The organism is Halomonas sp. AOP43-D1-4 (assembly GCF_052446175.1).
In the GTDB taxonomy this organism is placed as follows: domain Bacteria; phylum Pseudomonadota; class Gammaproteobacteria; order Pseudomonadales; family Halomonadaceae; genus Vreelandella; species Vreelandella citrativorans.
Map to the genome: position 1 here is coordinate 57,672 of NZ_JBQSVY010000003.1, position 55,177 is coordinate 112,848.

A 55,177-nucleotide genomic window follows, 5' to 3' on the forward strand; every position below is an offset into this window, starting at 1 on the left:
GATGTGCGTATCGCCATGTGTGAACGCGCTATCGGCGATGCTGATAAAGCAACGCCGCGTGATTGAGTCAATTAAGTGCTGACAGGCAGGGTGGCGACTTTTAATGCAGTTAAGAACGCGTATAATGCGCGGCCAGCAGCGCTATGCGCTTTCTTATGAGGGTTCCCTAACCCCTCTTGGCTTGTAAAAAAAGGTCATTTTGCATGTTTGCACTAAGTGATACGCAGTACCGCCGTTGCCTCGTGGTAATGGTCGCCTTCCATATCGGCATTATTGCTGCCAGTAACTACCTTGTTCAGCTGCCGTTTACGCTCTTTGGGTTCCATACCACTTGGGGAGCGTTTAGTTTTCCGTTTATCTTTCTGGCCACTGACTTAACGGTCCGCCTTTTCGGCAAAAATGCTGCACGCGCCATTATCTTGCGCGTGATGTTGCCCGCTCTGGTCGTATCGTATGTTGTGTCGGTCGTATTTCCGCGGGGCAGTTTTGCCGGGTTTGAAGCACTCGGCGAGTGGAATGTGTTTGTGGCGCGCATTGCGCTGGCAAGCTTTCTTGCGTATGTCATAGGGCAGTTACTGGACGTGCAGGTATTTGATCGCTTGCGTCAATTGGCCTGGTGGGTAGCGCCGGTATGCTCGACGGTGCTGGGTAATCTTGCTGACACTTACGCGTTCTTCTCCACCGCATTCTATAACAGCCCTGACGCCTTTATGGCCGCAAACTGGCTAGAAATTGCTGCGGTGGACTATGCCATAAAGCTCGCCATCAGCCTGCTGTTCTTTCTACCCTTGTACGGCTTGCTGCTTGCCTGGTTGACGCGCCGCTTGGTGGTTTGGACGGGGCATACCGACCTATCTCCACGTACGGTTTAATAATGTACGGCTAATCGTTGTTGCTTAACAATGACGGCCTTGTTGACAATCACCTGATTAATCAACGCTTAGGGAGTTTACATGACTGATGCTGCCACGGTGGACCTTCACTATCTGGACATGGAGAGTGAAGGAGCTCCCGATGCGACACCGCTTGTGGTGATTCATGGCTTAATGGGTAGTGCCGACAACTGGCGCTCCCATTTGAAAGTCTGGCAGCGTTCGCGCCGCGTCATTGCCGTGGATTTACGTAACCATGGCCGTTCACCGCATAACGATGATATGCGCTATGCCACGATGGCCCAGGACGTCATTGCACTGCTCGATAGCCTTTCTATTACTCAGGCGCATGTGCTTGGCCACTCCATGGGCGGTAAAGTTGCTATCAGCCTTGCAAGGCTGGCGCCCCAGCGCGTAGTGACGTTGACAATAGGCGATATCGCTCCGGTCGTTTATCAGCATGGCCATGATGATATTTTTGCGGCCCTTAAGCGTGTTAGAGAAGGTCGACCAAAAAATCGTCGTGAAGCCGATGAGCTGCTGGCTGAACACGTTGATTCGCGATCTACACGGCTATTTCTGGCGACCAATTTAGCGCGTACTGAAGAAGGCGAGTTGGGGCTACGCATAGGGCTGGATGAGATCCAGCGAGGGTATGAGGATATTATTGACTTGCCTGCGGGGGAAGCCCCTTATGAAGGTCCGACGCTCGTGCTTCGCGGCGCCCAGTCGCACTATGTGACGGACGATATGCTGCCTGCCTTACGTGAGATGATGCCCCAGGCGCGCGTAGTAACGCTTAAAAACGCAGGTCACTGGCTTCACGCAGAGCAGCCTGAGGCGTTTCAGCAAGCCGTTGAGGCCTTTTTGGAACACCATGAGCGCTAGGCTGCTTGAAAACAGTGCCTGCACTTAACAGGTCTTAATGATAAGCCCCCGCTACGAGTTTCTCCTGAACAATAAGCGCTCCTGGATTAAAGAGTGTAAGGGTCAATGGCCAAACGTGATGTGGGCAGTTCAGCGTCTATTAGCCCTTGCTGTAAAAGGTACGTTTCAAACGTTGCATAACGGCGTGCGTTCAAGGTAGCAGGGCTTAATGCGATCCGGCGCAGAATATCCGGCCAAGCGTTGGCATTGGTTGCGTTATCAAGAATGGGGTGAGCACCAATCAGCGTTTCCCAAGCGGACTCCGGATTTTCCACCATCCAGTTGCTGGCTTCTTCTAACGCCACCAAAAAACGCGACCACGTATCGGCTTTTTTGGCTAATGAGTTGCTATTGGCCACTACAATTAGCCCATCATGGCGCGGAATGCCCAGCTCGCTATAGCGCACGGTATGCGTGGCAATGCCGTTTGAGGCTAATTGCTCGGGCAGAAAATGATAAAAGCCGTCAGCAATGGCCTCTACGCTCTCTTCAGTAAACGCATTGACCACATTAAAATGAACGCTTTGAGGTTCTAAAAATGTATCGGTTTGGCGTACGGAGCGCGGCACGAGCTTGGGAACCAGCAAGTTGGCACCTTCTCGGGTGTTGTAGCCGTAGTGAAGCCCGGCCAGGTGCGTCGCATTTTCCGGTTGAGCGTCGCCAGTGACAATGACGGCGTTAAGAGGCGTTTCAATCAGTGTCGCAATGCGCGTGATGGGAGCATCTTCGTGGGCAAGTAGATGCAGCAATGGCTGGCGCGTTAACGCTAAATCCACTTCTCCCGCCGTCAGCAGTTTTATGGCGATCGCAGGGTCCGCCGGTGTTTGAAGCTCCACTTCCAGCCCCTGTGCGCTAAACAGGTCTCTCGTTTGCGCAATGACCAAGGCCGCATGCTGAGGACTAAGATACCAGTCCAGCATTAAACGCACGCTTTTCAATGGCGGCGGCTCAAGCGGAGCCGGAGGTGCCAGTGCCGTAGTGGGCACTTCATCAACAACATCACTGTCAACGGATGGCCAAAGCATGTCAGGAATCATAATGTCACTTTCAAGAGAAAGCGGTGTCTGATCCTCCTTCGGCGTGTCTTGTTCTGCATAAGCTAATGAATATGCGAAAAATAAACAAAAAATCACCATCAAAAAACGTAAGTGCCTATAACCAGAAAGGCAGCATGACATAATCATAACTCCTGATATCGAGATGGCGGAGTTTATCCCTGACAAACGGTGCGTGACTAGCCTTGAACGTGTTGGTCTGCTGAGTTCGCACAGTAAATTTACCGGTAGCATGCAATAATAGTGTGGCATTGATGTAGAGACGGAGAGACATGGACGGAATTTACACCTTCTTTTTAATTGGTGGTTCTCTAATGGCACTGAGCATTTTGGCGAGCCGACTCTCGTCAATGGTTGGTGTGCCACTTCTGCTCATCTTCCTGGGGCTAGGTATGCTGGCAGGGGAGGAAGGCGTTCTTGGCGTTGCCTTTGACGACTACTCAATGGCGTTCACAATTGGCCACCTCGCGCTTGCCATGATTCTGCTTGATGGCGGTTTACGTACACGCCTTAAAACGTTCCGGGTAGGTTTTAAGCCGGCACTTTCGCTGGCGACTTTCGGGGTTTTTATCACCAGTGCGGTCGTGGGCATGATCGCTATGTGGGTGTTTGATTTAACCCTGGTGCAAGGGTTATTGGTGGGCGCTATTGTGGGTTCCACCGATGCTGCCGCCGTTTTCTCAATGCTTAGCGGTCGTGGCGTGAATCTCAACGAGCGGGTAGGGGCAACGCTTGAGATCGAATCGGGCACCAACGACCCAATGGCGATTTTTCTGACCTTAATGCTAGTAGAGCTTTTGGTCGGTGATATGGGCGGGGCATTTGAAACCCTGACCTTCTTTGTTTCTCAGTTTGGTATTGGCTTGATTGTCGGCATTGGCGGTGGCTGGCTAAGCGCCAAGCTGCTCCGCTGGCTGGATTTAGCGCCTGGCCTTTATGCCATGCTGGCATTGGCGCTGGGCTTTAGCGTTTTCGGGCTTACCAGTGTGCTGGGAGGTAGTGGCTTTCTGGCGATTTACCTGGCAGGCCTGATGATCGGCAATCAGCCTGGCCGACACCTCAACTTTATTCTTCCCGTGCACGATGGCCTGGCGTGGTTAAGCCAGATTGGCCTTTTCCTGGTGCTCGGGCTTCTGGTAACACCCAGCCAGCTGTGGGACGTCGCGTTGCCCGCAAGCCTTGTTGCGCTGGCGCTTATCTTTATTGCGCGCCCTTTGGCGGTATTAATTACCATTAAGCCATTTTTTAAATTTCGCTGGCGTGAAACCTTTTTTATCGCTTGGGTAGGTTTAAGGGGGGCAGTGCCCATCGTGCTGGCCATTTTCCCCGTCATTGGTGGGGTAGAAAATGCATCACTTTACTTTAACGTCGCCTTTGCGGTTGTGTTGTTGTCTCTATTGATACAAGGCGGCTCGCTCACGTTGGCAGCCCGGTTATTAAAAGTGGAGGTGCCAGTAGGCACAACGCCTAACCGCCGTGGGCCGCTGGGGATTTTGCCAGATAACGATTTTGAGATGTTTGTTTACGTGGTCGAAAACCGGGACCTCGAAGATGTGCCCATCCGGCTGCTGCGCTTCCCATCGGGGGCGTTGATTTCAGCGCTGTTTCGTAATCACACCATGCTGCATCCCAAGGGCAGCACGCGATTGAAATTAGACGATGTCATCTGTGTGATAGGGCGTACAGAAGATCTTTCTGCGCTAAATCGCTTATTCAATGGCGATGCTGGCCTCAAACATGAGCGTGCATTCTTCGGTACCTTCACATTAGAGGGCGATGCACTTATGCAGGACGTTGCTCAAGCATATGGCTTAACGCTAAGCCCGGGGGAGCATAGTATGACCCTCGCCGAGTTCGTCGCACTGCGCGTGGGTGGGCATCCTGTCGTGGGTGATGATGTGGATTGGCATGGTATTCACTGGGTCGTCAGCGACATGGAAAAAGGCACGATTACCCGTGTAGGCCTGCGATTGTATTAATTGGGCTAGAAGGTGTTGACTTCCAAGGGAATACTGCTATTATACGCACCCATAAGCCGGAGGGATGGCAGAGCGGTTGAATGCACCGGTCTTGAAAACCGGCATAGGTTAATAGCCTATCCAGGGTTCGAATCCCTGTCCCTCCGCCATTATTCGAAAGGAATCAGCTACTTAGCTGGTTCCTTTTTTCGTTTCTGGGTACGAAAAAAGGGCGAAAGTATAACGAGGGGAACGCCTACCGTTATACAGCTCAGGCTAGACCAGTGCACAATAGACTAATGTCTAATCAGAAATGAATTCTTCGGCCCCTAAGGTGCTGACTCGAAGTACCTTCTTGGCTCGCAAATAAACCTCTGTGGTTCTCCGGTCGCTGTGCTGCAAATTGCTACTCGCATCGAATCCTTGCTCGTCAGCATCCGTCGCATGCTTAGCGCGCAAATCATGTTCAGTAAACCGGTTCAATTAAGCCTTCGTCATTGCCTTACGCATGCCGTACTGCCAGCGGCAATTAAATGAATCCTTGTTATAGGGCATTCCGTTTCGCTTGCTGAATAGGGTAGGGCCTTGTTTCCTCTATCCAGGTTATCGGCTTTAATCTCTTTCACTAACTGCCTAAGTCCATCATCCCACGGAATAAGAGCTTGCTTGCCCGCCTTGCTGCTTCGTAAAGCGATGCCGTCGGGAGTTAGCTGATCAAGACGCAAGGTAAGTATGTCGCGTTGCCTCAATCCAGTTTTGTATTTGAATAAGGCATAGCGCCTTACCCATGGCGACGTGAATTTCAGAAAGCGGGCGAACTCGGAATGGGTGATATAGCGGTCGCGTGGCTTCACTTTGATCTTGGTCACCGGATCAGCCGGGTTGTGCTCGACGATCCCCCAGCGCTGGGCATACCGAAAAATATGTTTGAGCGTGGCCAGCTCATGGTTGGCCTGCGTTTTCGATTGAACGCCGCGGGCATCCATATAGCGATAAATGTCGTGCACCGTTATATCTCGCGGCTCGCACTCGACAAACACAGCACGCAGCTTCTTTAATTCCTGCAGGTTTGATTTGCGTGTTGCCTCTGAGGGTTTGGCTGGGATGATTTCAGCCTCGTAGCGGTCAAAAATGAGGCCCATTCCTGCCTTTGGGAATAATCTTGCTTGCCACCGCTCAAATTCAGACTGAGCGGCTACTACTGTTTCGCCTAACCGTATCCAGCTCTTGCCCACCAAAGCTTTCTGGCGGGCGTTGCACTTGTACCGCCAGGCGCCGCTTTTCCAATACACACGGGGGATGCCTGGTTTATCTTGCTTCATGCTTGAAGTGCCTCGAATTTAGGTCGTTTTATTTCTGGTGCTTGGGTGGAAGCCTCTCCGCACAGCACCTGCTCAACATGCCGGCGGCCAACGATAAGCGAACCGCGAGCATTAATTTTCCAGCGTACGCCCATGCTATCGAGCGCGGCGCATTGCTCTTTGCACCGTTTTCGGCCCGTTAAGGTTTCAATCTCCACCGGCGTTAACAACAGGTCCATGATGATGCCTCCATGATTGGACCGTGAGGCCCGGGCAGGGCCTGCGGACGTAAAAAAACCGCTCATTGGCGGCGGAAGTCTTTAAACGGTCAGGTCGATAGTCGCCAGCACGGCGCATCAAGTACTAGGCGCTATTGCCTCAATAACGCAGCGATCCGCTTGGCGTTGGGTAGGTCGGTTAGCATGCTCAAACTCCGTGCAGCGCACGATCACGCGGCGTTTGCATTTGCTCAAGGCGGGCATGGTTGGGAAGGATAGATGGCTGCAGTCTTTGATAGCGTGGCGGCAGGCCATGCACATGCGGCCTTTGGGGTGGTGAGTCATTGGTGGGCCTCGGCGCGTTGGCGGAGCTTGTTGGCGGTGTGGTAGAGAAAGCCCTTAATGGAAAACGCAAACTCTGATGATTCACATTTTTTAGCGCATCCTCCAACGCTTCTGCTGCTTTATCGCGATTGCTTTGGCGAACTGATCAATATACTGCTCTTCAGTTGAGCCCCAAGAATTAACCAAGCATTCATCTTCTGGTTCATCATCTGGGTAATCTTCGTCTGGCTCTCCCGAGACCATGAAAAACTTGTTTTCAATAGCATGCAGATACTTTGCAAAACGCCAGCAATTTTGAATATTCGTTACTATCACGGAGGTCTGGCGGCGAATATCGTGGAGAGCCGGAAAGCCTATGGTATCCGCTACCGGTTCTGCATGCGCCGCCAGTTCGTCACGCTCGACCTTAACCTGCTCTAGCTCTTTTAGTGCGTCGGTATATTGTTGATCAATAGTCATTACGCGGCCCTCATCGAAACAAGCTGCCGACGCAGCTCTGCATTATCTGCTTCGAGTGCAGCAATACGCTCCGCTAATGTCCCATTTTCGGCAATTAACGCCGCTTTATTCGCTTCAATGTCCTCATGTCGGGATGCTAACTGCTCGTTAATGGCCTCTAGGCTTTTTCAAGTGCTTGGTCCAAGTTTATCTCCGGTAACGATGTAACGGTCGCGGCTCGTCCGGCCAGTAGGCAGCGCTTGGTCAGGGCTTTCAATATGCCGCTCCCAGGTTTCCCGCGCTTCGGCTTTAGCCACCTTGGTGAGCATCAGTTTGCTGTAGTCTAGATAACCCATAACTTGCCTCTACTATTTCTAAGAAACCTCTATCATGCTGTCGCTACCTTAAGGATGTCTTACCTTTCGCTGCTCGTTATAAAGCCCTCGCTTTCGCGTGATACGGCCTGCGCTGGCTGGGCAGTGCCTTCCCCCGCCTGCTCATACGTTGGCGAGTTAGCTGACCCAGCAGTGAGCCATTCGCCAGTGGGGTTGCGGGCTATTGTCCATAGCTCTGTTTTCATTAGCCTTTTATCCTCGCGGTTGAATAGGTAACGCTGATCTCTGCTTCAATCGTGAACGTGTTATCGCATCGCTCGCATTCACGCTCTTGCTCTCTATTGACCATGCCGTCAATTTCTTCGCGTTCTGCTTCAAACTGTAAATCGCAATAGGGGCAGCGCGGATTATCCTCAAGGCGGTAATCAATCTCGTCTTGCTCTTTCGGCATCGCTGCAAGCGATTCCGTCTTTTCTGCCTCGTGCTCAATCTCGGCGCAAGGCTTGCATTGCCGGTCGTGTTTGCCGCCCCATGGGGATTCTGGTAACTGGCTTTGAGGCGACAAACGTCGTGCTTATCGCACTCGATATAGGTCATCCAATCGCGTGGTTTACCATTACATTCAGCGCAGCCGTTTACCCAGCACCATTGCCCGCCAATCAGCTCGGCAAATAAATGATGTTCAGGCGGACGCAGAACAACATCAGCGTTTCTTCACTGGTGAATTGCCGGTCTTTGTAGTCTTTACGGAAAAGCTGAGTAGCTCCACTCCAGGTGCGCTTCATATCCGGCGTTAACAGCGGCTCGTTAATGAGAATTGGTGCCTGCATAATTTCCTCCAGACAAAAAGAAGCCCACTGGCGATGTACGTCATCACAGTGGTAGCCTTCGTTAATAAAAAAAGGGAATCACATGGCTTTCCACAACCCTGACCCGAAAATGCGGGATATTGAAAAGCGCAATGCTGCCGCCCGTGCCGCGCTGTATCGCAGAATATGGCGCGCTCTGCGCAAGGTAGTGATGGCGAAGTCTAAAAAGCCCCGCAATGCGAGGCGCTAGGCTCTACGTTTTCGGTATTTGAGCGCCCCGATCAGGCGTCAGTTAAAAGGGATTTTGTCGTCGAAATCGTCATACTGCGCAGGATTGGGGGCGCCGTATGGCTGATGGTTATTTTGTGATGGACGCTGGTTATGCGGGGGCTGTTGTTAGCCTCCGTTGTTTGCTGGCGGATGGCCGTTTCCATGCTGTTTATTGGGCTTGAAGCACGACATGATTACCCTATCGCGGTTATCCGGATTAGGCGCAATCCTGCCGGATTAAACCAGCGATGCAGAATGATGAACTCATTGCCGTCGTCGCTTTTCATCAGCGTGCCGACGTTTTGCCGACGTTTTGCCGGCGAGCTTTTGTCTGGCCTGATTATCGGTCTTGGTATTCGCCGGTTTTAACGGCAATGGGATTTCGTAATTGGCAATAATGTGGCCATATCGAGATTCCGCTAAGTGTTTGGCGGGCATCTCTGGTAATCTCGCGTTATCGCGAGGTAGGAGATACAGATGAGAAAATTGCAATTAACTGCTGCGGCAGTTATCGCTGCAGCGCTGTCTGGTTGCGCGGTATACAGCGACGGCTATGGGTACGGTGGGCATCGTGACTACGAGCGGGGTTCGGACGCCCCGAATGGGCATCTTCCGCCTCCCGGCGAATGCCGAATCTGGTACACAGATAGGCCACCTGGCCACCAGCCGCCGCCTGGCGACTGCCACAAGTTGCGATATCAGGTGCCACCTGGCGCTCGCCTAATACACGGCTAATTCTGGAAAAAAGCCCCTTGGGTGAGGGACAAGCGCAGGGAAATGGTCGGCATTCTCGGCCTCGACCGGGGCGCTGGGTCTCACTATCGCAGTTAGCGCGTCTTAGCTATCCTGAAGTTTCCACACACCAGGAGCTAAAAAAATGGCTGACACAATCACGGCACAATGCCCAGACTGCGGCAATACCGAACTCAGCATCCCTGATAACGATGATGAGCAAGTTGTTTGCGCCGCTTGCGACTCCGAAATAGGCACTAAGCGATCTTTCCTTGATAATCTAGATAAAATTGGCAAAGAGATTGGTGATGGCGTTTTGGGTGTCTTCGGTGCCAGTGGCAAGGGCATGAAGAACCGATAAGCGCCTCGCTTCGCACTTTGTTGGCCAGCTCGTGCAAGTCGTCATTACTGATCTGATCTGATCTGATCTGCCGTGCTGGCCGACTCAGTAAACTGGCTTTCGGGTGCGCCTTGGATATGACTAAGGCGCTTCCATTGACATGTCGTAGCCTTCACGCACTCCCCTTGGTCTCTCGTGTTCTCCACGCGTAGAACTGAAGGGACTCGTAACTGCCTGTTCCTAACTACTACCGAAGACGCCTTCCTAAGTTGCATGAGATTACTTTCCCTTTGGCGTTCCGGTTTCATGGAGCCCGTTGAATCTCCAGCTTTGCCACTACATGGCTGAGGTACACGAACTTACTTTTGCTTTGATAACCTGGCGATACCACTAAGTAAGGTATTGGACACTTGGTGTAAGAGGCCGGATGATAGGTTAAGTCATATCTGTTGGCAGCACGTGATCTCATTGCTTACTTTATTCAGGAGCAGTGAAATGGATATCAAATTACACAAGACAGCGACCACTACCCCACGCATCCGCCGCGAGATCCAGCTGGCACCCGCCTCGGTTAGCGATAGTGAATTGGCGCTGCGTTATCGTGTTTCTTGTCCCACGATTGCCCGGTGGCGCTACCGAGAGACGCAACATGATCTGTCACGTTGTAACTGGCTGTACAACCACCACATCAACGCACCATCAGCCTCCGATGGGCGCAATGAAGCAGTGTCAGGCTGATAGGCCCGAATTATTTTGGAAGGTGTAATCAATCATGCGGGCCCCGACATCAGCAGGCTAGCGGGTTACTGCATAAACCAGCCGTGGCTTACTACCAACGACTGACCGGTCATCACATTGCTCTCGGCACCCGCAAAGAACAGTACGGCATCGGTCACATCGTCAGTGGTAGTGAATTGCCCATCCACCGTGTCTTTAAGCATGACGTTCTTGATCACTTCCTCTTCAGTGATACCCAGCTCTTTTGCTTGCTCAGGGATCTGTTTGTCTACCAACGGTGTGCGCACAAAACCTGGGCATACCACGTTGGAGGTCACGTTGTACTCTGCTCCTTCCTTGGCCAGCACCTTGCTGAGGCCGATCAGGCCATGCTTGGCGGTGACATAGGGCGCCTTGAGCTTAGAGGCCTCTTTGGAGTGGACCGAGCCCATGTAAATTACACGGCCATAATTGGCGGCGTACATGTGTTTTAAGCAGGCTCGCGTAGTAAGGAATGCGCCGTCAAGATGGATGGACAGCAGCTTTTTCCAGTCTTCAAACGGAAAGTCGACCAGCGGATGTACGGTCTGGATACCTGCGTTACTGACCAGGACGTCAATCTTGCCGTACTTGGCAATGACCTTATTCACCGCCTTTTCGACTTGCGCTTCGTCGGTGACGTTCATTGCCACCGCAAACGCATCGGAGCCCGAGGCTTTGATCTCTTCGGCAGTGGCCTTGGCGGCATCCAGGTTGAGATCAGCGATGATAGGAGTACCACCCTCGGCAGCAAAACGAATGGCAATTTCCTTGCCGATGCCGCTGGCAGACCCAGTAATAAGACCAATTCTGTTGTCAAAACGCGCCATGGTATACTCCTTTTAAGTGTTGGAAGTGCCATCAAGATAATCCAAAACAACCTGGCCCAAGCCAAGGACCAGTTTGGCGATGCAGTGAGTGGCTGAAACCACGCCAAGAACCGGCAGATAAGCAGCATATAATCTCGCTGATCACTGTGGTAGACAACTCTCCATCATGGCAAATTACTAAAGGCCGCTACTTAAAACTGCAAGCAACGGCTTTCAGAAGAGAGGAAATATGATTTGCTTAATCTTCCGTCTCTTTTGTAAACGTTTTGACACGTCTTTCTGTCCACCACATCCAGATAATCGAAATAAGTGTTACCGCGAAGCACAGCATCCATACGGTGGTGGCGATGCCTGTCAGGTCGACGAGGGCGCCAAACATGATAGGCAGTAGAAAACCTCCCAGGCCGCCTGCAAGGCCGACAATGCCGGATACCAAACCAAGGTTTTCCTGGTAGTCATTGGCAAGATACTTAAAGACAGAAGCTTTACCAATTCCCCACGCAATGCCCACTACAAGTAGCGCGGTAGTGAAAAGCCACACGGGTATGCCAAATCCAAACTCCACACGAGCCCCATTGGCAGCGCCTTGAACGCTATAGTAAGTCTCTGGATAGGACATGATAAAGAGCGCAATTAGACTCGCCCATAAGCATGTCCAGGTCACGGTGTGGGCGCCGAAACGATCCGATAACCAACCGCCGAATGCGCGAATAATGCCGGAAGGCAAGACGAAAATAGTGGCAATCACGGCAGCTAATTGAATACCAAAGCCATATTCATTCATGTAGTAACGGGTAAGCCATAGTGAGACGCCGACATAGCCGCCGAACACTACCGAATAGTATTGACAATACTTCCAGACTTTTGGGTCGTTGATAACGTTGAGCTGCTCACGCAAGGAGCTACGTTGTGTATTGCGATGGCTCGGGTCAGTAAACGAGAAGAACCAAAAGAAAGCGGCAGTTGCGAGCATGATAATCGCATACAGATTGGGTACCGCTTGCCAGCCAAGCATAACGATAACGGTAGGGGCTATGTATTTGGTAACAGCGGCACCCGCATTGCCCGCCCCAAATACCCCCATTGCCAAGCCTTGGCGATCTTTTTCAAACCACTTTGCCGTATAAGTGATACCAACCGAAAAAGCTCCCCCGGATAGGCCGATAAAAGCGCCTAGTATTAATAACTGCCAATAAGCGGTGGCGAACTGCACCAGCCAGATAGCGGGCACAATAACCAAAAGCACAATAAAGAAAACCGGACGCCCGCCGTAACGGTCTGTCATTGAGCCCAAAGGCAAGCGGGCGAGAGCGCCGGTAAGAATGGGAATGGCCGTTAAAATGCCAAACTGCGTTCCGTTAAGTGCTAATTCCTCGGCAATAGGAACGCCAATTTCACCAAACATGGTCCAGACCATAAAGCACATGGTGAACGCAAAGGTGTTGGCAATGAGTACCGCATTCTGCTTAAAACGATGGGTAGCCATGGCGCCCCCTGAGTTTTCCCGTCAATAGGATAGATAGCATTGATATCCAGATTTCCAATTTAATAAGGCATCAAATCACTATGGATTCCGCACATAGGCATTTTTGCGCAGGTAGAACCACCAGTTGATCAGCAGGCAAACCAGGTAAAAAACGGCAAAACCATACATGGCTACTTCAGGCGAACCTGCACGAATTTGATCCCCCAGCACAACGGGGGCAATAAACGAGCCGTAACCAGCAATAGCCGCTGTCCAACCCAGTACCGGACCCTTTTTCTGCGCGTCAAAAATAAAGCCAATACTGCGAAATGTAGAGCCGTTGCCGATGCCGCTGGCGGTGAAGAGCACCATAAACAGCAGCATGAATAACCAGAAGTATTGGTTAGGATCGGTGGCGTTGTACGCCAGCATCATGACGTAACCTGCTCCGGCTGATGCAAAGACCATTACCACCGTGATGATTTGTGTGACCAGTGAGCCCCCGAATTTATCAGCTACCCAGCCACCGATAGGGCGCACCAGCGCACCTATAAAAGGGCCTATCCATGACCACGTAAGCGCGCTAGGCGCATCCGGGTTGGCGATTCGATTAATGCTGCCATCGGCCGCTATTTCGGCCATATTGCCGAATATAATCGTGATTGAAAGGGGAAGAGCCGCTGAAAAGCCAATAAATGAGCCAAAGGTGACGATGTAAAGTAGCGTCATTGCCCACGTGTGTTTATCACGGAAAATCGTAAACTGTTTTTGGATGTTAGGTTTGATTTGTTCGCCAGGTATAAGGCGCAGCATGATCAGAGTGACAATGACGGTGCAGGGTAGAGCCAGCCACATATTTAGCCAAGACAGCGCCACAAGGCCAAGGAATGTCGCAATAATACCTACACCATAAAGCCCCAGTATTTTTCCAAATGCCTGTAGCGGTGTGCCTGGGTCGGGGCTAATAGGGCGCAAGTTATTCATACCAAACCAGCCAGCAAAGGCTAAAGGGATGAGAAAGAGCACCCAGATAAACGCCGCATTCTGTATCCAGGTAAGGGTGCCCGCCTCAATTCGGCCAATCAAGGTTCCGCTTGTGTTTTGAAGCTCCATGGGGCCGCCCGCAAGAACACCAAAAAGGCCGACAGTCATCACTAGGGGAACAAGGATTTGCATGGTGGTGACACCAAAATTGCCAAGCCCTGCGTTCATTCCCAGTGCGTAGCCTTGCTGTTTTTTGGGATAGAAGCTCGAAATATTACTCATGGAACAGGCAAAGTTTCCTCCGCCAATACCTGATAACAGGGCCAGTGCCTGAAAGATCCAGAAAGGCGTGTTCGGATTCATAAGCGCGAACCCAGTGCCTGCTGCGGGTATGATCAGCAATGCTGTGGTGAGAAAAACCGTATTACGTCCCCCCGCTAAACTAAGCATAAATGCCGCAGGAATACGTAATGTTGCGCCCGCCAGCCCCGCAGTAGCGGTAAGGGTAAAGAGCTGGTCAGTAGTGAAAGGAAAGCCCAGGTTTTGCATCTGGGTGGCGATCATGCCCCACATCATCCATACCGCAAAGCCTACCAGAAGGCTCGGAATAGAAATCCATAAATTGCGGTTTGCAATGTGCTTTCCTTCGTTTTCCCAGAAGCCGGAGTCTTCGACATCCCAGCGTTCAATGTCAGCATTTTTTCTGGCCATCATGTACCCCCTTGTAGAAAAGTGCCGCATAGCACTGCTTATACGAAAGATACGCGCTAGCAAGCAGAGGGGGAATGAGGCAGGTCAATGGATGGGAACTCTCAAGTACCTCTTACGAGGTATGTATGTTGAGTATCTAATGTATTGTTTTTAAAAGTTTTAATGATGCGTTTGGTGGTGTAATAAATGGCAATAAGTGGAAGTTGGATTTTAAGGGGTATCCACTCATGGCAGGCTTTCAGCTACTTATTGAGGCCTTCTTGTACGGCCCAACCAGCCGCTTCAACGCGGGAGCGTAGGCTTAGCTTTTTGAGCAGGTGCTTAACATGTACCTTGACGGTGCCTTCGGTAATATCAAGCTTGCGGGCAATGAGCTTGTTCGACATGCCTGCGGCTAATTCGGCAAGAATCTCTTTTTCGCGCTGAGTAAGCGCATTAATAGACGGTTTCGTAGGGAGTGAACGCTGGTTGCGCAATGCTTGGGCAAGTAGCGCTGTTAAATTTTCGCTAATGGCCATGCGGCCTTTGGCAGCCTGGCGCAGTTGATGAATCATATCCTCTGGCTCCATGTCCTTTAACAAGTAGCCATCGGCCCCGCCACGCAGTGCATCGACCACGTCGTCTTCCTGATCTGACACGGTATACATAATGACGCGGCCTGCATAACCTTCTTCGCGCAAATGTTTAAGTGTTTCCAGGCCATCCATTTCGGGCATATTGAGATCCAGCAGTACCATGTCTGGATCAAGCGTGATGGCTTGATGGATGCCTTCACGGGGGCTTCCTGTTTCAAATACCAATGCCAGATCATCTTCCATTTCCAGTAATTGACGTACGCCTCGTCGTAGCAATGGATGATCATCAATTACGATAAGTGTGGCGGGCTCGTCGTAAATTTCGCTAGCCATATTCAAGTACTTCCTTCCTTGATAAGACGTTCGGTCAACGGGGTAAAGCACAGATAAACGCCTGTGCCTCCTTCCGGTCGATTATTGAAATGAAGGTCGGCATTAATGTTATTGGCTCGGTCACGCATGATCACTAGCCCGTAGTGCATGGGGGGGGACTGATCATCCTGTAGGCCTATACCGTCATCTTCAATCGCCAAGTGCAGTGTTGCCTGATCAAACACCAGGCTAACGTGTGCCCAGTGAGCTTTGGCATGTTTATGTGTATTGGCGAGTGCTTCGCGCGTGATTTGCAGCAGGTGTATTTCTTCACTTGCGCTAAGTAAGTGGGGCGGCAGGCGGTAGGTTAGCTCGACCGGGAACCCAAGCCGCTGGCTAAATTCTTTGATGGTTTGCTGAAGGGCGGGTTGAAGGCCTGGCGTATCCAAACTAAGCCGGAATGTGCTTAATAGCTCACGGAGCTGGCGATAGGCGCTATTCAGCCCTTCACGTAAATCGCTGGTCACGCCACGTTGTTGCTCGGCGGAAAATTGCTTCGCCTGCATGCGTTCCAGGCGGGTTACCTGCATCTTTAAATAAGACAGCGACTGCGCGAGTGAATCGTGAAGCTCACGGGCAATAATCGTGCGCTCGTTGACAAGAGAAAGCTGTTGCTCTTCTTCAATACGCTTCTGTAAAAAGATAGCTGTGGCCAGGTTGTCGGTAAGCGTATTGAGTAGCTGCTGCTTCGATGCGTTGATGGGCGCAGAGTAGCCCACGGTCAGGGAGCCAAGAATCTCCTCGCCAACCGCAACGGGCAGCACGATCGCTTCGGCATTGCGAGCAACTGAATTGCCTCGTTGCGGCTCCAGGCAGGCAAGGCAGTTTAAGTCTCGACAATAGAGAGGCCGCTCGGATGAGTGGGTTGCCAAAATTGCCATATCAGTATCGTCATGCTCGCTGCGCAGCGAAAGCACGATAGGGCCGATATCCAGTAGGTCTTCAAGCTCGCGTAAGATAGGTGCCGTGCTGGCGCAAAGGTCATTGCCGCCCCCATAAAGCGTACGGCTCCCATTGTGAATGATCTGGAGGGCGCGATTGTGGCGTTTAAGCTCAGCCTGCTTGCGAGATACACGCGCTTCCAACGCCTGGTAACGCGTATCCAGCCTCGCTGCCATCTGATCAAAAGCGCGCCCAAGCTGGCCTAGCTCATCGTGGCTGGAAAAATTAGAGCGATACTGGAAGTTGCCATGGCCCGCTTCTCGGCTCAGGACTCTAAGCTGGCGGAGTGGCGTCACCAGATTATGCCGAATATCGTAGAGCGCAATGAAAAGCAGCACACCAATCAAAAGGAAAAAAAGCAGCTGCAGAGAACCCAGTAAATGCATCTTGGATTTAGTGCTGCTTTCAAGTGTCGAGACATACTGGTCAATATGATGAATAAGATTATTCAGCGCTACTCTGGCTTGTGCTATATCGTTGCTACTACCGTGAATAGCATCATCAAGCAGGGGGATTAAGGTGTTATGCCACAGCGCTTTTAGCCCAGTAAGCTGCTCTTGAAGCACCTCATCATGGGTGTAGTGATACCCAACGGCGAGTGCTGGGCCTTCCAGTTTCGCGGTAAGCTGATCAGTCAGTTGGTTAACGTTTTGTTGAGACCCGTTTTGCGTTTGGGTCAATGGGCCCAAGGCTTCAGAAAGCTGAGCGCTGTTCAAGCGTAATGAGCCCGCGACATTAATCGCCGCTGCATCACCCTGGCTATTTTGGGCAACCATCATGGTGAAGCCGATGCTGAGAACGGTCATCCCTGTGATGGCCAGGAGGTAAGCAGTAATACGAGCTACAAGAGAGTGGCGTAAGAGATTCATGCGACTCCCATGGATTTAAAAAGAAGGGGTCTTAAAAAGATAAGTAAAAGCTGCTGAAGCCGACGGTGTGGCTAACGATAAATGACTATATTACTTATCGAAAGATATGAGAAGCAGATACATCGTATCCTGATGGATCATGTAATCTTCTTTGTCTCTCGTCAATATAATGGTTGGTTAAGAGGCCAATCACGTAAAACTTAAAAAAAAGTGAGGCCGTGTGTTTTTTTAGATTCGGGTATTTCTGATGAGCGTTATTTTTAGTGCTCACAAGCGACGTCTTCGCACATTGAAAATGCGCTAGAACTACCATGGCGTTCAACGGCGTTTAGTAAGCCCAAACAACCGCGAGCAAAACACCCCATCCAAGAATGCCGGCTGACATAATAGTATAAGTGGCTGATATAGTGGCAACATCCAGCTCGTTACGAGTGCAGAGCGCTTGCAAGCCGTGATAAATCAGACTGCATGACACGCCTAGAGCCGCCAATCCGACGATCATATTGAAAAATAACGAGGGCACCCATAGCGCAAGGGATGAAATCCATAAGGGAAGAGGAGCGAGTGTGGCAAGCAAATAGGCATTTTTATAGCTAATTGAAAGTTGCTCGACACCATTGACGACTGCGTGAATAACCCAGCCCATTATAAAAAAAGTCAGTAGCTCGGCCAAAAAAAGAATCGTCGTAATAAACCGCCACTCCCTTTCAGCAAAACCAGTCATAAAGGTATCGCCATAATGCGTTCCTGCATAATAGAGCATTAAAGGGGGCAATAACGACATGGGAAGAACCACACACCACGCTAACGTCGGAATGGAGGGCGAGTTCGCTTTAAGCGCTTGCCAACCAGCGCGATGACTAAAGGGCATTTTGAAAAATGTCAGTACATTCATCTCAACTACCTCTTGGTGTCTTAAAATTAAACGGCTATATATCATATGATGATATTTTATTTTTAGAGGACGTCTTCGGTATTGTCAAGCGGGGGGAAGTCGTCACGAGCACGTTAAGGAGCATCCATGGCAAAAAAAACAGCAGTGCAAAAAGACGAGCTTGATAAGGAAGATTTCGAGCGTCTATCCCAGTTTCGCTATCAGTTACGCTGTTTTTTACGTCGCAGCGAAGATATCTGCCGCAAGCATGGGCTCACCGCGTTGCAATACCAGCTGTTGCTGCACTTACGCGGCTTTGCTGAGCGTGATTGGGCAACGGTAGGTGAGCTTGCCGAGCGGCTGCAAGCCAAGCATCACGGCACTGTGGCATTGATCGATCGCTGTGAGCAGCTATCACTCGTTGAGCGCCGTCAAGGACGTGAAGACCGCCGCCAAATAGAGGTGCACTTGTTGGAGGAGGGAATCGAACGCGTCACCCGAATTGCGGAAGCGCATCAGCCAGACCTCTACCAACTTCATGCCGGTATGTTATTCCCGCCTGGTGAGTAATGCGCGTTAATGGCGTCACTTTTTATAGGTAGCGTCATCAGCTTAGCCATGAAAGCGGAGTCCGATGCATCGCAACGCCCAGTATATAGATAAATACAAGCACCGCTGCCACGGCGGCACCGGCCCGAATGGCTGGCGTTTTACCGCGTTTAATCGCCATTGTGCCGAGCAGAATATAAACAATCAGCGCGGTGATTTTGGCGCTGAGCCATGGCGGAAGTGGCCAGAAGCTCAGCATGATGGCCAATAGCACGCCGAAGGTTAGAAGCGCCGTATCGATGATATGAGGGAGTATCTTGACCCAGCGCGCCTTAAGAATCGGTCGCTCAGTGACTGACCAATAAGCACATACTATAAAGAAGGCGAGGCTCGCATAGGCGGCCGCCATATGAAGATGCTTAACCGCAAAATAGTGCTCAATCATACGTTTATCTCTGGATTAAAACAGCTTCTTGTGAACAAGAACCACCTCTTTTCGCTGAGGGGTTATACGGAGTTTCATCGCTATCTTGTCTGATTTACTGCCATGAATGAAACGTCGTCACCTGTGGTCTTTAGCCGCGTATCCCTTAAGAGGTAGGGTGGGGTTATATGGAGGTAACCTGGCAGATATTGCCGTTTTAATCGCTCAGAATCGATTTCCAAGACGCCTGTTTAGGCATTGCTTTCTTTTTGGCGCCAGGGAGATCGACCATGAGTCATTTCATTGACCGGCTAAATTTTTTCCGCAAAACGCGCGAGCCTTTTGCCAATGACCACGGCGAAGTTCGCCAGGAAGACCGCCAGTGGGAAGACAGTTACCGCCGCCGATGGCAACACGACAAGGTCGTCCGCTCTACCCACGGAGTTAACTGTACCGGCTCGTGTAGCTGGAAAATTTACGTCAAAAACGGCCTGGTGACATGGGAAACTCAACAGACCGATTACCCACGTACACGCCCCGACCTGCCTAATCATGAGCCTCGCGGCTGCCCTCGAGGGGCAAGCTACTCGTGGTATCTTTACAGTGCTAACCGCCTTAAGTATCCCCTTATCCGTAAACCGCTGCTGGCGCTTTGGCGTGCAGCGTTAAGTGAAAAAGGTGACCCAGTAGAGGCTTGGGCTTCTATTGTTGAAGACCCGGCCAAAACAAAAGAGTACAAACGCGCCCGCGGCATGGGTGGCTTTGTTCGTGGCAACTGGGATGAGCTTAATGAGTTAATCGCGGCTTCCAACGTTTATACCGCCAAACAGTACGGGCCTGATCGCATCATTGGCTTTTCGCCTATCCCTGCCATGTCGATGGTCAGTTACGCCGCCGGTAGCCGCTACCTGTCGTTAATCGGTGGCGTGTGCATGAGCTTTTACGACTGGTACTGCGATTTGCCACCCGCCTCGCCGATGACGTGGGGCGAACAAACCGATGTTCCCGAATCTGCCGACTGGTACAACTCAGGCTATATCATTGCCTGGGGGTCGAATGTGCCTCAGACCCGCACACCAGATGCCCACTTCTTCACCGAGGTTCGCTATAAGGGCACCAAAACCGTTTCCATTACCCCCGATTACGCCGAGGTTTCCAAACTCACAGATGAGTGGCTCTCTGCCAAACAGGGCACCGACGCAGCACTCGCCATGGCCATGGGCCACGTCATTCTCAAAGAGTTTCATCTTGAAAATCCCAGCGCCTACTTTACCGATTACGTGCGCCGGTATACCGATATGCCCTGCCTGGTCGAGCTGGAGCCACGCGATGATGGCTCTCTTGTGCCCGGACGCCAACTGCGCGCCAGTGACATTGCTGATCACCTGGGGCAGGAAAATAATCCTGAATGGAAAACACTGGTTTGGGATGACGCACGTGATCAGCTGGTGGTACCGCAGGGCTCTATTGGTTTCCGCTGGGGGGAAGAAGAAGCTCACCAGGGTAAATGGAACCTGGAGTCTTTGGATGCCGATGGCGTTGAAATTTCACCTCTCTTGAGCCTTGCCGAGCGCCATGACGACATCGCGCGCGTGGCCTTTCCCTATTTCGGCGGTATCGAGCATAAGCACTTTGCGCATGTAGAAGGCGAGAGTGGCGACCGCTTGTTCCATAGCCTGCCCGCTAAACGGCTGCAAAAAGCCGATGGCAGCAGCGTGCTGGTGGTGACAGTCTTTGACCTGATGTGTGCCAACTACGGTATCGACCGTGGGTTTGGTCAAGCGGGTGAGGACGATGGCGCTACCGACTATGCCCAGATAAAACCCTACACCCCCGCTTGGCAGGAAAAAATTACCGGCGTCTCGGCAGAGCAGTGTACTCGTATCGCGCGGGAATTTGCCGATAATGCCCACAAGACACGTGGGCGTTCCATGATTATCGTGGGTGCCGGTATGAACCACTGGTACCACATGGATATGAACTACCGCGGCTTGATCAATATGCTGATCATGTGCGGGTGTATTGGCCAGAGCGGCGGCGGCTGGGCACACTATGTCGGCCAGGAAAAATTGCGCCCCCAAACGGGCTGGCTGCCCTTGGCATTTGGGCTTGATTGGACGCGCCCACCACGTCATATGAACTCTACGTCATTCTTCTATAACCACTCTTCGCAGTGGCGCTATGAGAAGCTTGAGATCAAAGAGATCCTTTCGCCACTGGCTGACCCACGTCGTCATACCGGCAGCTTGATCGACTACAACGTACGCGCCGAGCGTATGGGCTGGCTGCCGTCTGCTCCTCAGCTAACCACGAATCCGCTGCATTTGGCGGGCAAGGCCAAAGACGCCGGCATGGCCACCAAGGATTATGTCGTTCAGCAATTAAAAGCCGGTGAGCTTTCTTTTGCTGCCGAAGACCCGGATAACCCCCAGAACTTCCCGCGTAACATGTTTATCTGGCGTTCTAACCTGCTGGGTAGCTCCGGTAAAGGGCATGAATACATGCTCAAGTACCTGCTGGGGACTCGGCATGGCATTCAGGGTAAAGACCTGGGCGATTTTGGCGGGCAGAAGCCAGAAGAGGTCAAATGGCACGACGAGGCGCCTGAAGGCAAGCTTGATCTATTAGTCACGCTTGATTTTCGTATGTCGACGACCTGCCTCTATTCGGACATCGTGCTACCCACGGCGACCTGGTATGAAAAGAACGACCTTAATACCTCCGACATGCACCCGTTTATCCATCCGCTAACGGCTGCCACCGATCCTGCCTGGGAATCGCGCAGCGATTGGGACATCTATAAAGGCATCGCCAAGGCGTTCTCGAAAGCGTGTGTGGGCCACTTGGGCGAAGAGACGGATTTAGTCACGCTCCCCATGCAGCACGACTCCCCGGGCGAGCTTGCGCAGATAGATGTAAAGGATTGGAAAAAAGGCGAGTGCGCGCCCATCCCCGGCAAAACCATGCCTGCATTGATAGAAGTACAGCGCGATTACCCCGCCACGTACGAGCGTTTTACCTCACTTGGCCCGGCGCTTGAAAAGCTCGGTAATGGTGGCAAAGGCATCAGTTGGAACACGGATAGCGAAATAGAACTGATCGGCAAACTGAATCACGTTAAGCATGAAGGCCCGGCAAAAGGGCGCCCGAACATCGAAAGCGCTATTGACGCGGCAGAAACCGTACTGACGCTGGCGCCAGAAACCAATGGCCAGGTAGCACTCAAGGCGTGGGAGGCACTCTCCAAAATTACCGGGCGCGACCACTCGCATCTGGCACGACCTAAAGAGGATGAAAAAATCCGCTTTAGCGATATCGTGGCGCAACCGCGCAAGATCATTTCCAGCCCCACTTGGTCGGGCCTGGAGGATGAGCACGTCTCCTATACCGCCGGGTATACCAACGTTCATGAGCTGATTCCGTGGCGCACGGTCAGTGGCCGTCAGCAGTTCTATCAGGATCATGCCTGGATGCGCGACTTCGGCGAAAGCCTGTTGGTGTATCGCCCACCGATCAATACTCGCGCCGCGGAAAATTTCAAGCTGCCCGAGGATAACGGCTTCAAAAGCAAGGCACTGAATTTCCTGACACCGCACCAAAAGTGGGGGATTCACTCCACCTACTCTGACAACCTGCTGATGTTGACGCTGAACCGCGGTGGCCCCGTGGTGTGGCTTTCCGAAGCTGACGCCGCCGATATCGATATTCAGGACAACGACTGGATAGAGGTTTATAACGCCAATGGCTCGATTGCTGCCCGCGCCGTGGTCAGCCAGCGCGTTAAGGATGGCATGGTGATGATGTACCACGCCCAGGAGCGTCAGGTGAACGTCCCCGGTTCGGAAATTACCGGCACGCGTGGTGGTATTCATAACTCTGTGACGCGTGTTTGCCCTAAACCCACTCATATGATCGGCGGCTACGCCCAGCTCGCTTACAGCTTCAATTACTACGGAACCGTAGGCTCGAACCGCGATGAGTTCGTGCTGGTACGCAAGATGAAGCATATCGAATGGCTGGATGGTGAAGGCCAAGATGACGTTCAGGAGGCCGTGAAATGAAAATTCGCTCTCAGGTAGGCATGGTCCTCAACCTTGATAAGTGCATTGGTTGTCACACCTGCTCAGTAACGTGCAAAAACGTCTGGACTAGCCGCGAAGGTGTCGAGTATGCCTGGTTCAACAACGTTGAGACCAAGCCGGGTATCGGCTATCCCAAAGAGTGGGAAAACCAGGCCAAGTGGAAGGGCGGCTGGATGCGCAGCCGTGATGGCAAGATCGAGCCACGCATTGGCGGTAAATGGCGTGTATTGGCCAATATCTTCGCCAACCCCGACTTACCCGCTATTGATGACTACTACGAACCTTACACCTTTGATTACCAGCACCTGCACACTGCCAAGCCCGGCCAGCACCAGCCGGTAGCCCGCCCGCGTTCACTGATCTCTGGCGAGCGCATGAAGAAAATTGAATGGGGCCCTAACTGGGAGGAAATTCTGGGCACCGAGTTTGCCAAGCGTCGCAAGGACATCAACTTTGAACAGGTGCAGGCAGATATCTACGGCCAGTTCGAAAACACCTTCATGATGTATCTGCCACGCCTGTGTGAGCACTGCCTTAACCCTACCTGCGTGGCAAGCTGCCCCAGTGGCGCCATTTATAAACGTGAAGAAGACGGCATCGTACTGATTGACCAGGATAAGTGCCGCGGCTGGCGGATGTGTATTTCCGGTTGCCCCTACAAGAAGATCTACTACAACTGGAAAAGCGGCAAATCCGAGAAGTGCATTTTCTGCTATCCGCGTATTGAGTCGGGCCAGCCAACCATCTGCTCAGAAACTTGCGTGGGGCGTATTCGCTATTTAGGTGTCCTGCTTTATGACGCCGACCGCATTGAGGAAGTCGCAAGCTCCGCCGACGAGCAGGACTTGTACCATCGCCAGCGCGACATCTTCCTGGACCCTCACGACCCTGAGGTCATTGCCCAAGCCAAGAAAGACGGTATTCCCGACAACGTCATTCAGGCCGCTCAGGCATCGCCTGTCTACAAACTGGCCATTGATTGGGAGCTGGCGCTTCCGCTGCACCCTGAATACCGCACGCTGCCCATGGTCTGGTACGTACCGCCGCTGTCGCCCATTCAGTCTGCGGCCGAAGCGGGTAAGGTCGAGTTCGATGGCGTGATGCCAAAAATTGAGTCGCTGCGCATCCCGGTGAAGTACTTGGCCAATATGCTGACCGCCGGGGAAGAAGCCCCCGTTGTGCTCGCGCTTAAGCGTTTGATGGCGATGCGCCTTTATATGCGCGGTAAGCATGTTGAAGGAGAAGCGGATATCAGCGTGCTGGAAGATGTGGGTCTAAGCGTTGCTCAGGTGGAGGACATGTACCGCTATCTGGCAATCGCCAACTATGAAGATCGGTTCGTGATTCCAACCAGCCACCGCGAGATGGCGCGCGACGCCTTCCCGGAACGGGGTGGGTGTGGATTCACCTTTGGTGACGGGTGCAACGGCGAGAGCACAGCGAACCTGTTCAACGGTCGGCCTGTTGAGAGCACGATGGTGAAGCCGGTCAATGTTTTTGATCCGCAGGCGCAATCCGAGGAGGCTCGTCATGAGTAATCTGGCAGAACCGCTCTTGACCCCAGAGCAACAGACCATGCGCAGCCTGCGTGTACTGTCGCGGTTGCTTGACTACCCAACAGCTGAATTGCAGCAGGCCGTAGGGGAGCTTGTCGAGATCGTGGCCGCGGAGAATCGCTGGCCCGCTTCGTTACGCCAACGTTTGATGAGTTGGTGTCAGCAAATTGCCGATAGCGAGCTTTTAAGCCTTCAAGCCGAGTATGTCGCGCTTTTCGAACAGGGTCGGGCTACATCGATGCTGCTGTTTGAACACGTACACGGAGAGTCACGAGAGCGTGGCCAGGCCATGGTGGATCTCATGGATGAGTATCAAAAGGCGGGTTTTGAGCTAGACGCCCGGGAGCTTCCTGACTATTTACCGCTGTTCCTGGAGTATCTCTCCACGCGAAGCGATGCGGAAATGGCCCGCTGGATTGGCAATATTCGCCATATTCTGGCGTTACTTGCCGCTCGCCTGGAAGAGCGTGATAGCGACTATGCCCTGGTGATCCATGCGCTGCTGGCGCTCATCGGCGCCGAAGCGGACATAAACGCGCATCGCCCCGTTGTGAAGGCGGAAAAGCCTGACAATACCCCCGAAGCGCTGGATGCCGTATGGGAAGAGGAAGCCGTACGCTTTTCTGCGGCATCCGACGAGGACTGTGCGTTGCAATCTGCCGAAGGGCGTCGCTTGGCTGAACGCAAGCAGGGTGTTCAACACGATGCCGTTCGCATTCTCTCTCCCGGAGCCCAGCCTCCGGCAATGGGTCGTTAACAGGAGAATCTCAATGTCCGCTATTACGACTTACCTCGAGCATTTTATCTACGGCTACTATCCCTATCTCGCCGGTACCGTATTTCTGTTTGGGAGCCTGGTGCGTTTTGACTACGGGCAGTACACCTGGAAGACCGGCTCCAGCCAGATGCTGTCGACCAAAAACATGCGCCTGGCCAGCAATCTCTTCCATATCGGCATCATTACCATCTTTTTTGGCCACTTGGTTGGTCTGCTTACTCCACACTGGATGTATGAGCACTTTCTTCTCCCTAGCACCAAGCAACTGCTTGCCGTGGTGATTGGTGGTATTGCCGGCGTGTTGTGTGTGATCGGCGGGGCGATGCTGCTTTATCGGCGGATGTTCAATCCACGTGTGCGCGCCTCATCGAGTAAAATGGATACGCTGATTCTGGCTATTTTGCTTATTCAGGCATGCCTTGGGCTGACGACCATTTTCTTCACGCTGGGCCATATGGATGGCGAAATGATGCTGACATTGGCAAGCTGGGCACAGGCCATTGTGTTCTTTAACGGCGGCGCAGCGAACTATCTGCAAGATGTTTCCTGGATATTCAAGCTGCATATCTTTTTGGGGCTAACCATTATCCTGTTGTTCCCTTTCACTCGGCTAGTGCATGTATGGAGCGTGCCTTTCGGTTATCTGACCCGGCGCTATCAATTAGTGCGTAAACGCGGCTAAGCGCTAATTTATCAGGAGAGTTGTTATGCAAATGATTGATATCGAAGCGCTGCCAAGTGAAGCCACGCTACCATTGATACAGGTGGGCAGCCGCGCTATTGAAGAAAGCGACATTGCCCATGAAATGCAGTATCACCCGTCAGACAGTGCGGGGAGTGCCCAGCTTAAGGCTGCGCGGGCGTTGGTTGTCCGTGAGCTGCTGTGTCAGCAGGCCCAGGCGCAAGGGTTATTGGCTGATAATGAAACAGCGGATGACAAGGTGATTGCACAGCTTCTAGAGCAAGCGCTGAACGTGCCGGAGCCCAGCACCGAAGATTGCCAACGCTTTTATGCGCACCACCCCGAGCGTTTTAGTGAGCCCACACGCTTAAAGGTGCGTCATATTTTGCTGGCTGCGGCGCCTGAAGATGCTGTGGCTCGGGATGCACACTATCAGCAAGGCGTAACACTGCTGGAAACATTGAAGGACGATCCTGCGCGCTTTACGGAGTTTGCCCAGCGCCACTCAGCGTGTCCTTCCAACACCCAAGGTGGGGAGCTCGGCTGGTTGGCCCAAGGGCAAACGGTTGCTGAACTTGACCGAGTGCTACACCACTTACCCAACGGCCTTCATGAGCGGCCCATTGCCTCCCGCTATGGTTGGCACTTGGTGGTGGTTGATGCCCGCGAGGAAGGGCAGTTGCTGCCTTACGAAGCCGTTACCGAACGTGTTCGCCATCACCTGGAGGAACAGGCAACGCGGCGCGCATTGCGCCACTACCTGTTGTCATTAGAGGCGGAGATAGGCGTCCAGGGAATCGCGCTTGACGACGACGCGGGCGGTAGTCTGATGCAATAGGACCACTCTGCGTGGTTATCGGCTTGCCCGGACTTTATGGAACCATTTCTTTCTTCTAAGGTTGAAGTGATATAGGAAAAAGGAGAACGGTCATGGAACATGTCGATAAGTGTCAGAAATGTGGTAAGGAATATATCGCCGACGCAAACGATACGGAAAATGCCCTCCCAACGTGTGGCACTTGTGGTGCAGAAATATACAGCGGGGGGGCGAACTCAGAGTTTAGCGTGACAGGTGATAATGATGATGAGCATCCGATTGAAAGGGGATTGCGAAAAGTCACCGATGAAATTACCGGAGATAAAAAGAAAGTTTGATTGAACCGCTTGTGGCTGAAAACTCTCATAGACTCCGCCACCCTTGGCCTAGACGTCGTTACGGCTAGCCAAGGGTCGCAGAACTAAATATCACGCTACATCGTTATAAGCTGGTTGATAACCAAACGCCGGTAAATAGCTGAAAACGCAATTTTGGTACCCTGATGAACAGCGATCATCACTTTCTCCTCCATGAGTTATGTATCAACCCGAATACGGGTGATGAAAGACTATAGGCCTTTTTTCATCTAATGTTACATACTATTTTTAAATCAAAAGAACGTTTCTTATTGTTAATTTGTATTAGAGTGCATGGCGTCCTCAATAAGTATGATAAATAAGATTATAGTTATAACTACTTATGGCTAAGTTTCTACTACTTAACCCGAAGTGGATTAGCAGGTGGCCTCATTGTTTGGCTAGTTGGCTAACTAACAGAGTTACTGCAGGTTAATAAATAAGTGCGTTTTTACTATCAATTATACTATGTTACTTACAGGCTATTTTTAGTGTGGCAATCTCAACCCACTGGACAAGGATGTTCAGCAAGGAGTAGTGAGTCAGGAAGACTCCCTAAGGATGGGCAGGCAGGAAGCTTGCGGAGTGTACAAGGATGCAACGTTAAAGCCCGGCCTCTGGTCGGGCTTCTTGCTTTAAGCGTAAAAGTAAATAACGTATAGCTAGATTATATCGTCGGTTACGTTGGGTTCGCCTTGCCCAAGTGTAAAATAGTTGGCATTGAAATCACTAAATTCTTCTCAGGTGCTAGGCATACATTTCGTTATGGTGGGTAATCCATGAGAATTAAAAAATGAACATGACCGTTTAGCAACCAAACTAGCCTACTCTACAGGTTGTTGTTTAATAATAATTAACAAAAAGCCCTGCCAAGTTGACCTTTGCTGATACCCGTATCTATACCTATAGGCCTAGTGAACATTTATATGAAAGTGACGAGCTAAGGCGTAGCTTTGCCATGGAGGCTTGAATGAGTAAGCAGCTGGTAGGTGATTTTCTGGTTCAACGTTTGGGTGAGTGGGGTGTTAAACGTATTTTCGGGTATTCGGGGGATGGCAGCAACGGCATCATGGGGGCATTACAACGAGCGGGTGACCAGTTCGAGTTCGTGCAAGCCCGTCATGAAGAGATGGCGGCATTCATGGCGTGTGCTCATGCCAAGTTTACGGGGGAAGTTGGTGTGTGTACCGCGACTTCCGGGCCTGGTGCCATTCATCTGCTTAATGGCTTGTACGATGCCAAAAAAGATCATCAGCCAGTCGTTGCCATTGTTGGCCAGCAAGCACGTGCGGCCCTGGGTGGTGAATATCAGCAGGAAGTCGACCTGGTGTCGCTTTTCAAAGACGTCGCCCATGAATTCGTGCATATGGCGACCAGCCCAGCTCAAATACGCCACCTTATTGACCGCGCTATCCGTATAGCACTGGCCGAGCGGACCGTAACGGTTATCATCATTCCCAATGACCTTCAGTCCCAGCCAGCGGTTGAAACACCTGCGCATGCTCACGGTACTGTGCATTCGGGCGTGGGCTACTCAAGCCCCATTACCGTGCCTCATGACAATGATTTGCGCCAAGCCGCCCAAGTGTTAAATGAAGGAAAGAGAGTGGCGATGCTAGTGGGTGCTGGGGCTCTGAATGCGACCGATGAGATTATTCAGGTGGCTGACAGGCTAGGCGCTGGTGTCGCTAAGGCGCTACTGGGGCGTGCAGTGCTTCCTGACGACTTGCCTTTCGTTACCGGATCTATCGGGTTACTGGGTACTAACCCAAGCTGGGAGTTAATGGCCAACTGCGACACGCTATTGATGATTGGCTCAAGCTTTCCTTATTCGGAATTCTTACCGGAGGAGGGGCAGGCTCGGGGTGTACAAATCGATATTGATGGGCGCCAGGTGAGTATGCGTTACCCAATGGAGGTGAACCTCGTGGGTGATAGCGCGACTACCTTACAAGCGCTGTTGCCCTATTTAGAGCAGAAAACAGATCGTGGTTGGCGTCAAGATATTGAGAAAAGTGTTGCCCAATGGTGGGAAGTGCTTGCAGAGCGTGCCATGGCGGAGGCTGACCCGGTTAACCCGCAGCGTGTTTTTTGGGAGCTGTCGCCGCGCCTGCCTGATAACTGCATTCTCACCAGCGATTCCGGTTCCGCTGCTAACTGGTACGCACGTGATCTCAAATTACGCCGTGGCATGATGGCATCGGTTTCCGGTGGACTTGCCACGATGGGAAATGGCGTTCCCTATGCGATAGCCGCCAAGTTCGCTTATCCCGAACGGGTGGCCATTGCGCTGGTTGGGGACGGGGCCATGCAGATGAACGGTAATTCGGAGTTAATTACCATTGCCAAGTATTGGCAGCAGTGGGCGGACCCACGCTTGATCGTTATGGTGCTTAATAACCAGGACCTTAATCAAGTCACGTGGGAAATGCGGGTAATGGAAGGCGACCCGAAGTATGAAGCCTCGCAGGATCTCCCTGACTTTCCTTATGCCGAATATGCCGAGCTTATTGGGCTCAAGGGCATTAAGGTTAGCGATCCCGAGATGCTAGCGAATGCTTGGGAGCAGGCCTTAAGTGCTGACCGCCCCGTTGTGCTGGAAGTTATAACTGACCCTGATGTTCCGCCGATCCCGCCGCATATAAAGCCCGAGCAGGCGAAAGCCTATATGTCAGCGCTTTTGCACGGCGATCCGGACGCGCTGGGTACGGTTAAAGCCTCATTTCGGCAGTTCGCCCGGCAGATAACCCCCAAGCTTCGCAAGCACTGACACCCCAAGCCGCATAAAAGGAGAGTCTCATGTCGTTAAAAGCCTTGGCTATCAACTGTACGCTTAAAGCGTCACCCGCAGCGTCTTCTTGTGATCGACTTATATCCGAGGCCTTGGCAGCGCTTGAGCGCCATGGCGTCACTGGCGAGAAAATCCGTGCTGCGGATTTTAATATTAAGCCCGGTGTGACATCGGATGAAGGTGAGGGTGATGATTGGCCGCAAATACGAAAGCAGATTCTGGATGCCGATATCTTCATCCTGGGTAGCCCTATCTGGTTGGGCCATCACTCCAGTATCTGTCAACGTGTATTAGAGCGACTGGATGCGTTTCTTGGCGAAACCGATGAGCAGGGACGAATGGTCTCGTATGGTCGGGTCGCCGGTGTCGTGGTGGTAGGTAATGAAGATGGCGCTCATCATATTGTTGCCGAGCTGTTTCAGGGGCTAAACGACGTTGGTTTTACCCTTCCTGCCAACGCATGCACCTATTGGGTGGGTGAAGCCATGCAGGGAGTCGACCTCAAGGATTTTGAGAAGACACCAGAAGCGACTCAGAGCGCTACGGCAGGCCTGGCGCTTAATTGTGTTCACTTGGCCACGTTATTAAAGCAGAACCCGTATCCACCACAAGAGAGCTAGGCGCTGAATGTGCTATAGGTGCACATACGCAGTTAATTCACTTCTCAGCTAAGCTGTAAAGGTATGTCGCACACAACACAAGGAGTAAGTTTAAATGGCATTTCCGAAACGATGTGCCCAATGTGGCAGCGAAGACTACCGTTTCCCTGAAAACACAGACGAAGATGACAATATCTACTGCAGTGCCTGCAATGCCGTCGTGGGAAATAAAAAAGAGCTGGCGAAAGAGGAGTTGGATAATGAAGGCGAGGGCGACCACCAGGTTGAGACGCTGCTTAGATCGTTAACGGGTAAAAAATAGCGGCCTCCTTCTGCTTGCTACATTATTATCGTCCACCAGCCTGTTAGCTGTCAGGCTGGTGGATGTTCAGCCGTCGTACTGTTATCGATACTACTAAGTCGTTGCATATTTTTTGTTAAGTTCATTAACGGCTTCATCGGCTTCAGGCTTGGTCGCACAACGTTTGCGTACCAAATCGCCATCTCTTTCTTCCTCCTCACGCAAGTCTACGACCCACCACTCAGGCTGGGCATCAATTTCAGCGCCTTCCTGAACCGCTCGATACACCATAAACGTCGCCATCATCCGCTCCCTGGTTTGAAATCCTTTTATAACGTAGCTGATGGCGTGCGGCTTGAATACGACGTCAGCCACCTGCCAATCAGTTTTAAAAACCTTCTTAACATGTATTAGGTCACGGGCTGTTAGCTTGGAAATACCGGTCAGGCGAGCTAGCTTGAAATGGAGCTGGCGGCTCATGGATTCTGAATAAGAGGGAGAGAAGGGTATGGATAACCACACGCAAGGCCAGACAGGAAACGGGTTGGACGTCATCAATATTTTAACGACTGACCACCAGGAAATGCTGGAGCTACTTGCCCAAGTAGAAAGCAGTAACGACCCCGAGCAACGTCGAGTCTTGATAGACGCCGCTATTGCCGAAGTGATGCGCCATGCCGTTGCTGAGGAAATGTATGTTTACCCTGCTATGGAGAAACATATTCCTAATGGGCGTGATGAAGTTGAGCACGATAAGAGAGAGCATGATGAATTGGTCAACGTGATGAAGAAGCTAGAGGATGTCGATGCGTCAGACCCCACGTTTATGCCGTTGACTAAAGAGATGGAAAAGCAGCTTCGCCACCACATTGATGATGAAGAGTCCGACCAATTTCCCAAACTACGTAATCATATACCCGTTGATGAACTTATCGACTTGGGGAATAAAGTCGACGCTGCCAAAAAGCTAGCGCCGACACGGCCGCACCCTAGCGCACCTCATTCTGAGCTATTTCATAAGAGCGTCGGGCCGGGCGTCGGCATGGTTGATCGGCTACTGGATAAGCTTCAAGGCCGTCATACCGGTTAATAGGCTTTTGAAAACCTGCCATCTGAAATTTATGGTTCGTTGCCGAAAGCCCCATGGTGTGCCGTGGGGCTTTCGTTCGTTGAGTTGTTAACTATTATACGGCATAACGGTACTGCAGAAATTTTCTTTCAGGGAATGCCTATGTCGATGTTTTTCCAGCGTCTTAAAGAAGTGTCTTCGCCTGCTGTTGGCCTTGGTTGTATGAACTTGTCTCATGGTTATGGTCAGCAGGTGTCTGAAAAAGACGCCCTGCGAGCATTGCATGAAGCGTTTGAAATGGGGTATCGGCACTTTGACACCGCGACACTGTATGGGGCCACGGCGAATGAGCGCTTACTGGGCAATGCCTTAAAAGACAAGCGCCAAGCGCTGTTGTTGGCCAGTAAATGCGGTATGGCGATTGATGCTGAGACGGGAAAGCGGGTTATCAATGGTCGACCAGACATACTACGCCAACAGTGTGAGGCAAGCCTGACACGTTTAAAGACCGATCATATCGATATCTATTACCTGCACCGGCTTGATCCCGGCGTACCCGTCGAGGAGAGTGTCGGCGAACTGGGTAAGTTGGTCGATGAAGGCAAGATAGGCGGTGTGGGGCTGTCGGAGGTTTCAGCAAAAACGCTTTCCAAAGCGCATAAGGAGTATCCCGTAGCAGTAGTGCAGTCAGAGTATTCCCTCTGGACACGCAACCCCGAAATTGCGCTCATTAAAGCCTGCCAAACACTGGATGTGGCGATGGTTGCATTTAGCCCCTTGGGTCGTGGTTTTTTGGCAGGAGCGATTCAGGTCGATACAGTGTTTGGTGAGGGCGATATGCGGGCTAACATGCCTCGTTTTAACGCTGACAATCTGCCTAAAAATCTAGCGGTGCTTTCACGCTTTCAGGCGCTAGCCCAAGCGCTTGACGTGACTACCGCCCAATTGGCACTGGCCTGGGTAAAAGCACAAGGTGGCCATATAGTGCCCATTCCTGGGACTTGCTCAATCGCTCATATGCGTGAAAACCTGGCAGCCGATAGTTGGGTGCTCGATAAAAACTATCTCAGTGACCTCAACTCAATGATGACACCTGATCAGGTAGCCGGTGAACGGTATAGTCCAGCGCAGCAAGCGGACATCGATACGGAAGAGTTTACTCAGTAGACTAGAGATAGGGCGCTATTTTTCATGGCAGGTTTTTATCGAATACCGCTATTGCTTTCAGCCTGCTTTAAGCTAGCATTCAGCAAAAGGCTGGCTATCGCCAGCCTGGTTCAGGAAAGCCGCCATGATCAAAGCTTTAATCATCTGTTTTGCAGTGCTTTTCGTACAACTTGCGGTGCTACATGTGGTTGATGCCCGGTTATATGCCTCGCAGGATATTCGCCAAACCGCCAGCAGCGCGGTGACTCCGCTGAAAAAAGATGAAGAAATAGAGAGCTAGAAATCGAGCATTAAACACCACGACTGGCGATGACAATATCGTCAGTCGTGGTTTTTTCTGCAAGATGCCGCTATTCAAATCCGTCAATTCTTTCGTTAGAAGAAAGTTGAGTACTTTACATGAACGAAGCGATAAGGACTTGCGTCTGGAACTTGGTAACGGCATGCTGGTCTATTGTTAGCACTATTATTTGGGGAGCATACGTAGATGGCTTATAACGATCTGAACACGGCACAAACACGATCCAGTGGTGTTGCCAACAGCGTCAGCACCAATAAGGTACTGCGCAATACCTACGCATTATTGGCAATGACACTGCTTTTCTCCGCAGTGACCGCTGGCGCATCAGTGGCTATGGGTATCCAACAAATGAACATCTTTGTGTTCTTTATTGGGGCCTACGGCTTGATGTTCCTGGTACATAAAACGGCAAATTCTGCGGCTGGCTTGCTGGCCACCTTCGCTTTTACCGGTTTTATGGGGTTCACACTGGGACCCATCATTTCAGCCTATTTAACGCTCCCTAATGGTGGCGCGCTGATTATGAATGCGCTGGCAATGACAGGCCTTACCTTCTTTGGCCTTTCAGCGGTTGCGTTAACGACCAAGAAAGATTTCAGCTTCTTAAGTAACTTCCTGCTGGCTGGCGCTATTGTGCTAGTGCTTGCGATGGTTGCTGGCTTGATCTTCAACATTCCTGCCCTGTCACTGATGGTATCAGCAGGCTTTGTTCTGTTCGCCTCAGCGGCCATCCTGTATCAAACCAGTGAAATCATTCATCGCGCTGGTGAAACGAACTATATTCTGGCAACCGTTACGCTGTATGTTTCTATCTACAATCTGTTTATCAGCCTGCTTTCAATTTTAGGTATCATGAGCAACGACTAACCAATAGCGTTGTCAGCTGGTAACCGGACAGACCCTACTTGTAGGGTCTGTCTTTTTTTGGCTATCCGATTCGAGAGACGATAATGGAGTATGGTTTATTGGTGATGGGTGCGCCGTATACCAGCCCCGCACCACACTCTGCTTTAAGGTTTGCTCGTACGCTGCTGGCACAGGGGCACCACTTGTCGGGCGTATTTTTTTATCATGAAGGGGTGCACAACGCGTCTTCACTCATGGCCCCACCCCAGGATGAGCTTAACCTGCACGATGCCTGGGTCGAATTACACCGCGCGCATAACGTTCCCCTGGACGTATGCATAGCGGCGGCACTAAGGCGTGGCTTGGCAAGTGAAGCGGAGGCGCTGCGTCATGGTAAAGCATCGTTTAATATAGATGCGCCCTTTGAGTTAACCGGGCTAGGGCAGTTGTTAACCTTACAGCAGCGCTGTGATCGTTTTATTACGTTTGCCTAACAGGAGAGCTAATGGCTGAGTCAAACAGCTTGCTGGTTATCATTCGTCATGCTCCTTACGGCTCCAACCTGCTGCGAGAAGGGCTGGATACAGCGCTGGTAGCAGCCGCATTTGGACAGCCTGTAGACCTGCTGTTCCTTGGGCAGGGCGCTATGGCGTTATTAAAAGAGCAAGGCAGCGGGGCGCCAGGGCAGAAAGCCAGCCTCCCCACCATCGATATGCTGGAGATGTACGATATCGAGCAGCTTTGGACCACCGAAGAGACCTTGGTTACTCTAGGAGTGCCCGCATCCACGTTGCGAGACGATGTGCAGTTTTTGAAAGCTAAAGTACTACCCGGGTTTCTTCAGCAGTACGCGCAAATACTTAATTTTTAGTGGGATGCTCAGTATGTTGCATATTTTAACCAAGGCGCTAAATAGCGACGCTGCGCAACAGATGCAGCAAGCCGTTGGTGAAGAGGATATCGTAGTACTGACGGAAGAAGGTGTACAAGCGGCGCTGAATACGCACTGGGAAGGTTGGCAGGCGTATCAGTCACGCATCTATCTGTTAGCCGAAGATGTCGCGGCGTGGGGCCTAAATGCTGCCGTTACAGCGAATGGCTTACCTACGGTTGATATGAACGGATTCGTTACGTTAACTGGGCACCACCCTCAAATCGTTACGTGGTATTAATATGTCGGATTCAAAAATATACCGTTATCTTGATTCAGATAAAGAAATTGGATTAGACCCTGAGGGATACTTGGTAGAGCAGTCGAAATGGTCAAAAGCTGTAGCTGAAATGCTGGCCAGTGATGAAGGGCTTGTATTAACTGAAGCACATTGGGAATTAATTAGTGTAATGCGTGATTTTTATAACCGCTATGAAATGGCGCCGGCTATGCGCCCCTTGGTAAAAGCCACGAAGAATGCGCTGGGAGAAGAGAAGGGCAAGTCGATGTATTTAATGTCGCTTTTCCCCGGCAGCCCTGCGAAACGTATAGCGCGGCTTGCCGGGCTGCCTAAACCCACCAACTGTCTGTAGAAGCGGTAAGTTGAAGATTAAGCCAAATCGCCACGGGTACAAACGGACAGAACAACCGCATCATCAGCACTGGTAGACACCAGTGCATGCCCCATATCACTATCAAAATAGATGCTGTCACCTTCAACAAGCAGCAGCGGAGCATAAAACTCGCTGTACAGCATGATATCGCCATGAAGCACCATCAAAAACTCTTCGCCATCATGACGCACCCATTGGTGGTATTCGTCAAAGTTGCGTGCGCGCACAATGGTCTTAAAGGGAATCATGCGCTTTTGAGCCAGCTGGTGCCCCAGTAACTCATGCTCGTAAGTAGGCGTTGGATGTAGCTGCCCTTTGTCTTTACGCGTTAAGTCGCGTCGTCCCATGGTATAGCGTTCACGTTTGGGCGGCGTAAAGAGCTGGGGTAGATCGATATTAAGCCCAGTGGTGAGTTTTTGAACGACGCTAAACGTAGGCGAGACTTGATCATTCTCAATCTTTGAAAGGGTAGAGCGCGCTAGCCCGGTACGCTGGCTAACATCTTCCAGCGTCCATTGGTTAGCCAAGCGAATCTGCTTGAGCCGCGCGCCCAAGAGAAGCGGTTCTACAAACGGTTTGCTGCCGGAGGCAATACGCAGTGCGGCATGTTCTTCAGAAGTGGCGGTCATAATGGTCACATAAGAGACAGCAATAGGGACCATAGTAACATAGCGTTAGCGTCTGCCAGGGTATTCGCGAGTACAGAATATTTAACCTTCTTCTGAAAATGGTAGCCCCAGCAAGGCTCTAATATGCGCCTCCACACCTCTTCCTAATGATTTAGGGTCGTAGCCACCTTCCAGTACAGAGACAACGCGGTTATCCGCATAAAGCGCCGCGATCTCCATTGCCAAATGCGTTATCCAATAATAGTCTTCATCATCCAGGCAGATATCGGCCATCGTATCGTCGCGATGAGCATCAAATCCTGCCGATATCATCACCAGGTCCGGTTTAAACGCATGAAGGGCGGGTAGCCACTGATGCTCAATGAGGCGTCGAAATTCAGCGCTGTCAGTGCCTGATTCTAGCGGCGTATTAACAACGTTGTGCCACTCACTACGCAGATAACGCCACGGGTAAAACGGGTACTGAAAGCTTGTACAGATCAGGACATCTGATCTGCCCTTAAAAATATCGATAGTTCCATTACACTGGTGGACATCAAAATCGAGGATAGCGATACGCTTGGCACCATATACGTCACGTGCATGGGCGGCACCTACGGCGATATTGTTATAAAAGCAAAAGCCCATCGCCTCGCTTGCTTCGGCATGATGGCCGGGAGGCCTAACGGCACAAAAAACATTATCAGCGTGACCCTTAAACACCTGATCGACTGCTTTTATAGTGGCCCCGGCAGCAACCCGGGCAGCTTTTAAGCTATCCGGATTCATGAGTGTTTCGCTGTCCAGGGCGACAATGTCTTCAGCAGGCACACATTTCTCTAAGGCATTAAGGTGCCGGGGCGGGTGTACTTTTGCCAACGCCTCAAAACTGGCTTCTTTGGCATCAGACTGCATGGTCTGCTGTAATAAACCGGCAAGTGAAAGGCGAGCGCGAATTGCTTCCAGACGCTGTGGACTTTCAGGATGTTCTGGTCCCATATGATGCAATGAGCAGTCTGGATGGGTAAGGTAAGAGGTGATCATTCAAGCGCTCCATTGTATTGAGGCCACCTTAATCGCCTCTGGGGCTTGCGCGACAGTGTCAATAAGTCGTACACCGTCGTTATTTACTTCAGGGGAGGCTCAATTTTGAGTACGCGCTTTTTGCATCATTTTTTTGAACCTCGCACGCTAGCCGTGTTTGGCGCCTCTGAAAAACCGGCCTCGCTGGGTGGGTTAGTGCTGAATAACCTGCAAGAGGGGGGCTTTAAAGGCACCCTGTGGGCGGTCAATCCAAAAGGTTATGACCAGGTATTCGGCGTGCCCTGTTTCAGCAGTGTAGCGGACTTGCCCGAAGCGCCGGACCTGGCGGTTGTTTGCTCGCCGATTAAAGGCGTTCCCAAATTAATTAAACGCTTGGGCGAGTCTGGTGTGAAAGCCGCGTTGGTGCTTTCTGGAGGCGCCTACCTGGACCGCGATAGCGACAATACCGGTTCTATTCGTGAGCGGATGTTAAAAGCCGCCATCGCCTCAGGTATTCGAGTGTTGGGCCCAGAGTGCATGGGTGTCATCGTCCCAAGCAAGCGTTTGAATGCCTCTTACGCCAGCCAGCCTGTCAAAGCGGGCCGTGTTGCGTACCTGGGCCAATCGGGCATGCTTGCCAACGCCATGATTGATTGGGCCGCTGGGCGCGATGTTGGGTTCTCTCACTTGATTACGGTGGGGGATAGCGTCGATGTTTTGTTGCCGGATTTAATCGACTACGTGAATCAGTTTTCACCCGCTCAGGCCATCTTATTACACTTGGAAAGGGTGAATGACGCACAACATTTTATGACCTCTGTGCGCGATGCTTCGCGTAACCGCTTGGTACTTGCCATTAAAAGCGGCCGTACGCCGCAATCCGATATTTCGGGGATGGCACCTACGCCGGGTATTGCTAATCGTGAGGTCGTTTTCGATGCGGCGTTTGCACGCGCTGGGGTGGTAAGGGTCGACGATTCTGATGAGCTATTGGATGCTCTGGAAACGCTCTCGCGCATGAAGCCACTACGCGGTGATCGGTTAGCCATTGTTTCTAATGGCTTGGGTCCAGCCATGCTGGCGATTGATAAGCTGGTTAGCGCAGGTGGTAAGCTTGCCGTGTTTAGCGAGGAAACCCAAGCGGCGCTACATAAAAGCCAAGTCGATATAAGTAAGCCCGGCGAAAACCCGGTTGATTTGGGTGGCAACGCAACCCCTGCGCGTTTTGTTGAGGCGCTGGAAATTGTGGCCGCCGATGCCAATGTCGATGCGGTGCTGGTGGTCCATGCCCCAACACGGTTGGCACCTTCAGCGATGACGGCTCAAGCACTAATTGATAATCGCAAAAAATTTCGGCGTAACTTGCTGACCAGTTGGATGGGCCTGAAGGAAGCCCTTAATGCCCGCCATCTCTGCAACATCGCGGGTATACCGACCTATATTTCCCCGGAAAAAGCCGTTAAGGCTTTCATGCACATGGTAATTTACCAGCGTGTTCAAGCCTTGCTGCATGAAATTCCACCTAGCCTGCCATTTTCAACCAGCTCGGAAATACGTGCCCAGTGTCGGTCACTGATCATCCAGGCAAAAGAGCAGGGGAGAAAGACACTCAGTCATTCAGAAACAGCCCAGGTACTTAAAGCGTATGGTATTCCTACGGCGCCAAGTGTGTATCTGAGCACCCCTGAAGAGGCCGAATCCGCAGCCCAAAAAATCCAAGGGCCGATGGCTCTGAAAGTGGTTCATGAAGGTAATTGTCGGCCTTACCGATACCGTAAACACCCCCATAAAATGTCTGCCGGGCTGCTACAAGACCTGGAAACGCCTGCTGAAGTGGCGCAAGGGGTACGTCAGCTGGGTGATAAAGTACATGAGAAATTTCCCCAGTACACTATTCGCGAGTTCTGCTTACAGCCTATGCAGCGGGGTAAGCACTCCATGCAGATTTGTGCCGGAATTACCCGCGACCCGGTTTTCGGCCCGCTGATTGTGTTTGGTATTGGCGGCTATAAAGTCAATATTTTGGCAGACCGCCAGGTCGCTCTGCCGCCGTTGAACATGAGCCTGGCGGCCGACGTCGTCGGCAGGACGCACGCAGCCTCTTTAATTCGTGAGCACTCCGCTGAACCTGAGCGCGACATTCAGCGGCTATGTCAGCTGTTAGTCAAGCTTTCGCAAATGGCATCTGATTTGGGGGATCTGCGAGGGTTGGAGATCAACCCGTTACTGCTTAATCGTGATGGCATGCTGGCGGTGGATTTTGCGATGGATTTAGGCACGCCTGCGCGCTTTGCCATCATGCCATACCCGGAAGAGTTGCGAGAGTGGGTAACGCTGAAAAACGGCTGGCAGGTAGAGGTACGCCCCATCAGGGCCGAAGATGCGCCTTTAATCACCGCTTTTCACCGTCAGCTATCGGAAGAGAGTATTCGTTTCCGCTACTTCCACAATAAGTCCAACCTCACTCAACGTGATTTATCGGTTTTGTCACATATTAATTATGATCGACAAATGGCATTTATCGCCGAGCACCAGCACGCAGATGGGCGTAAAGAGATGTTAGGCGTTGTGCGTGTGTGGAACGACCCTGACAATATACGCACCGAGTTTTCGGTGATCATCCGCGATGATTTACAAGGGCTTGGGATTGGCAGCCTGCTGATGAAGAAGATGGTCAATTACTGCACGCATATCGGTACGCTCGAAATGATAGGCAAAATCATGGTCGATAACCACCCAATGCGGGCGTTAATGAAACACTTGGGATTCACGTGCCGCTATAACATGGAAGAACAGGTGATTGATGCTGTCCTGCGCTTAAATGAGCCCGAAAGCGAGTGGCAGCGCCTTCGTCTGGAAAGTCTGCCCGATTAACCCGGCCAAGTGCACCACCTCTACATCACCACTACAGCAGGCCTGCCTAATTAACGTATCACCGAAACAGACCTGCGCTGAACAATAATGAGCGATCTTTATAGGGGTTATGGGGCCAAGCGGAACTGGCTCCACTCTCCACCATCGCGACGCTCGAAACGTATACGGTCATGTAGTCGGCTGGGCTGGCCCTGCCAAAATTCAATCATGTCAGGTTGCAGGCGGTAGCCGCCCCAATGGATGGGCCGCGGGATTTCTTGCCCCTCATAGGCCTGTTCAAAGCGTTTCTGACGCTCCTCAATCCAGTTACGATCAGGAATGACAACGCTTTGCGTTGCAATCCAGGCGCCTAACTGGCTACCGCGAGGGCGGCTGGCAAAGTACTCATCCGATTCATCCGGCGCAACCTGTTCGACGGAACCTTCAATACGCACTTGGCGAGCGAGTGATGGCCACCAAAACGTCATTGCCGCAAACGGCACATTGCTCAGCTCGCTACCTTTATGGCTATGGTAATTGGTGTAAAACACCATTCCTTGCTCATCAAATCCTTTCAGCAATACAACGCGTGCATGCGGCCGCCCTTGGCTATCCACTGTTGCCAGCGTCATGGCATTGGCGTCTTTATCCTCCTTCTCCATGGCCAGGCTAAACCACTCATCAAACAGCACGAAAGGCCCTTGAGTGACATGGGTTTCATCAAGCCTGCCACCTTCGTAATCACGCCGAATGTCGGCTATGTTGCGAGTCATTAGCGGAACTCCCTAAGTTTTAATAACACCCTGAATTTTAATAACGTTCGTCACTCTTTAGATAACGCCCAAAACGTTCACTTACCTGTTTGGCGCTGTTGTTGGCTACGAAAACGTGCGTACCCCATGCAACCTACAAAAAGCGCCAGCGATACGAGCGCTTCCACAATGCCATGCACCGTTTGCCCGGGTACAGAGGCTAGCATGACACCTTGTGTAACGTAGAGAAGGCTGACAAAGGCGAGCCAGGCATGGCCACGTGCACGCTGGCCAAGAATGGAAGGTAAAAAAAGCACCAGCGGTAAAATAAAGGCCACCACAGGCCGCCAATCAAACGTATCGCTTTGCAATGTAAAGCCACGATAAATAACCAGCAGCAAGAGCAGCGTAAAACTGATCAATACACACTTCCGTGCACGCAGTGTTAACGTATTTATGCCGTGGCGCTGCTCCAGGCTAGTTAGCCACTGCTTCATGATGTCCCCTGACGCATGGCATTAAGCGCTACTGCTAGTTTAGCCAGTCGTTTGCCTTGTGCTACGCATAGTGCTCGTTCATGTTCATCTACCGAACGGTCGCTACGTGGGCCTGCCAAATGGCTGGCACCGTAAGGCGTGCCTCCGCCTTGGGTGCTTAACAGGGCCGTTTCACTATAGGGAATACCTGCATAGACCATTCCGTGGTGCAACAAAGGCACTAACATGGTCAGCAGCGTACTTTCCTGGCCGCCGTGTAGACTGGAGGTCGATGTAAATGCACAAGCTGGTTTATCGACCAAAGCACCGTTCATCCATAAGCTGCTTGTGCTATCCAGGAAATACTTTAAGGGAGCGGCCATATTGCCAAAGCGCGTGGGGCTACCCAAGGCAAGCGCGCTGCAGTTACGCAGATCATCAAGTTCAACATACACCGCCCCCTCATCAGGGATTTCCGGCGCGACGGCCTCGCAAGTTGTTGAAACTGGAGGCACCGTGCGTAAACGCGCTTCAATACCCGCAATGCTTTCAATACCTGCAGCCAATTGACGGGCCATGTCGGCCGTCGCCCCTGAGCGAGAGTAATAAAGAACCAATACGTAAGGGGTGGTGTTACTCATAAATTTTCCTTGGTCCTGGAAGAATGCCGATAAAAGCCCTGCCTGATGCCTTATGGTATCAGAGCTATGTACTTGGCAGGAGATGGCTTTAAAAGATGGTAGCTGGTTTCGGGTAATCTGACGTAAACCCAGACGTCGCTTCCATCGGCTAACCGTTTTTTAACGCGCTCGTACCGAACGCCCAAGCGTTCATAGCGATCAAGCCGCCTTAACGCTTCCGGCGTCACGGTTAATTTTAGGCCTTCGACGTGGCTACCTGGCTGAGGAGCGACGTCCAGATCGTGACGCTGATACCCTGGAAGAACCGCCGGTTCTGGACTGCCTAAACTGCCAGCGACTAACCAGCGAATCAGTGGATAACGTAGCGTTCCATACACAAACAGCTGATGTGTGCGTTGCTCTACCGTTTGCACCTCATCAGGCGGGGAATAGAGCCAGGGACTTAACAGGGTTAGCCATAGCCATGTGGCCGCTGACAGCAGTAATAAACCTGCCAGAGCGACTGTTTTTTTAACCCAGCCCATCCGTTGCCCTTTTAAAAACGTGAGTGGGATAGCCTGGCGTGCCGTTCTCCCTTAAGCAAGTGTTGAGCAATCTGCTTAAGCAATACGATATGGTTTGCTAGGATAGAGGTAGACCTTATCGGAGGAGCCTGCAATGAACCAGCCACTTCGTGATGATATGGATTTCCGAGCCTCTGTGGGTGATGTAACGCCGTTGGCACGTAGTAATCAGGCCGACGCAGGTAATCACCGGAGGAAGCCTTCTGCAGCACAGCTTGCACGCAGAGAAAGCGCTCAAGAAGAGCTTAGTGAACGTAATTTTCTATCCGATGATTTTGTTGATTTACTGCCCCCTTTTGATCCTATCGAATACCGTCGAGAAGGCATTCAGCAGGGCGTTGTCGATAAATTAAGGCATGGAGGATATAGCGTACAGGCACAACTTCATTTATTGCGTCGGCCGCTGGCTGAATGTCGCCGCATGCTGTTCCCGTTTATTCAGGAAGCCTATGCGCATGACCTGCGTTCGGTCATGATTGTGCATGGAAGAGGGCGCGAACTGGACAGCCCAGCCAACGTGCTGCGCTCTTACCTGGCCAAGTGGCTTGGCCAGTTTGAAGAGGTCCAGGCGTATGTCTCTGCCCAGCCTTCCGAAGGCGGGCTTGGCGCTACGTGGGTGATGCTGCGCAAAAGCCAACGGGCGAAAGCCAATAACCGTGAGCGCCAGCAAAAAAGGAAAGGATAACAACAAAAATGCCCCTGAAAGCAGGGGCATTCACTGTGTGCTTCGCTATCAAGCGTAAGAAGCTACCTTATTGGTTGCCTGTTGGCGCAAGTGAAACAGCGGCTCGGGTTGATCGGTCGCAGGCTGATAAGCGCGACTAAAAATATGCAGATTTCGCAGAGCATCTTCGACCCACTGGTCTTCTCGAAGCGAAAGTCCGTCAAATCCACAGCGGGTCATAAAAAACAGCTGGTCAACCAGCACATCGCCAATGGCACGCACTTCACCCTGGTAGGCATAGCGCTCCCTTAGTAGGCGCGCCAGGCTATAGCCACGGCCGTCAGTGAATTTTGGAAAATCGATTGCAATTAATGGCGCGCTTGAAAGACGTTCAGACAACTCTGGTGTCAGCTCGGTATCCGCAGGCAACCAGGGAGCTGTCAGCTTGCCCTCTGAAGTGCTATCAAGCCAGATTGAGAGCGGCACGATGGTATGCGCGTCAGATACTGTTGCGTTTGTTTCAGTATCGCGTACTAACGTCCAGCTATCCTGCGTTTCTTGGCCGCGAAACAGGTAAGGACGTTGGCGTTCTACCAGATCTGTCTCGAATGGCAGGTTCTCTTCAGAAGAAGGCTGGTTAAGCATAAACGCGCTCCTTAAAAGGCTTCAGGCCGATACGACGGTAAGTGTCCAGGAAAGTCTCGCCACTATGACGCTCACCCACGTAAACGTTTAGCAGCTTATCAATCACATCAGGCACATTTTCACGGCTAAAGGATGGGCCAAGAATCTTGCCCAAAGCGGCACTGTTGCCTTGATCACCACCCAGCGAAATCTGGTACCACTCTTCACCTTTCTTATCGACGCCTAGTATGCCGATGTGGCCTACATGGTGATGTCCGCAGGCATTCATGCAGCCTGAAATATTAAGATCCAGCGGGCCGAGATCATACAGGAAGTCCAGGTCTTCAAAGCGTTCTTGAATTGACTGTGCCACAGGGATTGACTTCGCATTAGCAAGCGCGCAGTAGTCCCCCCCCGGACAGCAGATAAGATCTGCCAGTGTACCGACCGTGGGATTTGCCAAGCCTAGTGCTTCCAGATCGTGCCATAGTGCTTCCAGTTGATCGGCAGGTACATCACCAAGCACCAGGTTTTGTTCGTGAGTTACACGAAGCTCGCCGAAGCTATATTTGTCTGCCAGGTCCGCTATCTGGTGCATTTGTTCCCAGGTAACGTCACCCGGTGAATGGCCGCTGCGTTTTAGTGACAGCGTCACCGCTTTATAGCCTTTAACTTTATGCCCCTGAACATTGTTGGTCATAAAACGGCCAAAAGCACGATTTTCCTGGCGCAGTGCATCAATAGCCGCTATAGCGTCGTCACTTACCGGGCGGCGGTCAGGATCAACAAAGTATCCTGCAACCCGCTCAATACTTTCAGGCGTTAAGGTTTGAGGGCCATCTTTAAGATGCGCCCACTCCTCGGCTACTCGGCGGCTAAACTCTTCGACACCTAGCGCTTTGACCAGTATCTTGATCCGTGCTTTGAACTTGTTGTCCCGGCGGCCAAACTGGTTATAAACGCGAACCAGAGCCTCCAGATACGTAAGCAAGTGCTGCCAAGGCAAGTCTTCACAAACAACTTCACCGATTAGCGGTGTGCGGCCCAGACCGCCGCCCGCGAGAACTTTTACGCGCACTTCACCCGCATCATCACGCCATAGGCGTAACCCTACATCGTGAACCTGAATGGCTGCACGGTCTTGCTCAGCGCCGGTCACGGCAATTTTAAATTTGCGCGGCAGATAAGCGAATTCAGGATGAAATGTCGACCATTGGCGTATCAGCTCACACCAGGGGCGAGGATCTACTTCTTCGTCTTCCGCAATACCTGCAAATTGATCAGTCGTGGTATTACGAATGTCATTACCACTTGTCTGAATTGCATGCATTTGGACAGTTGCCAACTCCGCCAGCATATCCGGCACCGTCTCAAGCTTAGGCCAGTTCAACTGCAGGTTGGTACGCGTTGTAAAGTGACCGTACCCGCGGTCAAAGTCACGCGCTAGGTCCCCCAACTTACGCAACTGATAGGAAGCCAGCATGCCGTAGGGAATGGCGATCCGCAGCATGGGAGCATAGCGCTGAACGTATAAACCGTTCTGTACCCGCAAAGGAAGAAACTCTTCTTCGCTGAGTCGACCCGCCAGATAGCGGTTCATCTGATCGCGAAATTGAGCAACGCGCTCATCAACAAGCGTTTGGTCGTGAATATCGTAACGGTACATGTGGCACGATCCTGCTAAAAAGCGAAATGGTCACGTCAAGGCGGACATTAATGTAGTGTTACCTTAACGCGTGCTTCATATTCTACAAAAGAATATATAATTATCTTTTTATCGCTAAACGATATTTAAAACATTGGGAGCTAGCCAGCGCTTACGCTGCCAAATCCATAAAAAACCCGCCGAGTTGGCAAATCGATAAACTATCTGTACCAGCCAAACCCCAAGCAGGCCTTGTTGTAAACCAATCCCAACCCACCAGGCAAGGGGCAGAAACAAAAGCCACTGCATGCTTAAGGTCAGCAGCATCACCGTACGCTGCGCGCCAGCGCCCATCAATGCCTGAGCCAGCACCAGCGCCGCCGCATCCAGCACAATCATTGCACCGGTAATTTGTAAGGGCAGCGTGCCCAGGGCGATAAGCTCGGGGCTGGAAAAGAAAATGCTGAGTACCTGCATCGGGAATACGAGCATTGGCAGTGCCAAGAGGGTGAGCAGCACACCGGCAACGCCCAGCGCATCCAGCCCCCACCGATGGGCCGCCCTTTGATCATCCTGGCCTAATGCTTCGCCTACCAGGCTCATGGCAGCAACGCCCACACCCACACCCGGCAGGATTAGCAATAATGACAAGTTAACCAACACATGCCCAACCGCAACACTTGCGGTCCCCATACGACTTAACAACCAAAAAAGCACCACATAGCCCGCCGCAAAACATATCTGCTGTAGGGAATGAGGCAGAGCAAGTGCTAGCGTTGTGCGCAGCGTATCGAACATCGGTAGGCTGAACAAAAAGCCATTCTGGTCGTGCTGTCTTACAGTGACCCAAAGCCAGATAAAAAGGCCTAAAAACATCGAGAGAGTTGTACCTACGCCTGCGCCGCTTGCCCCCATACGTGGTAGCCCAAACAGGCCATAGATCAGCCCGCTACTGGCCGCTACGTTAAACAGCTGAACAACCATAATAATGCGCAGATAAAGGTGTGTCTGTTGGCGGCCATTCCAATAACCACGAAAACATAGTGTTAACGCAATGGCTGTCAGGGCGATAACCCGCCAGCGAAAGTAATCAACCGCCACGTGATGCACCTCAGGCACCTGTGTTATCAAATACAGCAGGGCAGGCGCTTGCCACCAGGCCAGCAGCGATAGCGGCAGCCCAACTACCATGCCAACCGCGACGCCTGCCTGTAAAGGCTGAGCCGAATGCTCACAGCCCGCTCCAAGGCGCTGGGACGTTTGCGATTGAACGCTTGAAGAGAGACCAAACACCAGGGCGGTGAGCATAAACATGGCGTAACCACCCACACCCACACCCGCCAGCGCGACCTGGCCTAAATGCCCCACCAGTGCGGCATCAATGATGTTGAGCATGCTCTGAGAAAGCATGCCCAACATGATCGGTAGCGCCAAGCGAACGACCTTGCCGTGGCGTCGAGTTGCTAACGCCATATCAACTGGGGTCGTAAGAGAGTACCGGCGATAGCCAGCGCTCCATTTCCTCAAACGGCATCTGTTTACGCTCAGCGATTGCTTCTACCTGGTCACGGGTGATTTTGCCTGTCGAGAAATACTTTGACTGCGGATGAGCAAAATACCAACCCGCAACGGCAGCGGCCGGCCACATGGCGTAGCTTTCGGTTAGCGCAAGGCCGGTATTTTCTGTGGCGTTTAGCAGCTTGAACAAGGTGCCTTTCTCGGTGTGATCCGGGCAAGCAGGATAGCCGGGGGCGGGGCGAATGCCCTGATATTTTTCTGCTATCAGCGCGTCGTTATCCAGTGTTTCTTCTGGCACGTAACCCCAGAACTCTTTACGTACCCGCTCGTGAATGCGCTCTGCAAAGGCCTCTGCCAAACGGTCGGTAAGTGCTTGAACCAAAATCGCGTTGTAGTCATCACCTGCCGCTTCATACGCCTTGGTAAGTTCGTCAACGCCATGCCCGGCGGTAACCGCAAAGCCGCCGATCCAGTCGGCTTTGCCGCTCTCTTTAGGCGCAATAAAGTCCGCCAGACTGTAGCAGATACCGTCTCGACCCTTGGTGGTTTGCTGGCGAATATGGTGAAGGCGCTCGATGACCTCACTGCGCGATTCATCGGCATACACTTCAACGACGTCATCATCCACACTGTTGGCCGGCCACAGGCCGATAACGCCCCGAGCCTGAACGCGCTTTTCATCGACAAGCTTGCGCAACATGACTTGCGCATCGGCAAACAGGTTGCGCGCCGCTTCGCCCACGACCTCATCGTTAAGAATTTTTGGGTACTTACCCGCTAACTGCCAGCTCATGAAGAAGGGCGTCCAATCGATACGCTCGATCAGCTCTTCAAGGTCATAGTTATCGAACGTTTTGAGGCCCAGGAACTTGGGTTCAACCGGCGTCTGGGTGCTCCAGTCGGTGCGGAAACGACGTTTGCGCGCCTGAGTGTAATCCAGGTCCGCCGCTTTAGGACGGCGCTTGGCGTTACGTTCGCGCACCTTGACATACTCTTCACGAATTTCCGCGACATACGCCGTTTTTAGATTGGGGGCGAGTAATCGGCCGGCGACACCTACCGCGCGAGAAGCATCGGTCACATAAATGACCGGTTGCTCGTACTGTGGCTCAATTTTAACGGCGGTATGCGCTTTGGACGTCGTCGCGCCACCAATCAGCAGCGGCAGGTTCATGCCTCGGCGCTGCATTTCCTTGGCTACATGTACCATTTCATCGAGCGACGGCGTAATCAGCCCCGAAAGGCCAATAATATCGGCGTTGTGGTCAATCGCGGCTTGAAGAATTTTCTCGGCAGGTACCATTACGCCAAGATCAATAACTTCGTAGTTATTACACTGCAGCACCACGCCGACAATATTTTTGCCGATATCGTGAACGTCGCCTTTAACCGTGGCCATGACAATTTTGCCCTTGGCCTGAGTGCCTTCGTTTTTTTCCGCTTCGATATACGGGATCAAATAGGCAACCGCCTGCTTCATGACCCGCGCGGATTTCACTACCTGGGGCAGGAACATTTTACCGGCGCCAAACAGGTCGCCGACCACGTTCATGCCATCCATCAGTGGCCCTTCAATGACCTCGATAGGGCGCTCGGCCTGAACGCGAGCTTCTTCGGTGTCGTCTTCGATATAGGCCGTAATGCCTTTCACCAGCGCATGTTCGATGCGCTTATTAACGGGCCAATCACGCCACTCAAGGTCCTCTTTCTTGGCCGGGCCGCTACCGTCACCCTTGTACTTGTCTGCCAGCTCCAGCAAGCGCTCGGTGCCGTCGCTACGCTTATTCAGCACAACGTCTTCCACGGCATCGCGAAGCTCGGCGGGTAAGTCGTCGTATAGCGCAAGTTGCCCGGCGTTAACGATCCCCATGCTCAAACCCGCACGGATGGCGTGATACAGGAACACCGAGTGGATCGCTTCACGTACCGGGTTATTGCCCCGGAACGAGAAGGAGACGTTGGAAACGCCGCCTGAAATCATCGCATGGGGCAGGTTTTCGCGAATCCACTGAGACGCCTCGATAAAGTCGACGGCGTAGTTGTTGTGCTCTTCGATGCCTGTGGCAATGGCGAAGATGTTGGGGTCGAAAATGATATCTTCGGCCGGAAAGCCGATGTCATCGACCAGTAGGCGGTAGGCGCGCTCACAGATTTCCGTCTTGCGTGCGAATGTATCGGCTTGACCATCCTCGTCGAAGGCCATGACCACGATAGCCGCGCCAAAGCGACGACATTTGGTGGCCTGCTCACGAAACGCCGCTTCGCCTTCTTTTAAAGAAATCGAGTTAACAATGGCCTTGCCCTGAACGCATTTTAGGCCAGCTTCGATAATGTCCCATTTGGACGAGTCGATCATGATCGGCACGCGGGCAATATCCGGCTCGCCAGCAATCAGATTCAGAAAGCGTACCATGGCTTCCTGCGACTCCAGCATGCCCTCATCCATATTGATATCGATGATTTGCGCGCCGTTCTCGACTTGCTCAAGCGCTACTTCCAGGGCCGTGGTGAAATCTTCTTCAACGATAAGTCGCTTGAAACGCGCCGAACCCGTTACGTTAGTACGCTCACCCACGTTGACGAATAACGAGTCTGCATCAATGTTGAAAGGCTCAAGCCCGGACAAACGGCAAGCGGAGCTACGCTCAGGAATTTGACGCGGTGCCATGGGACGCGCCGCATCTGCAATTGCACGAATATGTTCAGGCGTTGAGCCACAGCAGCCACCAATGATATTAACCAGCCCGCTCTCGGCAAACTCGCTAACAATCGCCGCCATCTCCTCCGGCGTTTGGTCATACTCACCAAATTCGTTAGGCAAGCCAGCGTTAGGGTGTGCAGAGACAAACGTATCGGCTTTGGTGGATAGCTCTTCAAGGTAAGGACGTAGCTCTTCAGCCCCTAGCGCACAGTTAAGGCCTACTGACAGCGGCTGGGCATGGCGAACCGAGTTCCAAAACGCCTCGGTGGTTTGCCCGGAAAGCGTTCGGCCCGAGGCATCGGTGATCGTGCCTGAAATCATGACCGGCAGACGCTTGCCAAGGTCTTCAAACAGCACTTCAAGTGCATAGATCGCGGCTTTGGCGTTAAGCGTATCGAAAATGGTTTCGATCATGATCAGGTCAGCGCCGCCCTCGATCAGCGCCTGAGCAGCTTCATAATAGTTTTCACGCAGCTCATCGAAGGTCACGTTACGCTTGGACGGGTCGTTCACATCCGGCGATAACGAAGCAGTGCGTGAAGTGGGTCCCAATACGCCTGCAACGAAACGCGGCACGCCGGTTTCAGCCGCGACCACATCGCACACTTCCCGAGCCAGGCGCGCAGACTCACGGTTAAGCTCGACAACAATGTCTTCCATGCCGTAGTCGGCTTGAGAAAGGCGCGTACTGTTAAAGGTATTGGTTTCAATAATGTCCGCACCCGCTTCCAGGTAGCCGCGGTGAATACGCGACACTACGTCGGGGCAGGTGAGCGCCAGCAAGTCATTATTGCCTTTTAAATCTGACGGCCAATCGCTGAAGCGTTCGCTACGAAAGTCTTCCTCGCTCAGCTGGGCATTTTGCAGCATGGTCCCCATACCGCCATCCAGAATTAGAATGCGTTGGGTAAGGCGTTGGGTAAGCGAGGCGTTCAAATCACTAGCGGCCATAACAGGGAATCTTCTCCAGCGTCTTGATCGAAAATATTTTATTAAAATACGTTTTCGAAAAGGGGGATGAGCGGCGTTTTACAGCATATCAATAACCAAACGGACATTATGATACCAAAGGCCGCCAAGCAGGGCAGCTATACAATGCAGCTGTTAAAAAAATCATTAGCCCGTTAGCCATTTAAATAGCCTACTAAAACAGTCGGGATTGTGTCGACGCGCTGTTTTGCTTACCATAGCAATAAAATGACATGTGAAGTGGTATTTCCACTGTTCACGGGAGGGAAAATAGCCTCATGACCACGACTACCGAAGCACCAGGTATCGACATTACCGACAGCGCCCAAGAGTACCTTGCGGAATTGCTTGAAAAGCAAAACGTTGAGGGTATCGCTGTGCGTATTTTCATTACTCAACCAGGCACGCCGTATGCAGAGACATGCCTTGCATACTGCCGTCCGGGCGAAGAAGAACCCGCTGACGTTACGCTTGAACTTGAAAAGATCAACGTGTTTCTTGATAAAAACAGCCTGGCGTTTTTAGAAGAAGCCGTGGTCGATTTCAATGCTGATCGTATGGGGGGGCAGCTGACCATCAAGGCACCCAACGCCAAGATGCCCAAGGTAAATGCTGACAGCCCGCTTGAGGACCGTATTAATTACGTGCTGTATAGCGAGATTAACCCTGGCTTGGCAGCGCATGGCGGTGAGATCAAGCTGATTGAGTTAACAGAGCAAAAAATGGCCATTCTGGCCTTTGGCGGCGGTTGCCAAGGGTGTGCAGCAGTAGATTTAACGCTTAAAGACGGCGTCGAAAAAACGCTGATGGAACGCATTCCTGAGCTTGCCGGTATTCGTGATGTGACAGACCATACCGATAACACCAACGCTTATTACCGCTAAATAAAGCCGTGCTTTGATTCGAGCCCAGCCTTATGGCTGGGTTTTTGCGTTTTATCCAAACGTATACGGGATACGTGTTGTACAAGGATAAGGAGTCTTTAAGATTCGTTACGCGGAATGCTTTATTCGTTGGCGTACCTTGGGCAACATGCGCGATATGGCCGGAATGCGCAGGCACATCAGCAGTGCGCCTGCCATCGCGTATAAAAACCACTCCTGCATGTCGGCGCGTACTATCCACAAGAAATGCAGCAACACCAGCACCAAAATAACGTAGCTAAACTTATGGAGCGTTTTCCAGCGCTTGCCCAGTTTACGCATGGCCCAACGGTTAGACGTAGCGCCTAACGTTACCAAACCCAGCAGGGCAAGCATGCCCACAATAATATACGGCCGTTTAACGATCTCACTGCCTAGCTGCGTCCAATTAAGTCCCAGAATAAATAACGCGTAACAAACGAAATGCAAAAATGCATAGGCCAGCGTCCACAGACCCAGCTGGCGGCGAATAACGCTAAAACCTTTCCAGCGTGTCAGGCGGGTCAGAGGCGTAAGACTTAAGGTAAGCAACAATAGCCATAGTGCGCCTTGGCCAATATTTAACAGCAAATAGCGCCCAGGCTCTGGGCCCGCCAGGTTGTTAGCTACTTGCAAACTCCACCAGCCCAAGGGCGCCAAGGCGAAAATGAAAACGCCTATACGCCATAGCGTCATAAAATAAGCCGGCATCAGTAGTGAACCCGAAGATCCATGCCTGCGTATAAGTCAGCGACTTCATCGGCATAACCATTAAACATACGCGTGTCGATGATATTGGTATTGAAGAGGCTGTTCGGTAAACGGCGTTCGGTGGCCTGGCTCCAACGAGGATGATCGACTTCAGGGTTCACGTTGGCGTAAAAGCCATATTCATTGGCAGCGATTTGCTGCCAGGAATTGAGTGGCTCTTCTTCAACCAGTGAAATGCGCACAATCGATTTAATGCTTTTAAAGCCATACTTCCATGGCACCACTAGGCGAAGCGGTGCGCCGTTTTGATTAGGTAGCTCTCGTCCATACATGCCCATCGCTAGAAAGCTTAGCGGATGCATTGCCTCATCAAGGCGTAGTCCTTCTACATAGGGCCAGTCGATTAGGGCAAAAGCGGAGCCTTGCCCAGGCATTTGCTCAGGATCTACTAGAGTTTCAAAGAGCACGTAATTGGCTTTTGACGTCGGCTCTGCGCGTTGAATAACCTCGGCAAGCGAAATACCTAGCCAAGGAATAACCATCGACCAGGCTTCAACACAGCGTAGCCGGTAAATGCGTTCTTCAAACTGGGAAGGGTTGACGAGATCTTCAAGGGCGAAGCGCCCACCCTTATTGACCTCACCATCAATCACTACGCTCCAAGGCTTAGCCACCAGCGAGCCCGCTTTGCGTGAGGGGTCGCTTTTACCGGTACCAAATTCAAAAAAATTGTTGTAGCTGCTGGCATCCGCATAAGGGGCCATTTTGTCCTGGCTCGGGTCAGTAGGCACAACTGCCCGCCACTCGGCCGCATCGCGTTTGGCCTTAAACCATTCAGGCGCATCGCCTTCGGGAACATCGTTGTAGTCAGGCATTTGCTCACTGGCTGAGGCGTGGCCTGCTAATGCCAGCCCTGCTCCGAGGCCCGCGAGTCCGCCCATAAAACGTCGGCGTGATAAGTAAATCGACTCAGGGGTGATCTCTGATTCATGTAAGTCACCAGGTTTAGCAATTTTAATCAGCATGGTGATGCTCCTGCCGGTCAACAACCATCGGCTGGTTAAATGATGTCGGCAGGCTAGCCGGTGTCGACGTCATTCAATCATTCTCGTTCAACTGCCTTTCTCTGACGTTTATCGAAGCAGGTAGTTCAGAAAGTTGCTGCTGTAACGCCGTCATTTGTTGACCCATTGTGGTCTGCCATTCGCGCTCACGTTTCATCTGCTCTCGCTGCTGTTTGTTGTTTTCCTGAGCATCCATCAATTGCTGAGTGAGCGATGCAATGCGCTCTTCTTGGGTGGCGATGTGCTGCTCCTGTTCTTTTGCCTGCTGGGCATATTGGTTTGCCTGAGTCTGCTGTTTTAGTAGATCGCCGCGATTTTTCTTTAGCTCCTCCGTTAACACCTCGATGCGTTGCTGCTTCTGCTGGAGCCGCTTTTGCGAGGCTTTTTCTTCCTGAGCCCGCTCCTGGCGAGCCTCATCCAGCATCGCCATCAATCTTCCCTCGGCATTTTCATTGCGCTGCTCTTCTTGGGCCAGGCGTTTTTCCCATACGCTCTGTTGCTCTTTTAACGCAGCGGTATGTTGCTGGCCAAGGGTCTCATTATGCTGGTGTAAGGCTTCATTTGCTTTTTTTAACTGCTGGTTTTCCTCATGCGCCTCAGTGGCAGCCTGCTGCCAATGTTGCTCTTTGGCCTGGCTTGCGGCCAGCTCACGGTTAAGCGCTTCAAGACGCTGCTCGGTATGGCGGAAGTGTTCCGCCAGGGCGCTTTCGCGCTGTTCGGCGTTCGCGGCTAACTGTTCGGCCTTCTCAGCCAGCTGTTGGGCTTCTTCGACTTGTCGATTCGCCTCTTCGCGGTAGTGCAGCAGCGCCTGATTGGCGACTTCTTGAGCTTCACGCCATAGCTCACTGGCGACATTAACAACTACCTCAGGGACACCTTTAGGTGGAGGAACGTCGCGGTTCTGTTCGCGCTCGGTGCGCCAATAGCGGAAGTGCTCGCTAATCGTCGTAAAGCTGCCGGTACCCAACACCTCGCGGATTCGTTGCACGCTGGGTGTATCGCCACGGGTAAGAAGCGTATCGATTGCATGCTGTACGTCACTGTACTGAATGCCACTGCGCGCCATGCTGTCTCTTCCTGATATTGCCTATTGAATCGTTCTATTTTCCGTGCAATGGCTTATAAATACAATAATTACGTTATACATATTACGTAATTTTATTTATCATTAAGCACATAAATTCAAGATTACTATTATAATCTTGAATTTATACACGTTTGGCATCACACTTATCCCTTAGCAAACAGCGGCATAGCGATGCAGGCTAAAATAGAGCCAGATAGTGTTATCGAGATAGGTATCAGTATATTTATGATCAAATGGACGTAATTGCCGGACAGAAGGGCGGTATGCAGGCGTCAAGCGCTGTAGTGGAGCTGCCGTTTCAGTCATCACGCATTAATGCGCATACAGATGCTCAGGCCGTTGCTGCATGGCTTGCCGAGTATCAGGACAGCCCGCAAACCTGGAAAAGCTACCGGCGTGAAACCGAGCGACTGTTGCTTTGGCTTGACCACCAGCACTTAACGCTGGAAGCGATGGACCGGGAAACGCTGCGCCAATTTGAAGCATTCCTGGCAGACCCGCAGCCTGCCCAGCACTGGGTTGGGCCTTCAAAACC

Annotated in this window: 56 protein-coding genes, 1 tRNA gene and 1 pseudogene (2 of these 58 only partly in view); 29 read left to right on the forward strand and 29 right to left on the reverse strand. The window is 51.9% G+C overall.

All coding sequences use genetic code 11. The features are described from left to right. From ACT3RQ_RS03840 to ACT3RQ_RS03850, 3 genes are all read left to right on the forward strand, one after another. Positions 1-66, forward strand: partial view of a propionyl-CoA synthetase gene (locus ACT3RQ_RS03840; RefSeq protein ID WP_444680024.1) — the final stretch only. Its footprint begins 1,848 nt before the window's first position; only the last 66 of its 1,914 coding nucleotides appear in the window; the start codon falls outside the window, past its left edge; the stop codon is at positions 64-66. A 137-nt stretch (positions 67-203) separates the two neighbouring features. Continuing rightward, a complete protein-coding gene (locus ACT3RQ_RS03845) occupies positions 204-872 on the forward strand; it encodes a 7-cyano-7-deazaguanine/7-aminomethyl-7-deazaguanine transporter (RefSeq protein WP_172118764.1) in 669 nt (222 codons plus the stop codon). Positions 873-953: 81 nt separating this feature from the next. After that, positions 954-1,760, forward strand: a complete 807-nt coding sequence (locus tag ACT3RQ_RS03850; protein WP_444680025.1) for an alpha/beta fold hydrolase — start codon at positions 954-956, stop codon at positions 1,758-1,760. A gap of 86 nt (positions 1,761-1,846) precedes the next feature. Here ACT3RQ_RS03850 and ACT3RQ_RS03855 read toward each other — a convergent pair whose 3' ends face one another. Beyond that, on the reverse strand, positions 1,847-2,836 hold the full coding sequence (locus tag ACT3RQ_RS03855; RefSeq protein WP_444680026.1) for an ABC transporter substrate-binding protein: 990 nt from the start codon (positions 2,834-2,836) through the stop codon (positions 1,847-1,849). Between the two features lie 290 nt (positions 2,837-3,126). Here ACT3RQ_RS03855 and ACT3RQ_RS03860 point away from each other — a divergent pair, with 290 nt between their 5' ends. Both ACT3RQ_RS03860 and ACT3RQ_RS03865 read left to right on the forward strand, forming a co-directional pair. Further along, the gene (locus ACT3RQ_RS03860; protein WP_444680027.1) at positions 3,127-4,833 is read left to right on the forward strand and encodes a potassium/proton antiporter; all 1,707 of its coding nucleotides are present in this window, start codon (positions 3,127-3,129) and stop codon (positions 4,831-4,833) included. Positions 4,834-4,891: 58 nt separating this feature from the next. Further along, positions 4,892-4,982, forward strand: a tRNA-Ser gene (locus ACT3RQ_RS03865). Between the two features lie 324 nt (positions 4,983-5,306). Here ACT3RQ_RS03865 and ACT3RQ_RS03870 read toward each other — a convergent pair. From ACT3RQ_RS03870 to ACT3RQ_RS03900, 7 genes are all read right to left on the reverse strand, one after another. After that, on the reverse strand, positions 5,307-6,134 hold the full coding sequence (locus ACT3RQ_RS03870; RefSeq protein ID WP_444680028.1) for a tyrosine-type recombinase/integrase: 828 nt from the start codon (positions 6,132-6,134) through the stop codon (positions 5,307-5,309). Continuing rightward, positions 6,131-6,352: a DUF4224 domain-containing protein gene (locus ACT3RQ_RS03875; RefSeq protein ID WP_444680029.1), complete on the reverse strand. Its 222-nt coding sequence runs from the start codon at positions 6,350-6,352 to the stop codon at positions 6,131-6,133. Before ACT3RQ_RS03875 ends, ACT3RQ_RS03870 begins: the two co-directional genes overlap by 4 nt. Positions 6,353-6,766: 414 nt before the next feature. After that, a complete protein-coding gene (locus ACT3RQ_RS03880) occupies positions 6,767-7,135 on the reverse strand; it encodes a hypothetical protein (protein WP_444680030.1) in 369 nt (122 codons plus the stop codon). Between the two features lie 167 nt (positions 7,136-7,302). Beyond that, the gene (locus tag ACT3RQ_RS03885) at positions 7,303-7,470 is read right to left on the reverse strand and encodes a hypothetical protein (RefSeq protein WP_444680031.1); all 168 of its coding nucleotides are present in this window, start codon (positions 7,468-7,470) and stop codon (positions 7,303-7,305) included. A gap of 59 nt (positions 7,471-7,529) precedes the next feature. After that, entirely contained in the window at positions 7,530-7,694 is a 165-nt protein-coding gene (locus ACT3RQ_RS03890; protein WP_444680032.1) for a hypothetical protein, read from the reverse strand. Next, positions 7,694-8,014, reverse strand: a complete 321-nt coding sequence (locus ACT3RQ_RS03895) for a hypothetical protein (protein WP_444680033.1) — start codon at positions 8,012-8,014, stop codon at positions 7,694-7,696. Before ACT3RQ_RS03895 ends, ACT3RQ_RS03890 begins: the two co-directional genes overlap by 1 nt. 94 nt (positions 8,015-8,108) lie before the next feature. After that, a complete protein-coding gene (locus ACT3RQ_RS03900) occupies positions 8,109-8,279 on the reverse strand; it encodes a hypothetical protein (RefSeq protein ID WP_444680034.1) in 171 nt (56 codons plus the stop codon). Between the two features lie 1,126 nt (positions 8,280-9,405). On the opposite strand from ACT3RQ_RS03900, the gene ACT3RQ_RS03905 reads away from it, so the two are divergent. After that, positions 9,406-9,621: a hypothetical protein gene (locus ACT3RQ_RS03905; RefSeq protein WP_444640229.1), complete on the forward strand. Its 216-nt coding sequence runs from the start codon at positions 9,406-9,408 to the stop codon at positions 9,619-9,621. A 474-nt stretch (positions 9,622-10,095) separates the two neighbouring features. Continuing rightward, positions 10,096-10,260 (forward strand): annotated as a pseudogene (locus ACT3RQ_RS03910) (IS481 family transposase); the annotation flags it as partial. Positions 10,261-10,403: 143 nt separating this feature from the next. Here ACT3RQ_RS03910 and ACT3RQ_RS03915 read toward each other — a convergent pair. The 6 genes from ACT3RQ_RS03915 to ACT3RQ_RS03940 all read right to left on the reverse strand — a co-directional run bounded on the left by ACT3RQ_RS03915 (position 10,404) and on the right by ACT3RQ_RS03940 (position 17,999). Beyond that, a complete protein-coding gene (locus tag ACT3RQ_RS03915; protein WP_444680035.1) occupies positions 10,404-11,186 on the reverse strand; it encodes a 3-hydroxybutyrate dehydrogenase in 783 nt (260 codons plus the stop codon). 238 nt (positions 11,187-11,424) lie between these two features. Further along, positions 11,425-12,672, reverse strand: a complete 1,248-nt coding sequence (locus tag ACT3RQ_RS03920) for an MFS transporter (RefSeq protein WP_444680036.1) — start codon at positions 12,670-12,672, stop codon at positions 11,425-11,427. Between the two features lie 78 nt (positions 12,673-12,750). After that, positions 12,751-14,346 (reverse strand): antiporter, encoded by a 1,596-nt coding sequence (locus ACT3RQ_RS03925; RefSeq protein ID WP_441679325.1) that lies wholly within the window; start codon positions 14,344-14,346, stop codon positions 12,751-12,753. A gap of 242 nt (positions 14,347-14,588) precedes the next feature. Continuing rightward, positions 14,589-15,254 carry a two-component system response regulator NarL gene (gene narL / locus ACT3RQ_RS03930; RefSeq protein ID WP_444680037.1) on the reverse strand — a complete coding sequence of 222 codons (666 nt, stop codon included), beginning with the start codon at positions 15,252-15,254 and terminating at the stop codon, positions 14,589-14,591. A 2-nt stretch (positions 15,255-15,256) separates the two neighbouring features. After that, on the reverse strand, positions 15,257-17,104 hold the full coding sequence (locus tag ACT3RQ_RS03935; protein WP_444680038.1) for a histidine kinase: 1,848 nt from the start codon (positions 17,102-17,104) through the stop codon (positions 15,257-15,259). Positions 17,105-17,432: 328 nt separating this feature from the next. Next, positions 17,433-17,999, reverse strand: a complete 567-nt coding sequence (locus tag ACT3RQ_RS03940) for a YIP1 family protein (RefSeq protein WP_192527102.1) — start codon at positions 17,997-17,999, stop codon at positions 17,433-17,435. A gap of 126 nt (positions 18,000-18,125) precedes the next feature. Between ACT3RQ_RS03940 and ACT3RQ_RS03945 the strand changes: the two genes are divergently transcribed. Then, positions 18,126-18,548 carry a MarR family transcriptional regulator gene (locus ACT3RQ_RS03945; protein ID WP_444629889.1) on the forward strand — a complete coding sequence of 141 codons (423 nt, stop codon included), beginning with the start codon at positions 18,126-18,128 and terminating at the stop codon, positions 18,546-18,548. Positions 18,549-18,585: 37 nt separating this feature from the next. Here ACT3RQ_RS03945 and ACT3RQ_RS03950 read toward each other — a convergent pair whose 3' ends face one another. Beyond that, on the reverse strand, positions 18,586-18,972 hold the full coding sequence (locus ACT3RQ_RS03950) for a SirB2 family protein (protein WP_444680039.1): 387 nt from the start codon (positions 18,970-18,972) through the stop codon (positions 18,586-18,588). Between the two features lie 269 nt (positions 18,973-19,241). On the opposite strand from ACT3RQ_RS03950, the gene ACT3RQ_RS03955 reads away from it, so the two are divergent. From ACT3RQ_RS03955 to ACT3RQ_RS03995, 9 genes are all read left to right on the forward strand, one after another. After that, complete coding sequence (locus tag ACT3RQ_RS03955; protein WP_444639915.1) at positions 19,242-23,012, forward strand: nitrate reductase subunit alpha; 3,771 nt, start codon at positions 19,242-19,244, stop codon at positions 23,010-23,012. Next, on the forward strand, positions 23,009-24,571 hold the full coding sequence (gene narH, locus ACT3RQ_RS03960; RefSeq protein WP_193056418.1) for a nitrate reductase subunit beta: 1,563 nt from the start codon (positions 23,009-23,011) through the stop codon (positions 24,569-24,571). Before ACT3RQ_RS03955 ends, narH begins: the two co-directional genes overlap by 4 nt. Next, a complete protein-coding gene (gene narJ / locus ACT3RQ_RS03965; protein WP_444680040.1) occupies positions 24,564-25,346 on the forward strand; it encodes a nitrate reductase molybdenum cofactor assembly chaperone in 783 nt (260 codons plus the stop codon). Before narH ends, narJ begins: the two co-directional genes overlap by 8 nt. Before the next feature lie 13 nt (positions 25,347-25,359). Continuing rightward, positions 25,360-26,049 (forward strand): respiratory nitrate reductase subunit gamma, encoded by a 690-nt coding sequence (gene narI / locus ACT3RQ_RS03970; protein ID WP_444680041.1) that lies wholly within the window; start codon positions 25,360-25,362, stop codon positions 26,047-26,049. 25 nt (positions 26,050-26,074) lie between these two features. Beyond that, positions 26,075-26,887 (forward strand): peptidylprolyl isomerase, encoded by an 813-nt coding sequence (locus tag ACT3RQ_RS03975; protein WP_444621628.1) that lies wholly within the window; start codon positions 26,075-26,077, stop codon positions 26,885-26,887. 92 nt (positions 26,888-26,979) lie between these two features. After that, positions 26,980-27,204 carry a hypothetical protein gene (locus tag ACT3RQ_RS03980; RefSeq protein ID WP_172116663.1) on the forward strand — a complete coding sequence of 75 codons (225 nt, stop codon included), beginning with the start codon at positions 26,980-26,982 and terminating at the stop codon, positions 27,202-27,204. A gap of 988 nt (positions 27,205-28,192) precedes the next feature. Next, positions 28,193-29,992, forward strand: a complete 1,800-nt coding sequence (locus tag ACT3RQ_RS03985) for a thiamine pyrophosphate-requiring protein (protein WP_444680042.1) — start codon at positions 28,193-28,195, stop codon at positions 29,990-29,992. Positions 29,993-30,021: 29 nt separating this feature from the next. Beyond that, the gene (locus ACT3RQ_RS03990) at positions 30,022-30,633 is read left to right on the forward strand and encodes a flavodoxin family protein (RefSeq protein WP_193054574.1); all 612 of its coding nucleotides are present in this window, start codon (positions 30,022-30,024) and stop codon (positions 30,631-30,633) included. Between the two features lie 94 nt (positions 30,634-30,727). Continuing rightward, positions 30,728-30,934 carry a hypothetical protein gene (locus ACT3RQ_RS03995; RefSeq protein ID WP_193056413.1) on the forward strand — a complete coding sequence of 69 codons (207 nt, stop codon included), beginning with the start codon at positions 30,728-30,730 and terminating at the stop codon, positions 30,932-30,934. A 93-nt stretch (positions 30,935-31,027) separates the two neighbouring features. Here ACT3RQ_RS03995 and ACT3RQ_RS04000 read toward each other — a convergent pair whose 3' ends face one another. Next, a complete protein-coding gene (locus ACT3RQ_RS04000; protein ID WP_172116773.1) occupies positions 31,028-31,216 on the reverse strand; it encodes a hypothetical protein in 189 nt (62 codons plus the stop codon). A 205-nt stretch (positions 31,217-31,421) separates the two neighbouring features. Between ACT3RQ_RS04000 and ACT3RQ_RS04005 the strand changes: the two genes are divergently transcribed. The 8 genes from ACT3RQ_RS04005 to ACT3RQ_RS04040 all read left to right on the forward strand — a co-directional run bounded on the left by ACT3RQ_RS04005 (position 31,422) and on the right by ACT3RQ_RS04040 (position 35,820). Next, entirely contained in the window at positions 31,422-32,003 is a 582-nt protein-coding gene (locus ACT3RQ_RS04005; RefSeq protein WP_444639908.1) for a hemerythrin domain-containing protein, read from the forward strand. 141 nt (positions 32,004-32,144) lie between these two features. Next, the gene (locus tag ACT3RQ_RS04010) at positions 32,145-33,149 is read left to right on the forward strand and encodes an aldo/keto reductase (RefSeq protein ID WP_444639907.1); all 1,005 of its coding nucleotides are present in this window, start codon (positions 32,145-32,147) and stop codon (positions 33,147-33,149) included. A 124-nt stretch (positions 33,150-33,273) separates the two neighbouring features. Continuing rightward, positions 33,274-33,429: a hypothetical protein gene (locus tag ACT3RQ_RS04015; RefSeq protein ID WP_444621632.1), complete on the forward strand. Its 156-nt coding sequence runs from the start codon at positions 33,274-33,276 to the stop codon at positions 33,427-33,429. Between the two features lie 207 nt (positions 33,430-33,636). Beyond that, positions 33,637-34,317 (forward strand): Bax inhibitor-1/YccA family protein, encoded by a 681-nt coding sequence (locus ACT3RQ_RS04020; RefSeq protein WP_193053578.1) that lies wholly within the window; start codon positions 33,637-33,639, stop codon positions 34,315-34,317. 83 nt (positions 34,318-34,400) lie between these two features. After that, on the forward strand, positions 34,401-34,790 hold the full coding sequence (tusD, locus tag ACT3RQ_RS04025) for a sulfurtransferase complex subunit TusD (RefSeq protein ID WP_172116654.1): 390 nt from the start codon (positions 34,401-34,403) through the stop codon (positions 34,788-34,790). An 11-nt stretch (positions 34,791-34,801) separates the two neighbouring features. Continuing rightward, on the forward strand, positions 34,802-35,167 hold the full coding sequence (gene tusC / locus ACT3RQ_RS04030; RefSeq protein WP_444621633.1) for a sulfurtransferase complex subunit TusC: 366 nt from the start codon (positions 34,802-34,804) through the stop codon (positions 35,165-35,167). Between the two features lie 13 nt (positions 35,168-35,180). Continuing rightward, a complete protein-coding gene (gene tusB, locus ACT3RQ_RS04035) occupies positions 35,181-35,468 on the forward strand; it encodes a sulfurtransferase complex subunit TusB (RefSeq protein ID WP_444621634.1) in 288 nt (95 codons plus the stop codon). Position 35,469: 1 nt separating this feature from the next. Continuing rightward, positions 35,470-35,820, forward strand: coding sequence for a TusE/DsrC/DsvC family sulfur relay protein (locus tag ACT3RQ_RS04040; protein WP_444621635.1), 351 nt, complete (start codon positions 35,470-35,472; stop codon positions 35,818-35,820). 17 nt (positions 35,821-35,837) lie between these two features. Here the strand turns inward: ACT3RQ_RS04040 and ACT3RQ_RS04045 are convergent, their stop codons facing one another. Further along, the gene (locus tag ACT3RQ_RS04045; protein ID WP_172116650.1) at positions 35,838-36,470 is read right to left on the reverse strand and encodes a helix-turn-helix domain-containing protein; all 633 of its coding nucleotides are present in this window, start codon (positions 36,468-36,470) and stop codon (positions 35,838-35,840) included. An 81-nt stretch (positions 36,471-36,551) separates the two neighbouring features. Further along, the gene (locus ACT3RQ_RS04050) at positions 36,552-37,493 is read right to left on the reverse strand and encodes a histone deacetylase family protein (RefSeq protein ID WP_444621636.1); all 942 of its coding nucleotides are present in this window, start codon (positions 37,491-37,493) and stop codon (positions 36,552-36,554) included. 105 nt (positions 37,494-37,598) lie between these two features. Between ACT3RQ_RS04050 and ACT3RQ_RS04055 the strand changes: the two genes are divergently transcribed. Next, on the forward strand, positions 37,599-40,346 hold the full coding sequence (locus tag ACT3RQ_RS04055; protein WP_444680043.1) for a bifunctional acetate--CoA ligase family protein/GNAT family N-acetyltransferase: 2,748 nt from the start codon (positions 37,599-37,601) through the stop codon (positions 40,344-40,346). A gap of 107 nt (positions 40,347-40,453) precedes the next feature. Here the strand turns inward: ACT3RQ_RS04055 and pdxH are convergent, their stop codons facing one another. The 4 genes from pdxH to ACT3RQ_RS04075 all read right to left on the reverse strand — a co-directional run bounded on the left by pdxH (position 40,454) and on the right by ACT3RQ_RS04075 (position 42,718). Next, complete coding sequence (gene pdxH / locus ACT3RQ_RS04060) at positions 40,454-41,098, reverse strand: pyridoxamine 5'-phosphate oxidase (protein WP_172116647.1); 645 nt, start codon at positions 41,096-41,098, stop codon at positions 40,454-40,456. 77 nt (positions 41,099-41,175) lie between these two features. Beyond that, a complete protein-coding gene (locus ACT3RQ_RS04065) occupies positions 41,176-41,574 on the reverse strand; it encodes a DUF2069 domain-containing protein (RefSeq protein WP_444680044.1) in 399 nt (132 codons plus the stop codon). Beyond that, a complete protein-coding gene (wrbA, locus tag ACT3RQ_RS04070; protein ID WP_444621639.1) occupies positions 41,571-42,194 on the reverse strand; it encodes an NAD(P)H:quinone oxidoreductase in 624 nt (207 codons plus the stop codon). The genes ACT3RQ_RS04065 and wrbA overlap by 4 nt, the downstream gene beginning before the upstream one ends. A 50-nt stretch (positions 42,195-42,244) precedes the next feature. Next, positions 42,245-42,718, reverse strand: coding sequence for a gamma-glutamylcyclotransferase family protein (locus tag ACT3RQ_RS04075; RefSeq protein WP_441679312.1), 474 nt, complete (start codon positions 42,716-42,718; stop codon positions 42,245-42,247). Between the two features lie 133 nt (positions 42,719-42,851). Here ACT3RQ_RS04075 and smrA point away from each other — a divergent pair, with 133 nt between their 5' ends. Beyond that, positions 42,852-43,442, forward strand: a complete 591-nt coding sequence (smrA, locus tag ACT3RQ_RS04080) for a DNA endonuclease SmrA (protein ID WP_172116643.1) — start codon at positions 42,852-42,854, stop codon at positions 43,440-43,442. Between the two features lie 48 nt (positions 43,443-43,490). On the opposite strand, the gene ACT3RQ_RS04085 is transcribed toward smrA, so the two are convergent. From ACT3RQ_RS04085 to metH, 4 genes are all read right to left on the reverse strand, one after another. After that, positions 43,491-44,066 (reverse strand): DUF934 domain-containing protein, encoded by a 576-nt coding sequence (locus ACT3RQ_RS04085; RefSeq protein WP_441679311.1) that lies wholly within the window; start codon positions 44,064-44,066, stop codon positions 43,491-43,493. Beyond that, positions 44,059-45,711 carry a nitrite/sulfite reductase gene (locus ACT3RQ_RS04090; RefSeq protein ID WP_172116641.1) on the reverse strand — a complete coding sequence of 551 codons (1,653 nt, stop codon included), beginning with the start codon at positions 45,709-45,711 and terminating at the stop codon, positions 44,059-44,061. Before ACT3RQ_RS04090 ends, ACT3RQ_RS04085 begins: the two co-directional genes overlap by 8 nt. A gap of 114 nt (positions 45,712-45,825) precedes the next feature. Beyond that, on the reverse strand, positions 45,826-47,163 hold the full coding sequence (locus ACT3RQ_RS04095; RefSeq protein ID WP_444680045.1) for an MATE family efflux transporter: 1,338 nt from the start codon (positions 47,161-47,163) through the stop codon (positions 45,826-45,828). A gap of 1 nt (position 47,164) precedes the next feature. Continuing rightward, positions 47,165-50,860, reverse strand: a complete 3,696-nt coding sequence (metH, locus tag ACT3RQ_RS04100; protein WP_444680046.1) for a methionine synthase — start codon at positions 50,858-50,860, stop codon at positions 47,165-47,167. A 296-nt stretch (positions 50,861-51,156) separates the two neighbouring features. Here metH and nfuA point away from each other — a divergent pair, with 296 nt between their 5' ends. After that, entirely contained in the window at positions 51,157-51,762 is a 606-nt protein-coding gene (gene nfuA, locus ACT3RQ_RS04105) for a Fe-S biogenesis protein NfuA (protein ID WP_172116638.1), read from the forward strand. Positions 51,763-51,870: 108 nt separating this feature from the next. Here the strand turns inward: nfuA and msrQ are convergent, their stop codons facing one another. The 3 genes from msrQ to ACT3RQ_RS04120 all read right to left on the reverse strand — a co-directional run bounded on the left by msrQ (position 51,871) and on the right by ACT3RQ_RS04120 (position 54,621). Next, the gene (gene msrQ / locus ACT3RQ_RS04110; protein ID WP_193056409.1) at positions 51,871-52,491 is read right to left on the reverse strand and encodes a protein-methionine-sulfoxide reductase heme-binding subunit MsrQ; all 621 of its coding nucleotides are present in this window, start codon (positions 52,489-52,491) and stop codon (positions 51,871-51,873) included. Next, complete coding sequence (msrP, locus tag ACT3RQ_RS04115) at positions 52,491-53,516, reverse strand: protein-methionine-sulfoxide reductase catalytic subunit MsrP (protein WP_444680047.1); 1,026 nt, start codon at positions 53,514-53,516, stop codon at positions 52,491-52,493. The genes msrQ and msrP overlap by 1 nt, the downstream gene beginning before the upstream one ends. 73 nt (positions 53,517-53,589) lie before the next feature. Beyond that, entirely contained in the window at positions 53,590-54,621 is a 1,032-nt protein-coding gene (locus tag ACT3RQ_RS04120) for a DNA-binding protein (protein WP_444680048.1), read from the reverse strand. A gap of 284 nt (positions 54,622-54,905) precedes the next feature. Between ACT3RQ_RS04120 and ACT3RQ_RS04125 the strand changes: the two genes are divergently transcribed. Continuing rightward, positions 54,906-55,177 carry the 5' portion of a tyrosine-type recombinase/integrase gene (locus tag ACT3RQ_RS04125; protein ID WP_444639920.1) on the forward strand. The gene runs 829 nt beyond the window's last position, so only the first 272 of its 1,101 coding nucleotides appear in the window; it begins with the start codon at positions 54,906-54,908; the stop codon falls past the right edge of the window.

What these genes read in the sequence shown, in the direction of transcription:
- pdxH (WP_172116647.1), bottom strand. Translation starts at nt 41,098, where the DNA reads ATGACTCGCAACATAGCCGACATTCGGCGTGATTACGAAGGTGGCAGG.
- ACT3RQ_RS03905 (WP_444640229.1), top strand. Translation starts at nt 9,406, where the DNA reads ATGGCTGACACAATCACGGCACAATGCCCAGACTGCGGCAATACCGAA.
- ACT3RQ_RS04120 (WP_444680048.1), bottom strand. Translation starts at nt 54,621, where the DNA reads ATGGCGCGCAGTGGCATTCAGTACAGTGACGTACAGCATGCAATCGAT.
- metH (WP_444680046.1), bottom strand. Translation starts at nt 50,860, where the DNA reads ATGGCCGCTAGTGATTTGAACGCCTCGCTTACCCAACGCCTTACCCAA.
- ACT3RQ_RS04010 (WP_444639907.1), top strand. Translation starts at nt 32,145, where the DNA reads ATGTCGATGTTTTTCCAGCGTCTTAAAGAAGTGTCTTCGCCTGCTGTT.
- ACT3RQ_RS03860 (WP_444680027.1), top strand. Translation starts at nt 3,127, where the DNA reads ATGGACGGAATTTACACCTTCTTTTTAATTGGTGGTTCTCTAATGGCA.
- nfuA (WP_172116638.1), top strand. Translation starts at nt 51,157, where the DNA reads ATGACCACGACTACCGAAGCACCAGGTATCGACATTACCGACAGCGCC.
- ACT3RQ_RS03900 (WP_444680034.1), bottom strand. Translation starts at nt 8,279, where the DNA reads ATGCAGGCACCAATTCTCATTAACGAGCCGCTGTTAACGCCGGATATG.
- ACT3RQ_RS03915 (WP_444680035.1), bottom strand. Translation starts at nt 11,186, where the DNA reads ATGGCGCGTTTTGACAACAGAATTGGTCTTATTACTGGGTCTGCCAGC.
- ACT3RQ_RS04020 (WP_193053578.1), top strand. Translation starts at nt 33,637, where the DNA reads ATGGCTTATAACGATCTGAACACGGCACAAACACGATCCAGTGGTGTT.
- ACT3RQ_RS03925 (WP_441679325.1), bottom strand. Translation starts at nt 14,346, where the DNA reads ATGGCCAGAAAAAATGCTGACATTGAACGCTGGGATGTCGAAGACTCC.
- wrbA (WP_444621639.1), bottom strand. Translation starts at nt 42,194, where the DNA reads ATGAGTAACACCACCCCTTACGTATTGGTTCTTTATTACTCTCGCTCA.
- ACT3RQ_RS04000 (WP_172116773.1), bottom strand. Translation starts at nt 31,216, where the DNA reads ATGGCGACGTTTATGGTGTATCGAGCGGTTCAGGAAGGCGCTGAAATT.
- narJ (WP_444680040.1), top strand. Translation starts at nt 24,564, where the DNA reads ATGAGTAATCTGGCAGAACCGCTCTTGACCCCAGAGCAACAGACCATG.
- ACT3RQ_RS03935 (WP_444680038.1), bottom strand. Translation starts at nt 17,104, where the DNA reads ATGAATCTCTTACGCCACTCTCTTGTAGCTCGTATTACTGCTTACCTC.
- ACT3RQ_RS04075 (WP_441679312.1), bottom strand. Translation starts at nt 42,718, where the DNA reads ATGGGCTGGGTTAAAAAAACAGTCGCTCTGGCAGGTTTATTACTGCTG.
- tusD (WP_172116654.1), top strand. Translation starts at nt 34,401, where the DNA reads ATGGAGTATGGTTTATTGGTGATGGGTGCGCCGTATACCAGCCCCGCA.
- ACT3RQ_RS04005 (WP_444639908.1), top strand. Translation starts at nt 31,422, where the DNA reads ATGGATAACCACACGCAAGGCCAGACAGGAAACGGGTTGGACGTCATC.
- ACT3RQ_RS03990 (WP_193054574.1), top strand. Translation starts at nt 30,022, where the DNA reads ATGTCGTTAAAAGCCTTGGCTATCAACTGTACGCTTAAAGCGTCACCC.
- tusB (WP_444621634.1), top strand. Translation starts at nt 35,181, where the DNA reads ATGTTGCATATTTTAACCAAGGCGCTAAATAGCGACGCTGCGCAACAG.
- narI (WP_444680041.1), top strand. Translation starts at nt 25,360, where the DNA reads ATGTCCGCTATTACGACTTACCTCGAGCATTTTATCTACGGCTACTAT.
- ACT3RQ_RS03870 (WP_444680028.1), bottom strand. Translation starts at nt 6,134, where the DNA reads ATGAAGCAAGATAAACCAGGCATCCCCCGTGTGTATTGGAAAAGCGGC.
- ACT3RQ_RS03985 (WP_444680042.1), top strand. Translation starts at nt 28,193, where the DNA reads ATGAGTAAGCAGCTGGTAGGTGATTTTCTGGTTCAACGTTTGGGTGAG.
- ACT3RQ_RS03880 (WP_444680030.1), bottom strand. Translation starts at nt 7,135, where the DNA reads ATGACTATTGATCAACAATATACCGACGCACTAAAAGAGCTAGAGCAG.
- ACT3RQ_RS03980 (WP_172116663.1), top strand. Translation starts at nt 26,980, where the DNA reads ATGGAACATGTCGATAAGTGTCAGAAATGTGGTAAGGAATATATCGCC.
- ACT3RQ_RS03920 (WP_444680036.1), bottom strand. Translation starts at nt 12,672, where the DNA reads ATGGCTACCCATCGTTTTAAGCAGAATGCGGTACTCATTGCCAACACC.
- ACT3RQ_RS03875 (WP_444680029.1), bottom strand. Translation starts at nt 6,352, where the DNA reads ATGGACCTGTTGTTAACGCCGGTGGAGATTGAAACCTTAACGGGCCGA.
- ACT3RQ_RS03850 (WP_444680025.1), top strand. Translation starts at nt 954, where the DNA reads ATGACTGATGCTGCCACGGTGGACCTTCACTATCTGGACATGGAGAGT.
- ACT3RQ_RS03955 (WP_444639915.1), top strand. Translation starts at nt 19,242, where the DNA reads ATGAGTCATTTCATTGACCGGCTAAATTTTTTCCGCAAAACGCGCGAG.
- ACT3RQ_RS04045 (WP_172116650.1), bottom strand. Translation starts at nt 36,470, where the DNA reads ATGACCGCCACTTCTGAAGAACATGCCGCACTGCGTATTGCCTCCGGC.
- smrA (WP_172116643.1), top strand. Translation starts at nt 42,852, where the DNA reads ATGAACCAGCCACTTCGTGATGATATGGATTTCCGAGCCTCTGTGGGT.
- tusC (WP_444621633.1), top strand. Translation starts at nt 34,802, where the DNA reads ATGGCTGAGTCAAACAGCTTGCTGGTTATCATTCGTCATGCTCCTTAC.
- ACT3RQ_RS03890 (WP_444680032.1), bottom strand. Translation starts at nt 7,694, where the DNA reads ATGAAAACAGAGCTATGGACAATAGCCCGCAACCCCACTGGCGAATGG.
- ACT3RQ_RS04090 (WP_172116641.1), bottom strand. Translation starts at nt 45,711, where the DNA reads ATGTACCGTTACGATATTCACGACCAAACGCTTGTTGATGAGCGCGTT.
- narL (WP_444680037.1), bottom strand. Translation starts at nt 15,254, where the DNA reads ATGGCTAGCGAAATTTACGACGAGCCCGCCACACTTATCGTAATTGAT.
- msrP (WP_444680047.1), bottom strand. Translation starts at nt 53,516, where the DNA reads ATGCTGATTAAAATTGCTAAACCTGGTGACTTACATGAATCAGAGATC.
- ACT3RQ_RS03940 (WP_192527102.1), bottom strand. Translation starts at nt 17,999, where the DNA reads ATGAATGTACTGACATTTTTCAAAATGCCCTTTAGTCATCGCGCTGGT.
- ACT3RQ_RS04065 (WP_444680044.1), bottom strand. Translation starts at nt 41,574, where the DNA reads ATGAAGCAGTGGCTAACTAGCCTGGAGCAGCGCCACGGCATAAATACG.
- ACT3RQ_RS04085 (WP_441679311.1), bottom strand. Translation starts at nt 44,066, where the DNA reads ATGCTTAACCAGCCTTCTTCTGAAGAGAACCTGCCATTCGAGACAGAT.
- ACT3RQ_RS04040 (WP_444621635.1), top strand. Translation starts at nt 35,470, where the DNA reads ATGTCGGATTCAAAAATATACCGTTATCTTGATTCAGATAAAGAAATT.
- narH (WP_193056418.1), top strand. Translation starts at nt 23,009, where the DNA reads ATGAAAATTCGCTCTCAGGTAGGCATGGTCCTCAACCTTGATAAGTGC.
- ACT3RQ_RS03945 (WP_444629889.1), top strand. Translation starts at nt 18,126, where the DNA reads ATGGCAAAAAAAACAGCAGTGCAAAAAGACGAGCTTGATAAGGAAGAT.
- ACT3RQ_RS03975 (WP_444621628.1), top strand. Translation starts at nt 26,075, where the DNA reads ATGCAAATGATTGATATCGAAGCGCTGCCAAGTGAAGCCACGCTACCA.
- ACT3RQ_RS03885 (WP_444680031.1), bottom strand. Translation starts at nt 7,470, where the DNA reads ATGGGTTATCTAGACTACAGCAAACTGATGCTCACCAAGGTGGCTAAA.
- ACT3RQ_RS04015 (WP_444621632.1), top strand. Translation starts at nt 33,274, where the DNA reads ATGATCAAAGCTTTAATCATCTGTTTTGCAGTGCTTTTCGTACAACTT.
- ACT3RQ_RS04050 (WP_444621636.1), bottom strand. Translation starts at nt 37,493, where the DNA reads ATGATCACCTCTTACCTTACCCATCCAGACTGCTCATTGCATCATATG.
- ACT3RQ_RS03995 (WP_193056413.1), top strand. Translation starts at nt 30,728, where the DNA reads ATGGCATTTCCGAAACGATGTGCCCAATGTGGCAGCGAAGACTACCGT.
- ACT3RQ_RS04095 (WP_444680045.1), bottom strand. Translation starts at nt 47,163, where the DNA reads ATGGCGTTAGCAACTCGACGCCACGGCAAGGTCGTTCGCTTGGCGCTA.
- msrQ (WP_193056409.1), bottom strand. Translation starts at nt 52,491, where the DNA reads ATGCCGGCTTATTTTATGACGCTATGGCGTATAGGCGTTTTCATTTTC.
- ACT3RQ_RS03855 (WP_444680026.1), bottom strand. Translation starts at nt 2,836, where the DNA reads ATGATTCCTGACATGCTTTGGCCATCCGTTGACAGTGATGTTGTTGAT.
- ACT3RQ_RS03845 (WP_172118764.1), top strand. Translation starts at nt 204, where the DNA reads ATGTTTGCACTAAGTGATACGCAGTACCGCCGTTGCCTCGTGGTAATG.
- ACT3RQ_RS03950 (WP_444680039.1), bottom strand. Translation starts at nt 18,972, where the DNA reads ATGATTGAGCACTATTTTGCGGTTAAGCATCTTCATATGGCGGCCGCC.